This window comes from Stenotrophomonas sp. ZAC14D2_NAIMI4_7, from assembly GCF_003086675.1.
Lineage (GTDB): Bacteria > Pseudomonadota > Gammaproteobacteria > Xanthomonadales > Xanthomonadaceae > Stenotrophomonas.
Genome location: NZ_CP025995.1, coordinates 584,485 through 627,648 on the forward strand (window position 1 = coordinate 584,485; position 43,164 = coordinate 627,648).

The 43,164-nt window shown below is 67.9% G+C and carries 46 protein-coding genes and 1 riboswitch (1 of these 47 only partly in view); of the genes, 23 read left to right on the top strand and 23 right to left on the bottom strand.

From position 1 onward, the window contains the following. From C1922_RS02620 to C1922_RS02630, 3 genes are all read left to right on the top strand, one after another. Nucleotides 1-191: the 3' portion of a class III extradiol ring-cleavage dioxygenase gene (locus C1922_RS02620; RefSeq protein WP_108748366.1), read on the top strand. 619 nt of this gene lie to the left of the window's left edge; only the last 191 of its 810 coding nucleotides appear in the window; its start codon lies beyond the left edge, outside the window; it ends in the stop codon at nucleotides 189-191. Then, nucleotides 188-844: a phospholipase gene (locus tag C1922_RS02625; protein WP_108748367.1), complete on the top strand. Its 657-nt coding sequence runs from the start codon at nucleotides 188-190 to the stop codon at nucleotides 842-844. The genes C1922_RS02620 and C1922_RS02625 overlap by 4 nt, the downstream gene beginning before the upstream one ends. 109 nt (nucleotides 845-953) lie before the next feature. Continuing rightward, entirely contained in the window at nucleotides 954-2,603 is a 1,650-nt protein-coding gene (locus C1922_RS02630; RefSeq protein WP_108748368.1) for a Na+/H+ antiporter, read from the top strand. A 94-nt stretch (nucleotides 2,604-2,697) separates the two neighbouring features. On the opposite strand, the gene C1922_RS02635 is transcribed toward C1922_RS02630, so the two are convergent. Further along, entirely contained in the window at nucleotides 2,698-2,946 is a 249-nt protein-coding gene (locus C1922_RS02635) for a DUF3297 family protein (protein ID WP_108751456.1), read from the bottom strand. A 90-nt stretch (nucleotides 2,947-3,036) separates the two neighbouring features. Between C1922_RS02635 and C1922_RS02640 the strand changes: the two genes are divergently transcribed. After that, complete coding sequence (locus tag C1922_RS02640) at nucleotides 3,037-3,579, top strand: hypothetical protein (RefSeq protein WP_108748369.1); 543 nt, start codon at nucleotides 3,037-3,039, stop codon at nucleotides 3,577-3,579. Between the two features lie 101 nt (nucleotides 3,580-3,680). Here the strand turns inward: C1922_RS02640 and C1922_RS02645 are convergent, their stop codons facing one another. From C1922_RS02645 to msrB (C1922_RS02665), 5 genes are all read right to left on the bottom strand, one after another. Then, complete coding sequence (locus C1922_RS02645) at nucleotides 3,681-3,956, bottom strand: DUF4031 domain-containing protein (RefSeq protein ID WP_108748370.1); 276 nt, start codon at nucleotides 3,954-3,956, stop codon at nucleotides 3,681-3,683. 13 nt (nucleotides 3,957-3,969) lie between these two features. Then, the gene (locus C1922_RS02650; protein ID WP_108748371.1) at nucleotides 3,970-4,467 is read right to left on the bottom strand and encodes a hypothetical protein; all 498 of its coding nucleotides are present in this window, start codon (nucleotides 4,465-4,467) and stop codon (nucleotides 3,970-3,972) included. 99 nt (nucleotides 4,468-4,566) lie between these two features. After that, nucleotides 4,567-5,505 (bottom strand): flagellar motor protein MotB, encoded by a 939-nt coding sequence (gene motB, locus C1922_RS02655; protein WP_108748372.1) that lies wholly within the window; start codon nucleotides 5,503-5,505, stop codon nucleotides 4,567-4,569. A gap of 3 nt (nucleotides 5,506-5,508) precedes the next feature. Further along, complete coding sequence (gene motA, locus C1922_RS02660; protein WP_108748373.1) at nucleotides 5,509-6,363, bottom strand: flagellar motor stator protein MotA; 855 nt, start codon at nucleotides 6,361-6,363, stop codon at nucleotides 5,509-5,511. Between the two features lie 91 nt (nucleotides 6,364-6,454). Next, entirely contained in the window at nucleotides 6,455-6,922 is a 468-nt protein-coding gene (gene msrB, locus C1922_RS02665) for a peptide-methionine (R)-S-oxide reductase MsrB (protein WP_108748374.1), read from the bottom strand. 130 nt (nucleotides 6,923-7,052) lie between these two features. Here msrB (C1922_RS02665) and C1922_RS02670 point away from each other — a divergent pair, with 130 nt between their 5' ends. Next, nucleotides 7,053-7,427 carry a classical arabinogalactan protein 4 gene (locus C1922_RS02670; RefSeq protein WP_108748375.1) on the top strand — a complete coding sequence of 125 codons (375 nt, stop codon included), beginning with the start codon at nucleotides 7,053-7,055 and terminating at the stop codon, nucleotides 7,425-7,427. Nucleotides 7,428-7,575: 148 nt separating this feature from the next. Continuing rightward, a complete protein-coding gene (locus C1922_RS02675) occupies nucleotides 7,576-7,734 on the top strand; it encodes a lana protein (RefSeq protein ID WP_108748376.1) in 159 nt (52 codons plus the stop codon). 144 nt (nucleotides 7,735-7,878) lie between these two features. On the opposite strand, the gene C1922_RS02680 is transcribed toward C1922_RS02675, so the two are convergent. Beyond that, nucleotides 7,879-8,358, bottom strand: a complete 480-nt coding sequence (locus tag C1922_RS02680; protein ID WP_108748377.1) for a winged helix-turn-helix transcriptional regulator — start codon at nucleotides 8,356-8,358, stop codon at nucleotides 7,879-7,881. A 149-nt stretch (nucleotides 8,359-8,507) separates the two neighbouring features. On the opposite strand from C1922_RS02680, the gene C1922_RS02685 reads away from it, so the two are divergent. Next, on the top strand, nucleotides 8,508-9,812 hold the full coding sequence (locus tag C1922_RS02685; protein ID WP_108748378.1) for a D-amino acid dehydrogenase: 1,305 nt from the start codon (nucleotides 8,508-8,510) through the stop codon (nucleotides 9,810-9,812). Then, nucleotides 9,791-10,861, top strand: coding sequence for an alanine racemase (gene alr / locus C1922_RS02690; protein ID WP_108748379.1), 1,071 nt, complete (start codon nucleotides 9,791-9,793; stop codon nucleotides 10,859-10,861). Before C1922_RS02685 ends, alr begins: the two co-directional genes overlap by 22 nt. Nucleotides 10,862-10,944: 83 nt before the next feature. Here the strand turns inward: alr and C1922_RS02695 are convergent, their stop codons facing one another. Beyond that, nucleotides 10,945-11,517 (bottom strand): DUF3016 domain-containing protein, encoded by a 573-nt coding sequence (locus C1922_RS02695; RefSeq protein WP_108748380.1) that lies wholly within the window; start codon nucleotides 11,515-11,517, stop codon nucleotides 10,945-10,947. Between the two features lie 247 nt (nucleotides 11,518-11,764). Here C1922_RS02695 and C1922_RS02700 point away from each other — a divergent pair, with 247 nt between their 5' ends. Together C1922_RS02700 and C1922_RS02705 are read left to right on the top strand one after the other, a co-directional pair. After that, nucleotides 11,765-13,750 (top strand): ATP-binding protein, encoded by a 1,986-nt coding sequence (locus tag C1922_RS02700; RefSeq protein WP_234413503.1) that lies wholly within the window; start codon nucleotides 11,765-11,767, stop codon nucleotides 13,748-13,750. Between the two features lie 44 nt (nucleotides 13,751-13,794). Then, nucleotides 13,795-14,085 (top strand): DUF3247 family protein, encoded by a 291-nt coding sequence (locus tag C1922_RS02705; protein WP_108748381.1) that lies wholly within the window; start codon nucleotides 13,795-13,797, stop codon nucleotides 14,083-14,085. 60 nt (nucleotides 14,086-14,145) lie between these two features. On the opposite strand, the gene C1922_RS02710 is transcribed toward C1922_RS02705, so the two are convergent. Further along, nucleotides 14,146-14,409 carry a hypothetical protein gene (locus tag C1922_RS02710; RefSeq protein ID WP_108748382.1) on the bottom strand — a complete coding sequence of 88 codons (264 nt, stop codon included), beginning with the start codon at nucleotides 14,407-14,409 and terminating at the stop codon, nucleotides 14,146-14,148. Nucleotides 14,410-14,566: 157 nt separating this feature from the next. On the opposite strand from C1922_RS02710, the gene C1922_RS02715 reads away from it, so the two are divergent. Genes C1922_RS02715 through C1922_RS02725 form a run of 3 tightly spaced genes read left to right on the top strand, consistent with a single transcriptional unit; the run spans nucleotide 14,567 to nucleotide 17,003 of the window. Further along, on the top strand, nucleotides 14,567-15,628 hold the full coding sequence (locus C1922_RS02715) for a class I SAM-dependent methyltransferase (protein WP_108748383.1): 1,062 nt from the start codon (nucleotides 14,567-14,569) through the stop codon (nucleotides 15,626-15,628). Further along, nucleotides 15,625-16,326 (top strand): pseudouridine synthase, encoded by a 702-nt coding sequence (locus tag C1922_RS02720; RefSeq protein WP_108748384.1) that lies wholly within the window; start codon nucleotides 15,625-15,627, stop codon nucleotides 16,324-16,326. The genes C1922_RS02715 and C1922_RS02720 overlap by 4 nt, the downstream gene beginning before the upstream one ends. Beyond that, the gene (locus C1922_RS02725) at nucleotides 16,323-17,003 is read left to right on the top strand and encodes an HAD family phosphatase (protein WP_108748385.1); all 681 of its coding nucleotides are present in this window, start codon (nucleotides 16,323-16,325) and stop codon (nucleotides 17,001-17,003) included. The genes C1922_RS02720 and C1922_RS02725 overlap by 4 nt, the downstream gene beginning before the upstream one ends. A gap of 78 nt (nucleotides 17,004-17,081) precedes the next feature. Here the strand turns inward: C1922_RS02725 and fabB are convergent, their stop codons facing one another. Together fabB and fabA are read right to left on the bottom strand one after the other, a co-directional pair. Further along, nucleotides 17,082-18,290 (bottom strand): beta-ketoacyl-ACP synthase I, encoded by a 1,209-nt coding sequence (fabB, locus tag C1922_RS02730; protein ID WP_108748386.1) that lies wholly within the window; start codon nucleotides 18,288-18,290, stop codon nucleotides 17,082-17,084. Then, a complete protein-coding gene (gene fabA, locus C1922_RS02735) occupies nucleotides 18,290-18,805 on the bottom strand; it encodes a 3-hydroxyacyl-[acyl-carrier-protein] dehydratase FabA (protein WP_108748387.1) in 516 nt (171 codons plus the stop codon). The genes fabB and fabA overlap by 1 nt, the downstream gene beginning before the upstream one ends. A gap of 191 nt (nucleotides 18,806-18,996) precedes the next feature. Here fabA and dinB point away from each other — a divergent pair, with 191 nt between their 5' ends. Beyond that, nucleotides 18,997-20,091: a DNA polymerase IV gene (gene dinB, locus C1922_RS02740; RefSeq protein ID WP_108748388.1), complete on the top strand. Its 1,095-nt coding sequence runs from the start codon at nucleotides 18,997-18,999 to the stop codon at nucleotides 20,089-20,091. 269 nt (nucleotides 20,092-20,360) lie between these two features. Here dinB and C1922_RS02745 read toward each other — a convergent pair whose 3' ends face one another. After that, on the bottom strand, nucleotides 20,361-21,275 hold the full coding sequence (locus C1922_RS02745; RefSeq protein ID WP_108748389.1) for an MBL fold metallo-hydrolase: 915 nt from the start codon (nucleotides 21,273-21,275) through the stop codon (nucleotides 20,361-20,363). Nucleotides 21,276-21,357: 82 nt separating this feature from the next. After that, nucleotides 21,358-21,996: an NAD(P)H-binding protein gene (locus tag C1922_RS02750; RefSeq protein WP_108748390.1), complete on the bottom strand. Its 639-nt coding sequence runs from the start codon at nucleotides 21,994-21,996 to the stop codon at nucleotides 21,358-21,360. A gap of 108 nt (nucleotides 21,997-22,104) precedes the next feature. Between C1922_RS02750 and C1922_RS02755 the strand changes: the two genes are divergently transcribed. Genes C1922_RS02755 through gph form a run of 3 tightly spaced genes read left to right on the top strand, consistent with a single transcriptional unit; the run spans nucleotide 22,105 to nucleotide 24,556 of the window. Further along, on the top strand, nucleotides 22,105-23,037 hold the full coding sequence (locus C1922_RS02755) for a LysR family transcriptional regulator (RefSeq protein WP_108748391.1): 933 nt from the start codon (nucleotides 22,105-22,107) through the stop codon (nucleotides 23,035-23,037). Further along, nucleotides 23,034-23,825: a methyltransferase domain-containing protein gene (locus tag C1922_RS02760; protein WP_108748392.1), complete on the top strand. Its 792-nt coding sequence runs from the start codon at nucleotides 23,034-23,036 to the stop codon at nucleotides 23,823-23,825. Before C1922_RS02755 ends, C1922_RS02760 begins: the two co-directional genes overlap by 4 nt. A 59-nt stretch (nucleotides 23,826-23,884) precedes the next feature. Further along, entirely contained in the window at nucleotides 23,885-24,556 is a 672-nt protein-coding gene (gph, locus tag C1922_RS02765) for a phosphoglycolate phosphatase (RefSeq protein WP_108748393.1), read from the top strand. A gap of 52 nt (nucleotides 24,557-24,608) precedes the next feature. Here gph and btuB read toward each other — a convergent pair whose 3' ends face one another. Beyond that, nucleotides 24,609-26,450: a TonB-dependent vitamin B12 receptor gene (btuB, locus tag C1922_RS02770; RefSeq protein ID WP_108748394.1), complete on the bottom strand. Its 1,842-nt coding sequence runs from the start codon at nucleotides 26,448-26,450 to the stop codon at nucleotides 24,609-24,611. Nucleotides 26,451-26,566: 116 nt separating this feature from the next. Next, a riboswitch (cobalamin riboswitch) is annotated at nucleotides 26,567-26,790 on the bottom strand. Nucleotides 26,791-26,921: 131 nt separating this feature from the next. On the opposite strand from btuB, the gene C1922_RS02775 reads away from it, so the two are divergent. Then, the gene (locus C1922_RS02775) at nucleotides 26,922-27,500 is read left to right on the top strand and encodes a histidine phosphatase family protein (RefSeq protein ID WP_108748395.1); all 579 of its coding nucleotides are present in this window, start codon (nucleotides 26,922-26,924) and stop codon (nucleotides 27,498-27,500) included. Between the two features lie 37 nt (nucleotides 27,501-27,537). On the opposite strand, the gene C1922_RS02780 is transcribed toward C1922_RS02775, so the two are convergent. Then, nucleotides 27,538-27,897 carry a TfoX/Sxy family protein gene (locus C1922_RS02780; protein ID WP_108748396.1) on the bottom strand — a complete coding sequence of 120 codons (360 nt, stop codon included), beginning with the start codon at nucleotides 27,895-27,897 and terminating at the stop codon, nucleotides 27,538-27,540. After that, the gene (locus C1922_RS02785) at nucleotides 27,894-28,376 is read right to left on the bottom strand and encodes a GAF domain-containing protein (protein WP_108748397.1); all 483 of its coding nucleotides are present in this window, start codon (nucleotides 28,374-28,376) and stop codon (nucleotides 27,894-27,896) included. Before C1922_RS02785 ends, C1922_RS02780 begins: the two co-directional genes overlap by 4 nt. Before the next feature lie 69 nt (nucleotides 28,377-28,445). Here C1922_RS02785 and bioD point away from each other — a divergent pair, with 69 nt between their 5' ends. Then, a complete protein-coding gene (bioD, locus tag C1922_RS02790; protein WP_108748398.1) occupies nucleotides 28,446-29,132 on the top strand; it encodes a dethiobiotin synthase in 687 nt (228 codons plus the stop codon). A 33-nt stretch (nucleotides 29,133-29,165) separates the two neighbouring features. Here bioD and C1922_RS02795 read toward each other — a convergent pair whose 3' ends face one another. From C1922_RS02795 to msrB (C1922_RS02810), 4 genes are all read right to left on the bottom strand, one after another. After that, complete coding sequence (locus tag C1922_RS02795) at nucleotides 29,166-30,608, bottom strand: PLP-dependent aminotransferase family protein (protein ID WP_108748399.1); 1,443 nt, start codon at nucleotides 30,606-30,608, stop codon at nucleotides 29,166-29,168. A gap of 155 nt (nucleotides 30,609-30,763) precedes the next feature. Beyond that, nucleotides 30,764-31,498, bottom strand: coding sequence for a peptide-methionine (S)-S-oxide reductase MsrA (gene msrA, locus C1922_RS02800; RefSeq protein ID WP_108748400.1), 735 nt, complete (start codon nucleotides 31,496-31,498; stop codon nucleotides 30,764-30,766). Between the two features lie 14 nt (nucleotides 31,499-31,512). Further along, nucleotides 31,513-33,279, bottom strand: coding sequence for a cytochrome c biogenesis protein CcdA (locus C1922_RS02805; protein ID WP_108748401.1), 1,767 nt, complete (start codon nucleotides 33,277-33,279; stop codon nucleotides 31,513-31,515). 2 nt (nucleotides 33,280-33,281) lie between these two features. Continuing rightward, a complete protein-coding gene (msrB, locus tag C1922_RS02810) occupies nucleotides 33,282-33,860 on the bottom strand; it encodes a peptide-methionine (R)-S-oxide reductase MsrB (protein ID WP_108748402.1) in 579 nt (192 codons plus the stop codon). Nucleotides 33,861-34,004: 144 nt separating this feature from the next. Here msrB (C1922_RS02810) and C1922_RS02815 point away from each other — a divergent pair, with 144 nt between their 5' ends. Next, nucleotides 34,005-34,724, top strand: a complete 720-nt coding sequence (locus tag C1922_RS02815) for a response regulator transcription factor (RefSeq protein WP_108748403.1) — start codon at nucleotides 34,005-34,007, stop codon at nucleotides 34,722-34,724. Further along, a complete protein-coding gene (locus C1922_RS02820) occupies nucleotides 34,721-36,193 on the top strand; it encodes a HAMP domain-containing sensor histidine kinase (protein WP_108748404.1) in 1,473 nt (490 codons plus the stop codon). The genes C1922_RS02815 and C1922_RS02820 overlap by 4 nt, the downstream gene beginning before the upstream one ends. Before the next feature lie 106 nt (nucleotides 36,194-36,299). On the opposite strand, the gene C1922_RS02825 is transcribed toward C1922_RS02820, so the two are convergent. Together C1922_RS02825 and queD are read right to left on the bottom strand one after the other, a co-directional pair. Next, on the bottom strand, nucleotides 36,300-36,653 hold the full coding sequence (locus C1922_RS02825; protein WP_108751458.1) for a phasin family protein: 354 nt from the start codon (nucleotides 36,651-36,653) through the stop codon (nucleotides 36,300-36,302). A gap of 114 nt (nucleotides 36,654-36,767) precedes the next feature. Beyond that, nucleotides 36,768-37,130, bottom strand: coding sequence for a 6-carboxytetrahydropterin synthase QueD (gene queD / locus C1922_RS02830; protein WP_108748405.1), 363 nt, complete (start codon nucleotides 37,128-37,130; stop codon nucleotides 36,768-36,770). A 188-nt stretch (nucleotides 37,131-37,318) separates the two neighbouring features. Here queD and C1922_RS02835 point away from each other — a divergent pair, with 188 nt between their 5' ends. Both C1922_RS02835 and C1922_RS02840 read left to right on the top strand, forming a co-directional pair. Then, the gene (locus C1922_RS02835; protein ID WP_108748406.1) at nucleotides 37,319-39,958 is read left to right on the top strand and encodes a TonB-dependent receptor; all 2,640 of its coding nucleotides are present in this window, start codon (nucleotides 37,319-37,321) and stop codon (nucleotides 39,956-39,958) included. A gap of 62 nt (nucleotides 39,959-40,020) precedes the next feature. Then, a complete protein-coding gene (locus C1922_RS02840; RefSeq protein ID WP_108748407.1) occupies nucleotides 40,021-42,615 on the top strand; it encodes a M14 family zinc carboxypeptidase in 2,595 nt (864 codons plus the stop codon). Between the two features lie 176 nt (nucleotides 42,616-42,791). Here C1922_RS02840 and C1922_RS02845 read toward each other — a convergent pair. Continuing rightward, nucleotides 42,792-43,164, bottom strand: a 373-nt coding sequence (locus tag C1922_RS02845; protein WP_159092054.1) for a transposase, incomplete at its 5' end; no start/stop codon positions are given.

Here is a 43,164-nt window from a genome sequence, read left to right on the forward strand (position 1 = left end):
GCCGCCAGGCACCGTTTGCCGAGCGTGCGCACCCCACCGACGAGCATCTGCTGCCGTTGTACTTCGCCATGGGCGCGGCTGGCAGCGATGATTTCGGTGCCACCCGCATCGATGCGGGTATCGATGCGGGCATGCTGGCGATGGACCTGTACCGCTTCGACGGCGCCGCGCCCGTGCAGGAGGCCGCATGAACCCCGTGCTGACGCCCGTGCTGGAGCGGCCGGCGCAGGGCAGGGCGCAGGGCCTGGTGGTGCTGCTGCACGGCGTGGGCAGCAACGAGCAGTCGCTGGCCGCGCTGGCCAGCACGCTCGATCCGCGCCTGCACGTGCTGCTGCCGCGCGCACCGCTGGTGTTCGGGCCGCAGGCGTTCGGCTGGTTCACCGTGCGCTTCGGCGCGCAGGGGCCGCTGATCGATCCAGCCCAGGCCGAAGCGTCGCGGGTGCTGCTGCGCGACTGGTTGGCCGTGCAGCAGCAGCGGCTGGGGCTGGAAGCGCGGCAGACCGTCCTGGCCGGCTTCAGCCAGGGCGGCATCATGAGCGGCAGCGTGGCGCTGACCGCGCCAGAGCGGGTGAAGTCCTTCGCGATCCTGTGCGGGCGCATCCTGCCAGAGATCGCGCCGCTGATTCCGGGCGATGTGGCCGGCGCCGGGCTGGACGGCTTGGTGGTGCACGGGCGGCAGGATGACAAGCTGCCGTTCGCGTTGGCACAGGCGGCCTCGCAGCGCCTGCACGGGCTGGGCGTGGTCCACCGGCTGCGCGATCACCCGGTGGGGCATAGCTTGTCCGCGGACATGCAGCAGGACACCCGGGACTGGATCGCGGCGCGTTTGCTGTCGCCGCCCTGACGCGCATTCATGCGGGCGGCCGCAGCGGCCGCCAGCTGTGCTAAGTTTTTTTCCTGTCTCCGGCGCACACCGGTTTTTCCGGCCCCACGCGCCGCTTCCCGGAAGAAGCATGCACACCATCGAAGTCGTCCTGGCGATGCTGGTGGCCGTTGTCGCCAGCGGTTACCTGGTTCGCGTCCTGCCCTTTTCACTGCCGCTGCCGCTGGTGCAGATCGGCCTGGGCGCGGTCATTGCCGGGGTGTTCAACCGCGGCCATGCGTTGGAACCGGAAGTGTTCTTCCTGCTGTTCCTGCCGCCGCTGCTGTTCCTCGATGGCTGGCGCATTCCCAAACAAGGCCTGTTCCGCGACAAGGGCGCGATCCTGGAACTGGCCTTCGGCCTGGTGGTGTTCACCGTTATCGGCGCCGGGCTGCTGATCCACTGGATGATTCCGGTGATGCCGCTGGCGGTGTGCTTCGCGCTGGCGGCCATCGTCTCGCCCACCGATCCGGTGGCGGTGGGCGCGATCGCTTCGAAGGCGCCCATTCCCAAACGGTTGATGCATATCCTGGAAGGCGAATCGCTGTTGAACGATGCCTCCGGTCTGGTCTGCTTCCGCTTCGCGGTGGCCGCGGTGATGACCGGATCGTTCTCGCTGGCCACCGCCTCGCTCACCTTCCTGTGGGTGGCCGTTGCCGGCCTGGCGGTGGGCGTGGCGGTCACCCTGGGCGTGTCCACCTTCCAGCGCTGGCTGTGGCGCCGCTTCGGCGAAGAGCCCGGCGCGGCCATGCTGGTGAACCTGCTGATTCCGTTCGCGGCCTATCTGCTGGCCGAAGAGATCCATGCTTCGGGCATCCTCGCGGCCGTGGCCGCCGGTATTGCCATGAGTTACGTGGAGCTGACCGGCCGCGTGTCCGGCAGCATGCGCGTGCAGCGTGCCGGGGTCTGGAACATGCTGCAGTTCAGCTTCAACGGCATCATGTTCGTGCTGCTGGGCGAGCAGTTGCCGGGCATCGTCGAGCGCGCGACCACCACCATGAACGAGACCGGCCACCAGAGTGCCTGGTGGCTGCTGGTGTACGTGGTGGTGATCAACGCGATGTTGATCGCACTGCGCCTGCTGTGGGTCTGGCTGTCGCTGCGCTGGAACCTGCTGCGCGCGCGCCGCCGTGGCCTGCAGCATGGCGAAGCACCGAACTGGCGCATCGTGGTGGCCACCTCGGTGGCCGGCGTGCGCGGCGCCATCACCCTGGCCGGCGTGCTGACCCTGCCGCTGTTCCTGCCCGATGGCAGCCCGTTCCCGGCGCGCGACCTGGTCATCTTCCTGGCCGCGGCGGTCATCCTGTTCTCGCTGGTGGGCGCCAGTGTGGCCTTGCCGCAGCTGCTGAAGGGCCTGCAGCTGCCGGCCGATTCGGGCGAGCGCAAGGAAGAGGACCTGGCCCGCAAGCTGTCTTCCAAGGCCGCACTGGCCGGGGTGGAGCGCATGCGCCAGCAGCTGGTGATGAACCAGAGCACCGACAACGTGCAGCTGTTCAATGACGCAGCCTCACGGGTCAGCCTGCTGTACCAGCGGCACCTGGAAAAGGACAACGAAGGCCCCGACGTGGACCCGGACAAGGTGAAGCGGATGGAGCAGGGCTACCGCCAGCTGCGCAGCGCGGGGCTGAATGCCGAACGCGAGGAGCTGTTCCGGCTGACCCGGCGCGGGGTGATTTCCGATGAGATCTCGCGGCGCCTGATCCGCAACCTGGACCTGCTGGAATCGCGCCAGCGCGGTTGATCCTGAAATGTAGAGTCGAGCCATGCTCGACTGCTCTTGCTATACCGATGCGGCAGAAGAGCAGTCGAGCACGGCTCGACTCTACAGAAGGCGGTTATTCCGGCTTCTGTTCCAGGAAGTACACCTCGACCTTGCCCTTGACCTTGATGGTCATCGGGTTGCCGCGGCGGTCGCGCGCCTTGCCGGCCTGCACGCGGATCCAGCCTTCGCTGACCGAGTATTCCTCGACGTTGTCACGCTCGACATCGTTGAAGCGCACGCCCACGCCGCGCTCCAGCGCCTGCGCATCGTGGAAGGGGCTGGCCGGATTGATGGCCAGGTGGTCGGGAGGGGTATCGCTCATCGCATCATTCACAGTGACGGCCACCACGGCCGGCTTCAGCGGCACAGGATAAACCGTAGAATGCCGGCCTGCCCCACAGGAATGCCCGCCATGCCCGACAACAGCGACTATTTCGACTTCGAGGAAGACGCCCACGATTTCGACGAGGACGACTTCGAGGCCCGCATCTGGAACCTGCTGGTACTGATCAACCCCGGCGATGATGAGCTGGCCCTGCAGCAGTTCAACCGCTGGCGCGAGATGCTGGCCGAGGCCGGCGAGCCGCTGGAGGCCGACGCGGACTGGCTGCCCGCGCTGTTCACCGCCATTGCCTGGCAGTCCGGGTTCGAGGTGGAGCGCGATGATCTGGAATCGCTGCAGTCGGCGGTGAACGAGCTGTCGGCGCGCTTCAACCTGCAGCTGGACTGGGGCGGCGACCTGGACGACGAGGACTTCGCCGAAGACCTGGACGGGGTGCAGCTGATGTCCACCGCCTTCGACCGCCTGCGCGAGCACAACTACACGCTGTGGAGCGTGGATGCCGGCAGCGGCGGCTTCACTGGCTGGATGGCGCTGACCCGCGACGACGATGCGCTGCTGGCGTTGTGTTCGTTGCTGAACGTGGAAGTGCGGCTGGGCAGCGACCCGTTCTGAGGCGGGTAGGTGGGTGCATTGCGCCTGATGTGCGGACCAAGGTCCGCACCTACCAAAGCAAGAGGTGCGGACCAAGGTCCGCACCTACCACCGGGCGCGGCCTACGGCCGGTATTGCGCGCGGGCGTTGGCGATCACGGCTTTGACGAGGGCGCGGTCGCTGTGCCGGGAAATGGCTAGGGCGCCGAGGGCGATCGCCTGCGCGCGCAGTTCGGCGTTGACGTCGTAGTGCGCGCCGCTGGCCTTGTTCTGGAAGGCCCGCGGTGGAATGCCGAGCTGCGCCGCCATGGCGTGCAGCTCGGCCAGGGTGTCGGCCATCAGGTGCGCCCAGCGCTGTCCGCGCCAGGCATGCACCGCGTCATCGACGTAGACCGCCACCGCCGCGGCCGGCTCAGGCCTGCGGCTTGCCGTCGGTGTCGGCGTCAGCGGCCACCGGGGCCTCGGCGTCGGCAGCGGCTTCTTCGGCCACCACCGGTTCAGCGCCGGCGTCTGCGCCTTCTTCGGCTTCCACGCCTTCGAACTCGGACACCAGCTTGTCCAGGTACTCATCGGCGGTCTGGCCGGCTTCGGCGGCCAGGGTGTCCAGCAGCTTCTGCATCAGTTCGGAATATTCCAGGTTGACCTTGCGGCCTTCCTTTTCCTGCACGTTGGACAGGTGCTTGAGCATGGCCAGCATCGGCACCGGGTTATCGGCGTTGCCCATGGTCTGGCCGCCGATGGCCAGCAGCCACTCGCGGCCCTGCAGGCCGATGGCGGCGACCGGCTGGCCGTCTTCGTTGGTCAGCACGGCATGGTTCTGCACCTGCTGCTGGGCGTTCAGGCGCAGGAACGGACGCTTGGCCTGCTGCTTCTTGCGCTTGTCGCGCTTGGCCTTGGAGTTCTGGGACATGGGTGGGGTCACCTGGAAAAGGAAAGACCGTCATTGTACTGCCCTTGGTAGGTGCGGACCTTGGTCCGCACGCGTTCCAACCAAGGGATCCGACCCCTGCTAAGGCGCTTCGCCCTGCGCAGCCTGCACGTCCGGGTCGACCGTAGTGGCCGACAGCCCCACCTGCGGGCCGGCACCGGCCAGCGCGGCCTCTTCGGCGGCGTGGGTCATCACCACGATGCTGATGCGGCGGTTGATCGGGTTCTGCGGGTCCACCTTGTCGAACAGCACCGACGACGACAGGCCGACCACGCGGGTGATCTTGCTGTCTTCCAGGCCACCATCCACCAGCGCACGACGCGCGGCGTTGGCGCGGTCGGCGCTCAGTTCCCAGTTGCCATAGCCGCGCGCGGCCGAATACGCGGTGATATCGGTGTGGCCGGTCAGGCTGATCCGGTTCGGCACGTGGTTCAGGTACTCGGCCAGCTCGTGCAGGATCTGCTGCGTGTACGGCTTCAGCGACGCACTGCCCAGATCGAACATCGGCCGGTTCTGCTTGTCCACGATCTGGATGCGCAGGCCTTCCGGGGTCAGGTCCAGCAGCAGCTGGTCCTTGAACGGTTCCAGCGCCTGGCTGCGGCTGATCGCTTCCTGCAGCTCCTTCATCAGCGCTTCCAGCTGCTGCTTGTCGCGCTGCTGCTGGTCCACCGGCTGCTGCATGGCCTGCTTCTGGTTCTGGAAGGGGTCGTTGCTGTTGCCGCGGGACAGATCGGTGGCGCCGCCCAGCTTGATCATCGAAGTACTGGCGCCGCCCGGGCCGGCCATGCCCGGTGCCGGCGTGGGGCTCTGCCCGGCCAGCGGGCTGGGGTTGCGGAAGTATTCGGAAATGGCCGCGCGTTCGGGCTTGCTGGTGCTGGCCATCAGCCACAGCACCAGGAAGAAGGCCATCATCGCGGTCACGAAGTCCGCATAGGCCACCTTCCACGAGCCGCCATGGTGGCCGCCGTGGCCGGCCTTCTTGACCTTGCGGACGATGACGGTGGGCTTGGTCTCGGCCATGGCTTACTTGACCGTCTTCAGGTGCTGCTCGAAATCGGAGAACGCCGGGCGCACGTTCGACGGCAGCGTCTTGCGGGCGAATTCCAGCGCGATCTTCGGGTTGTAGCCGCGCAGGCAGGCCAGCAGCGCGGTCTTCACCGATTCGTAGATGCGGCTGTCCTGTTCCGCGCGGGCTTCCATGGCCGAGGCCATCGGGCCGACGAAGCCATAGCCCAGCAGGATGCCCAGGAAGGTGCCGACCAGCGCGCCGGCCACGTGGCCGCCGACTTCAACGATGTCGCCGCCGATCGAGCCCATGGTGATGACGATGCCCAGCACCGCCGCCACGATGCCGAAGCCGGGCAGGCCGTCGGCCACCTTGTTCATCACCTGCGAAGGCGCCATGGCTTCGGCGTGGTGCTTTTCCAGCTCCAGCTCCAGCAGCGGTTCCAGTTCGTGCGGCTCGATGTTGCTGCCGATCATCAGGCGCAGGCAGTCGGTGATGAAGTCGACCAGGTGGTGGTCGGCCTGCACCTTGGGATAGTTGGCGAACAGGGCGCTTTCAGCGGGGCGTTCGACGTGGTCTTCCAGCGCCATGAAGCCTTCGCGGCGGGCTTTGTTCAGCAGTTCATAGAGCAGGCTGAGGACATCGATGTAGTCCTGCTGCTTGTAGCGCGGGCCCTTGAACACGGCCACCATGGCCTGCAGGGTCTGCTTGACCGTCTTGGCCGGGGTGCCGACCAGGAAGGCGCCCAGGGCGGCGCCGCCGATGATGACCAGTTCGTAGGGCTGCCAGAGGGCACCCAGGCGGCCGTGGGCACCGAGGTAGCCGCCGAGCACGCTGATGATGACGACCAGGAATCCAACGATGATGAGCATGGCGTGACGCAAGGAGGGGGGATATCTCCTTGTCGGCGCGCCACCGGGATTTCTGAAGAGCGAATTGTGTGAAGTCGGTCGGCGGGGGGGGTCAGTCCGCCGTGCCGGTCTCGGCGCCGCCGCGCTGCAGCGGATTGGGCCACGGCTCGCCCTGGCCGGTGAAGGAAAGTGAGACCGAATTCAGGCAGTGGCGCTCGAAGGTGGGCGGCGGGCCGTCCGGGAAGACGTGGCCCAGGTGGCTGCCACAACGGGCGCAGGTGATCTCGGTACGCACCATGCCGTGGCTGGTGTCGCGGATTTCGCGCACGTGCGCCGGGTCGTAGGGCGCGAAGAAGCTGGGCCAGCCGGTGCCCGAATCGAACTTGGTGCTGGACCGGAACAGCGGCAGCGCGCACAGGCGGCAGCAGTAGACGCCGTCGCGCTTGTTGTCCAGGAACACGCCGCAGAACGGCGCTTCGGTACCGTGCTGCAGCAGCACGCGGCGCTCTTCGGCGCTCAGGCCGGCAACCAGCGCATCGGTCTGGGCGGCGGTGGGGGGCGTGAGGTCGAACGCGCTCATGCGGCTCTCCGGGGCGGTGGGATGCTGGCTGAAGTGGGGGTGGCGGGGCGGCGTTGCAAGTGTGATGGCCATTCATGGGCGGCACACGGGGCCGGGTGCATGGTGGGGGCAATCCACGCTGGAGCGTGCCATGAAACGCCCCCTTGTCCTGCTGCTGTCGGCGCTGCTGCTTCTGGTGGCACAGGCACAGGTTCCCACCGGCAACCCGACCGGCACCCGCAGCAGCACCACGGTGGCGCCGCCGCCAGTGGCACCGCCGGTGCAGCCGGCACGCCCGCAACCGCAACCGCTGCCTTCGCCGCAGCCCCGGCAGCCGATCAAGGCCACCGGCCCGGCGCCGATCACCGCCACGCCTGCACCGGCATTGCCGGACAAGGTCTACGACCGCAACGGTCGCATCGTGCCGGGAGTGAAGCCGGTCGGCCCCAACCGCGTGTTTGATTCGCGCACCGGGCGCTATTACGACAGCGTGCCGCAGGGCACCGGGCAGCAGATAAAGCCTTGATGGGCGGCGCCGGCCTGGTGGGCTGAACCCAGCAAAACGCGTGCGTGCCGATCACTGTTTTTTCGCCTGCGATTAACCGCTGCGGGACCACCGTGGCGCTGCGCCGGCATGGTGTCGGCGCATCTCCTTCGTCCCATGGATCGCGATCATGAAGAACCAGCAGAACCGTCCGTCCGGCAAGGAACCGCAGGGCCGCAACCCGCAGCAGCAGCAACAGCAGCAGATGGACCCGCAGCAGGCGCACAAGGGCGGCAAGCAGCAGGACCACCGCCAGCAGGGCGGCATGAAGCACCCGCAGCAGCGGTGAACGGTCAGAGGTCAGAGCCCGCCATGCGGGATCTGACCCCACACTCAACCAGGGGTCGGATCCCGCGCAGCGGGCTCTGACCCCCACATTCCCGGCAGGGGTCGGATCCCGCGCAGCGGGCTCTGACCCCACCCCCGGCACCGCTCAATCCGCAATCGGCAGCGCCCAGGTTTCTTTCACTTCTTCCATCACGATGTAGCTCTTGGACTCGCGCACATGCGGCAGGGTCAGCAGGGTGCTGCCCAGCAGCTTGCGGTAGCTGGCCATTTCGCTGATGCGCGCCTTCAGCAGGTAGTCGAAGTCGCCCGACACCAGATGGCATTCCAGTACGTTGGGCAGCTTCAGCGCGGCGCGGCGGAATTCTTCGAAGATGTCGCCCGATTTGTAGGCCAGGCTGATTTCCACGAACACCAGCAGGCTGGCCTTCAGCGCGGTGGGGTCCAGGTGGGCGTGGTAGCCGGTGATCACGCCCTCGCGTTCCAGCCGGCGCACGCGCTCGGTGCAGGGCGTGGTGGACAGGCCCACCCGTTCGCCCAGTTCGGTGAAGGAGATGCGGCCTTCGGCCTGCAGGATGCGCAGGATCTTGCGGTCGATCTTGTCCAGTTCGCGGGAGCGGGTGGCCATGGCCGTCAACCTCGGGGAATGAATCGCAGGGAAACTGCCTGACTGTAGTCCTAAAAACAGGCAAATGCTCTAGGAATGCGCGCCTATACTTCCCCAATTGTAGTCCCGGCGTGCTCAAACGCAGGGAATGATCGGGTTGGAGAGTCCCCATGCGAGTCCTCGTTCTTGGCAGCGGCGTGATCGGCACCACCAGTGCCTGGTACCTGCGGCAGGCCGGCTTTGAAGTCACGGTCATCGACCGCCAGCCGGGCCCCGCGCTGGAAACCAGTTTCGCCAACGCCGGCCAGCTCTCGTTCGGCTACACCTCGCCGTGGGCCGCCCCGGGCGTGCCGAAGAAGGCGATCGGTTGGCTGTTCGAAAAGCATGCGCCGCTGGCCATCAAGCCTGGCATGGACCTGGCCCAGTACCGCTGGCTGTGGCAGATGCTGCGCAACTGCACCCAGGAACGCTATGCCATCAACAAGGCGCGCATGGTGCGCATGTCCGAATACAGCCGCGACTGCCTGAACGAGCTGCGCGCGCAGATCGGCATCGAGTTCGAAGGCCGCGACCTGGGCACCACCCAGCTGTTCCGCACCCAGCAGCAGCTGGACGCCTCGGCGCAGGACATCGAGATCCTGGCCCAGTACGGCGTGCCCTACGAAGTGCTGGACCGCGCCGGTATCATCCAGGCCGAACCCGCGCTGGCCCATGTGGACGGCCTGGTGGGTGCGCTGCGCCTGCCGCGCGACCAGACCGGTGACTGCCAGCTGTTCACCCGTCGCCTGGCCCAGCTTGCGGCCGACGCCGGCGTGGAATTCCGCTACGACCAGGACATCACCGGCCTGCACGTCGAGGGCGAGCGGGTGACCGGCGTGCGCATCGGCAACCGCGTGGAGACCGCCGACCGGGTGGTGGTGGCGCTGGGCAGCCACTCGCCGGCCATGGTGGCGCCGCTGGGCATGCGCCTGCCGGTGTACCCGCTGAAGGGCTATTCGCTGACCCTGCCGATCACCGACCCGGCGATGGCGCCGACCTCGACCATCCTGGACGAGAGCTACAAGGTGGCCGTCACCCGTTTCGACAACCGCATCCGCGTGGGCGGCATGGCCGAAGTGGCCGGGTTCGATCTGTCGCTGTCGCAGCGCCGCCGCGAAACCCTGGAACTGGTGGTGCGCGACCTGTACCCGAAGGGCGGCGACCTGGCCAAGGCGCAGTTCTGGACCGGCCTGCGCCCGGCCACTCCGGACGGCACGCCGGTGATCGGCGCCACCCCGCTGCGCAACCTGTATCTGAACACCGGCCACGGCACTCTGGGCTGGACCATGGCTTGTGGTTCGGGCCGCTATCTGGCCGACCTGATGAGCGCGCGCCAGCCGCAGATCAGCACCGAAGGCCTGGATATCTTCCGCTACGGCCAGTACGGCAACGCCCCCCAGCAGGAGAGCCGCGCATGCGTCCTGCCCGCGCGCTGATCGATCTGGGCGCGCTGCGCAGCAACTACCGCCTGGCCCGTGAACTGGGAGGCGGCAAGGCGCTGGCCGTGGTCAAGGCCGATGCCTACGGGCACGGCGCGGTGCGCTGCGCGCAGGCACTGGAAGGCGAGGCCGACGGCTTTGCGGTGGCCACCATCGAAGAAGCACTGGAGCTGCGCCAGGCCGGTATCGGCGCGCCGATCCTGCTGCTGGAAGGCATCTTCGAAGCCAGCGAACTGCCGCTGGTGGCCGAGCATGATCTGTGGTTCTCGGTGGGTTCGCCGTGGCAGGTGGAGGCGCTGGCCGCCTTCGACAGCCCGCGCCCGCTGACGGTCTGGCTGAAGCTGGACAGTGGCATGCACCGGCTGGGCCTGGACGTGGCCGGCTTCCGTGTCGCGCACGCGCGCCTGTCGGCGCTGCCGCAGGTCGAACGCATCGTGATGATGACCCACCTGGCGCGCGCCGATGAGCTGGACAGCGAGCGCACGCATGAGCAGGCCGCAACGTTCAAGGCGGCCACCGACGGCCTGGCCGGCGAGACCAGCGTATGCAATTCGCCGGCGCTGCTGGGCTGGCCCGATGTGCGCAGTGACTGGGTGCGCCCGGGCCTGATGCTGTACGGGGCCAACCCGTTGCCGGACGACAGCGCGCTGACCGCGCGCCTGCGCCCGGTGATGACCATGCAGTCGCAGGTGATTGCCGAGCGCTGGATCGAACCGGGCGAGCCGGTGGGGTATGGCGCCCGCTTCGTGGCCAAGGTCCGCACCCGCGTGGGCGTGGTGGCGTTGGGGTATGCCGATGGTTACCCGCAGTTCGCCCCGAATGGCACGCCGGTGCTGATCGATGGCCAGCCCGGTGGCCTGATCGGCCGTGTGTCGATGGACATGCTGACCGTGGACCTGACCGCCCACCCGCAGGCCGGCGTGGGCAGCGTGGTTGAACTGTGGGGCAGCGCACCCACCCTGGCCGAACTTGCCCCGCGCTGTGGCGTGAGTGCCTACCAGTTGCCGTGCGCGGTGAAGCGCGTGGCGCGGGTGTACCGGGATTAAGGGACGCCCGTTGGGCTCTGCGTGTCGACCAGGGTCGACACCTGCCGGTGCGTGCTGCACCGGTAGGCGCGCGCTGTGCGGGCTTACCGCGCGGCGGTGACCTGCGGGGCCAGCTGCTTCCTCACCCAGTCATCGATCAGGCGCTTTTCGTAGCGTAGCGGATCGGTATCGCTGCGCACGCCGATGTTGTGCAGGTACCCGCTGTCACTCAGCTTGGCCTCGCCCTCGTTGACGATGCGGCCGCTGGCATCCTTCAGCGTGTACTGCAGGCTGATGCGCGGTGGATAGATGTCACGCATGACCCGGATGTCGCTGCCACGCTGGCCGTGCCACGGCTCATAGTCGCCTGCACGCTTGATGTCGGTCACTGTCACATCCAGCGTCTGCCCGGGCTGCAGCGGTTTGGCCGCAGTGGTCTGTATGTAGCGGGCGATCTGCTGCACCCAGTCCCCCCGCTCGGCTTCAAAACGGTTGGTGGTCTGGCGCAGCTCGGTGAACTGCGCCGGATCGGTCCACTTCACGCTGACCGGGCCGTCGGCCTGCAGCGCGCGCGGCGCATCGGGCGCGGTGACCGTGCGTGGCGCGGCGGTGGCGCTGCCAGCGGCCAAGGCACAGGCCAGCAGCAGCGTGGCGGTAGTGAAACGCGAACGGTTCATGGCAGGACTCCTGCGGCCGGGATGGCCGGCGGTCGGGGTTTCAGGGCGAGTGTGAGCCTGCCCCGGAGGCGCAGCAATGGCCAAATGCGTCACAAATGGCCGTGGTTGCCGCGAATTCATGCTCGTCAAGCATGACCGACGGCGCTTGACGCTGTGAATACGTCCTTTGGAAGATGCTGTGCGTCCATACCGGCTTGCCTCGACCCCTTTGTCCACACTGCCGCCCCTCGCCGAGCGCCCAGCCCCGCTGGCCCCCTCGCCGGAAACCGATCTGCACCGAGGCGTGCTCGAGCGCATCAATGCCGGTTTCTGCGTGATTCACGTGATCTTCGAGGGCAGCCGTGCCGTTGATTATCGCTTCGTGGAGGTCAACGATGCGTTCGAGCGCCACACCGGCCTGAAGGACGTGCGCGGCAAGCGCATGACCGAGCTGGAGCCGAACCACGAGGGCGACTGGTTCCGCATCTATGGCGATGTGGCACGCACTGGCCGGCCGGCGCAGTTCGAAATGGAAGCACGCGCGCTGGGGCGCTCGTTCTCGGTCGACGCGGTGCGCGTGGGCCAGGCCGGCGAAGACATGGTCGGCATCCTGTTCTTCGATGTGACCGCCCGTAAACAGATTGAAGTGGAGCTGGGCGAAAGCGAGGCTCGTTTCAGCGCGCTGGCCGATGGCCTGCCGATGCCGGTCTGGGTGCTGGACGAGAAAGGCCACGCGCGCTTCGTCAACAGCGCCTTCAGTGAATTCTTCGGTGGCGATGAAACCCGTGTGCCGGAAGATGTCTGGCGCGGCCTGGTGCACCCGGACGACGCTTCGGTGTTCGAGTACGAGCTGCAGGAGGCGCTGAAGGCGCAGCGCTCGATGCATGCGCTGGTGCGCGCACGACGTGCCGACGGACAGTGGCGCTGGCTGGAAATGAATGCCCGCCCGCGCTTTTCGCGCATGGGCCGCTTCATTGGCCTGGCCGGCAGCAGCCCGGACGTGACCGACCGCCGCGAGATCGAGCTGGCCCGCGAAGAACTGCTGCAGTCCGAGCGCGCGGCGCGCAGCGCGGCCGAAAACATGGCGCGGCTGAAGGACGAGTTCCTGGCCACGCTGTCGCATGAACTGCGCACGCCGCTGACCACCATCCTGGGCTGGAGCGAACTGCTGCTGCAGCGGGTGGACAACACCAGCCCGCTGTTCAAGGGCCTGAACGTGATCGCCAGCAGTGCCACGGCACAGAAGCGGCTGATCTCGGACATGCTGGACCTGAGCAGCATGCTGCTGGGCAAGGTGCAGCTGGAAGTGGAATCGCTGGACCTGCGCGGGCAGCTGGTCGAAGCCATGGGTGCGCAGGAACTGGTGGCCGAAGGCAAGGCGCTGGACGTCACCCTGCAGATGCCCGAGGAACGCTGCCTGGTACTGGGCGATGCCACGCGACTGCAGCAGGTGTTCTGGAACCTGCTGTCCAACGCCATCAAGTTCACTCCCGCCGAGGGCCGCATCGACGTGCAGCTAAAGGCCGACGGCGCGTACTGGGTGGTGACCCTGCGCGATACCGGCGACGGCATTGCGCCTGAATTCCTCAACCATCTGTTCAGCCGGTTCCGCCAGGCCGACGGCACCACCACCCGCCGCCATGGCGGCCTGGGCCTGGGGCTGGCCATCGTGCAGCAGCTGGTGGAACTGCATGGCGGTACGGTCAGTGCGGCCAGCGAGGGCCATGGCCACGGTGCCACCTTCACCGTGCGCCTGCCGCAGCATTACCCCGACGCGGACAAGCGGCCGCTGCGCGAAGTGATCAGCGGCCCCATCGTCGAACCGATGGTGGTGGAGCCGTACCCGCTGCGTGGCCTACACGTGCTGGCGGTGGAAGACCAGCCGGAAGTGCTGGAATACCTGCGGCGCATGCTGGAAGAGCAGGGCGCATCGGTATCGGCGGCCACCTCGGCCGTAGAAGCGCTGGCCCTGCTGGCCGACAACGGCCATCTGCACTACAACGTGCTGCTGACCGACATCGGCATGCCGGGCATGGATGGCTATGGGCTGGTGCGCACGCTGCGCGATGACATGGGCGTGGATGCCACCACCCTGCCGGCCGTGGCGGTAACCGCGCTGGCGCGCGCCGATGATCGCCGTCGCGCGCTGGCATCGGGCTTCCAGGAGCATGTGGCCAAGCCGTATTCGGTGGCCCAGCTGGTGGCGGCGGTGCGCCACGTGCAGGCGGCGCGCAGCGGCGACGCATTGCACTGAGCATTCACGGCTGATCGGCGACCCTGCGTGCAGGAGGTCGCCGAATGTCCCGTATCGCTCCCCGTATCCACACCGACCCGGCGCAGATCGCGCGCCTGGAATCCCTGCTGCCACAGCTGGAAGGCGAAACGCAGGTGGAACTGACCCTGCAGGATGGTCGCCGCCTGCTGGGCACCGTGGCAGTCAGGCCAACGGTGCAGCAGTTCCGTAATGAGGCCGGTGATGAAGGCACCAATGGCCAGCTGCGTCTGGACGACTACGATGCGCCCGTGCAGCAGCACTATGTGTGGCTGGACGAGATCGCCAGCGTGCGCAGGTTGCCGCCCAGGCCATGAGCACCGCCACCCACGGGGTGGCTCTACCCAGTAGAGCCACGCCATGCGTGGCCGCGGATCTTAATGTTCGAACACCGTAGGCGTGGCTTCGAACCGGCGCGCATAGGCGCGTTCTTCGGCCACGCGGGCGACCTCGTCATCGGCCAGATCCGGGGCCCCATACACCGCATAGGCCACGGCACCGTCGGCGCCATGACCGATCTGGTGCAGGCGGTAGCGCGAATGCCCGCCACCGGTGTCCTCGGGGTAATGCACGGGCGGATGGCTGCCCTCCAGATCCATCTCACTGTTGTCGACCACACCACCGACGAACAAGGCGCGCATGCAGGAGCTCCAATAGGTTGCGGGGGGAGCCCTTACCCTGAACCCTTCAATGTTGGCGGCGCATCAACGCCCCGTTGAACTTTCGCAAAGCGCGCCCGGGGCGGGGCGGGCCGAGCCGGTACAATGGACGGCCCTCACGCTTCCAGTACCCGCGCCGATGGCCGCCAGCGACGACGCCCCCCTGCAGACCCTGTTCCTGCCGTTTTCCAGCGGCGCCCTGCGCTGGCCGGAGGGTCCGGTGGCCTTCCTGCGCGCCCGCGATGGCTGGCCGCTGCGCGAAGCCGCCGGCACCCGCGAGGTCCACTTCGAACAGAGCTTTGCCCCGTTCGCGCAGCCGCTGCAGGCCAGCGGCTGGACCGTCAGCGGCCAGCTGGATGACGCCGCCGGCAAGGGCCGCTACCCGCTGGTGCTGGTGCTGCCGCCGCGCCAGCGCGAAGAAGCCCGCGCGCTGTTCGCCCGCGCCCTGGCCCTGGTGGCCGACGGCGGCCGCATCGTGGCCTGCCAGTCCAACAATGAAGGCGCGCGCTCCGGCGAGGGCGACCTGAAGCAGCTGACCGGCCTGGGCGGCTGCCTGACCAAGAACCATTGCCGGGTGTACTGGACCGCGCCGCTGCAGGGCCAGCACGATGCCGACCTGGCCAAGCGCTGGGCCGCGCTGGATGCCGTGCGACCGATCATCGGCGGGCGCTTCCTCAGCCGCCCGGGCGTGTTCGCCTGGGACCGCATCGACCCGGCCTCTGCCCTGCTGGCCGAGCACCTGCCGGCCGACCTGGCCGGCCGTGCCGCCGATCTGGGCGCCGGCTATGGCTACCTGTCGCGCGAGCTGCTGGAGCGCTGCCCGAAGATCACCGCGCTGGACCTGTACGAGGCCGAGCAGCGTGCGCTGGCCCTGGCCGAGCTGAACCTGGCGCCGCCGCCGCGCGCTGTGCCGCTGCGTTTCCTGTGGCGCGACGTGACCGCGGGCATCGAGCCGGGCTACGACGTCATCATCAGCAACCCGCCGTTCCACACGCCTTCGCGCGCCGACCGCCCGGACATCGGCCAGCGCTTCATTGCCGTGGCCGCGCAGGCGCTGCGCCCCGGTGGCCGCCTGTACGTGGTGGCCAACCGCCACCTGCCGTACGAGCACACCTTGAATGACAGCTTCGGCGCGGTGCGCGTGGTGGCCGAGCGCGATGGCTTCAAGCTGGTGGAAGCAGTGAAGGGGAAGGGCCGATGAAGCTGGTCAAGCACATCGCCAACCTGGGTTACGGCAGCCGCAAGCAGGTGCAGTGGATGTTCCGCGAAGGGCGCATCACCGATGCCGACGGCGAGGTGCTGTACGCCGATGACCAGGTGCCGCACGAGGCGGTGCGGGTTGATGGCGAGCCGCTGGACCCGCCGCCGGGGTTGTCCATTGCCCTGCACAAGCCGGCGGGCTACACCTGCTCCACCAAGGACACCGGTCGCCTGATCTACGATCTGCTGCCGCCGCGCTTCCGCGACCGCGACCCGGTGCTGTCCACCGTGGGGCGGTTGGATCGGGACACCAGTGGCCTGCTCCTGCTGACCGACGACGGCGGCCTGCTGCACCGGATCATTTCGCCCAAGTCGAAGCTGCCCAAGGTCTACGAGGTGGCGCTGAGCGAAGACCTGCGTGGCGATGAAGTGGCCCTGTTCGCCAGCGGCACCTTGATGCTGGAGTCGGAGAAGACCCCGTTGCTGCCGGCCGAGCTGGAGGTGCTGGGCCCGCGCCAGGTGCGGCTGGTGCTGCACGAAGGCCGCTACCACCAGGTACGCCGCATGTTTGCCGCCACCGGCAACCACGTGCAGGCGCTGCACCGCAGCCGGGTGGGGGGCATGGACCTGCAGGGCCTGGACGAAGGCCAGTGGCGCATGCTCGATGCCGCCGACCTGGACACGCTGTTCGCCGTATGACCGTGATCGCTGCGCTGCCGTTCCTGCCCGACGCCGTCATCTTCGACATGGACGGTTTGATGATCGACAGCGAGCGCGTCTCGCTGGCGTGCTGGAACGAGGCCGCGCAGGCCAGCGGGCTGCCGTTGGATGAGCGCTTCTTCCTGCGCATGGTGGGCCTGGGTGACCGCGACTGCCGCGCGCTGCTGCAGCAGCAGGGGCTGAGCGAGAGCACGATCGAGGCGCTGGTGGGCAGCTGCCATGATCTGTATGACGCCCGTACCCAGCATGGCCTGCCATTGCGGCCGGGCATCATGGAGTTGCTGGAACTGCTGAAGGCGCACGCCGTACCGCGCGCGGTGGCGACCTCGACCCGGCAGCCGCGGGCCAACCGCAAGTTGGCCGCGGCCGGGCTGCTGCCGTATTTCGATGCAGTGGTAGCGGGCAACGACGTGGACCGGCCGAAGCCGGCGCCGGATATCTATCTGCTGGCCGCCCGCAGGCTCGGGCAGGACCCGCAGCGCTGCCTGGCACTGGAAGATTCACCGGCAGGCACGCGCGCCGCACTGGCAGCCGGCATGACCGTGATCCAGGTGCCGGACCTGGTGGACCCGGACGACGCGCAGCGCGCCCTGGGCCACCGCATCGTGACCTCGCTGCTGGACGCACACGCACTGCTGCTGCCGCTGCTGCGGTAGGTACCTGGTGGGTGCCAACCTTGGTTGGCACGCCACACCGCTCTGGTAGGTGCCAACCTTGGTTGGCACGCCCTTCCATCACACCCGGCCGAACACCAGCGCCGCGTTCGTACCACCGAAACCAAAGCTGTTGGACATCACCGTATCCAGCTTCTGCTCGCGGCTTTCGCGCAGGATCGGGAAGCCTTCCACCGCCGGGTCCAGCTCGGTGATGTTGGCCGAACCGGCCACGAAGCCATCGCGCATCATCAGCAGGCAGTAGATCGCCTCGTGCACGCTGGCCGCGCCCAGCGAGTGGCCCGACAACGCCTTGGTCGACGACAGCGGCGGCACCGCATCGCCGAACACTTCACGGATCGCACCCAGTTCGGTCACATCGCCCAGCGGGGTGGAGGTGCCGTGGGTGTTCAGGTAATCCAGCGGACGGTCGACGTTCTGCAGTGCCATCTTCATGCAGCGCACTGCGCCTTCGCCGGACGGTGCCACCATGTCGGCACCGTCGGAGGTCACGCCGTAGCCGATCAGTTCGGCATGGATGCGTGCACCACGGGCCACGGCGTGATCGTAATCTTCCAGCACCAGCATGCCGCCGCCGCCGGCAATGACGAAGCCATCGCGGTCCTTGTCATACGGGCGCGACGCGGTGGCCGGGGTGTCGTTGAAGCTGGTGGACAGCGCACCCATCGCGTCGAACATCACGCTCATCGACCAGTGCAGGTCTTCGCCGCCACCGGCGAACATGATGTCCTGCGCGCCATGGCGGATCATGTCCGCGGCCGCGCCGATGCAGTGCGCCGAGGTGGCGCAGGCGGCCGACAGCGAATAGCTGACGCCCTTGATCTGGAACGCGGTGGCCAGGCAGGCCGACACGGTCGAGCACATCGTGCGCGGCACCATGTACGGGCCAACCTTGCGCACGCCACGGGCGCGCAGCAGGTCCACCGCACCCACCTGCCATTCGCTGGAACCACCACCGGAACCGGCGATCAGGCCGGTACGCAGCGCGCTGACCTGTTCCTGGGAAAGGCCGGCATCGGCGATCGCATCGCGCATGGCCACGTAGGCGAAGGCCGCCGCATCGCTCATGAAGCGCTTCTGCTTGCGGTCGATCTGCGCATCCAGATCCATGTCCACGCGACCGCCGATCTGGCTGCGCAGGCCGGCTTCAGCGTGGTCGGGCAGCGCGGTGATGCCCGCACGGCCGTCGCGCAGCGCCGACGAGACGGTATCCAGATCGTTGCCCAGGCAGGAGGTGATGCCCATGCCGGTAATGACGACGCGACGCATCAGAAGCTCCCGGTTTCAGTGAACAGGCCCACGCGCAGGTCGCGGGCGTTGTAGATTTCGCGGTCGTCCACGTACATGCGGGCGTCGGCCTGGGCCATCACCAGCTTGCGGTTGATCACGCGGGTGATGTCGATTTCATAGCGCACCAGCTTCGCTTCCGGCAGCACCTGGCCGGTGAACTTCACCTCGCCACAGCCCAGGGCGCGGCCCTTGCCGGGGGCACCCAGCCAGGTCAGGTAGAAGCCGGTCAGCTGCCACATGGCATCCAGGCCCAGGCAGCCGGGCATCACCGGGTCGCCGATGAAGTGGCAGCCGAAGAACCACAGGTCCGGGCGGATATCCAGTTCGGCACGAACCATGCCCTTGCCATGCGGTCCGCCGTCCTCGCGGATGTCGGTGATGCGGTCGAACATCAGCATCGGGTCGTTGGGCAGTCGGCCGGCGGCGGCGCCGAACAGTTCACCGCGGGCGCTGGCCAGCAGCTGGTCGCGGTTGAACGCGTGGAGACGAGTCATGGAAAGCGCATTCCTGGAAGCGAAAACAAGGCAACAAGTCCCCGAGGATGCACGACGGTTGCAACGGGAATCAAACCGCCGCACCGTACGCGTGCGTAGTGTTTTTCCCGGTAATCACGCATCCCGTTGATGCACAACGACCATACTTCGCCGTCTGGACCGGTACGGTGCGGTTATCATGTCAGCCAACCATGAACGCACTGCGCAAGATCATCCACGTCGACATGGACGCCTTCTACGCGTCGGTGGAGCAGCGTGACGACCCGTCACTGCGCGGCAAGCCGGTGGTCGTGGCCTGGCGCGGCGCGCGTTCGGTGGTGTGCGCGGCCTCGTACGAAGCCCGCGTGTTCGGCGTGCGCTCGGCGATGCCGGCCCTGCGTGCCGAGCGCCTGTGCCCGGATGCGATCTTCGTGCCGCCGGATTTCGCCCGTTACAAGGCCGTGTCGCGGCAGGTGCGCGAGATTTTCCTGCGCCATACCGACCTGGTCGAACCGCTGTCGCTGGACGAGGCCTACCTGGACGTGACCGCGCCGAAGAGCGGCATCACTCTGGCCACCGACATCGCCAGCACCATCCGCGCGCAGATCCGTGAAGAAACCAACCTGACTGCTTCAGCCGGCATCGCGCCGAACAAGTTTCTGGCCAAGATCGCCTCGGACTGGCGCAAGCCTGATGGCCAGTTCGTCATTCCGCCGCAGCGTGTGGACGCGTTCCTGCTGACCCTGCCGGTGAAGAGCGTGCCGGGCGTGGGCAAAGTGATGGAAGGCAAGCTGGCCGCGCGGGGCATCGTCACCTGTGGCGACCTGCGGCAATGGGCATTGCCGGACCTGGAAGAAGCGTTCGGCAGTTTCGGCCGCAGCCTGTACAACCGCGCCCGTGGCATTGACGAGCGGCCGGTGGAACCGGACCAGCAGGTGCAGTCGATTTCCTCCGAAGACACCTTCGCCGAAGACCTGCTGCTGGAAGACCTGGCCGAGGCCATCGTGCAGTTGGCAGAGAAGACCTGGAAGGCCACGCGCAAGACCGAACGCATCGGCCATACCGTAGTGCTGAAACTGAAGACCGCCCAGTTCCGCATCCTGACCCGCAGCTTCACCCCCGAGCGCCCACCCGAATCGGAACAGGAGCTGCGTGACATCGCCCTGGCACTGCGCGCGCGCGTGGACCTGCCGGCCGATACCCGTTACCGCCTGGTGGGCGTAGGCCTGGGTGGATTCCGCGAAAAGGAACCGGTGGTGCAGGGCGAACTCTTCGGGCACGACCCAACCCATCCCACAGAAATCTAGTCGTCAAACATGGGGTCAGAGCCCGTTGCGCAGCAACGGGATCCGACCCCGCGCCGTTCCGACAGACCCCAGCAAACTGTCAAAGGCGGGGTGGGTCCGGTTGCGGGGGTGTCCGCGGCATGGATGCCGCGGCCAAGCCTACATGGACGTATTCACGGCGTCCCCCGCAACCGGACCCACCCCGCCAACCCTCAGCAAGCCCGCTCTTGACCTTGAAGTTGAAGTTGAGCAGGTGCAGGGCGCAGCCCTGCAAAAAACTCCCCCCTACCTTACGGCCACTGCATCTCGCCCTTGGCCACCTTCGCACTCAGCTCCAGCGATTCAACGCCGGCCAGCGCCGGGTAGCGCGCCCGCATGGCCTGCACCAGCGCCGCACTGTCCTTGGCCTTGCCCGCTTCCACATCAAACGCCCGGATGTAATCGGCAGTGAAGCGCAGCGCGCTCGCATCCAGCGCCGCACCCGGCGCGTAATGCCCCGGCACCACCACTTTCGGCTTCAGTGCCTGCAGCTGCTGCAGCGTCTGCAGCCAATCGGCATGCGACTGCGGCGTCTGCGTGTCGGCCATCCACACGTGTTCGCCCGCTACCACCGGAATACCGCCCACGATCGCGCGCAACGACGGCACCCACAGCACCGTGCGGTCCGGCGTCGGCCCGTCCAGGCCGATCAGCGGCAGGCGCTGGCCTTCCAGCTGCAGCGCATCGCCCTCCAGTACCTGCGGCACGACGATGCGCGCGGGCACATCGTCACCCATCTTCGGGCCCCAGTAGGCCAGCTTGCCGGCCTGGGTCTGTTCGATGTGGGCGACGGTCTGCGCGGTGGCGACGATGCGTGCCTGCGGGAACGCATCCTGCAGCGTGGCCAGGCCGAAGTAGTAATCCGGATCGCCGTGGCTGATGTAGATCGTGGTCAGCTGCTTGCCGCTGGCGCGGATCTTTTCGACCAGTGCACGTGCATCGCTGGCCGCGAACTGCGCATCGACCAGGATTGCCTCATGGCGGCCTTCGATCAGCACCGAAGACACCGAGAACATCGCCTGCGGCCCGGGGTGGAAGGTCTGCAGGTGCAGCTGTGAGTGTTTCGCCGTGGTGGGGGCCGCCGGCGTGGCCGGTGCCGCCAGCAGCGGTGCACTGGCGAAACCCGCGGCCAGCGCGAACGGAAGAAGCAGGGCAGCAGTACGCATAGCAATGTCCTTGTAGAGCCGAGCCCATGCTCGGCTGCATTTCAATCGGGCGCGACGCCGGGCGAGGCCCGGCGCAATGTCATCAGTACGCCGCAGTGATGATCTGCTTGGGGTACTTGCCCGCTTCCAGCTCGGCCACGAACGCGGCACCGTAATCGGCGTAGCTGATGCGGCTGTGGCCGCTGGCATCGGCGAGGAAGGTCTTCGCCTGCACGCGGTACTGGCCGCGCTCGTCGCCCGGGCCGATCTCCGCCGCCGGCGAGAAGAAGGTCCAGTCCAGGTCATCCACGGCCTGCAGGCGCTTCAGCGCTTCGCGATGCGCCAGAGCGTACGGCTTGTAGGCGTCGGGGAAGTCGGGCGTATCGACCAGCTGCACGCCCGGCGCCACCTCCAGGCTGCCAGCGCCACCGACCACCACCACGCGCGGCAGCTTGGCCTGGCGCGCAGCATCAAGCAGGTGCCCGGCAACGTCGGCCACGCGGCCGATGTCATCACCCGGGCGCGGGCCATAGGCGCTGGCCAGCACGTCGTGACCGGCAATCACCGCGGCAAGTGCATCGGTGTCGTCCAGCGCGGCGATGGCCAGCTGGGCGCCGGCCAGTTCGGCCGGCAGGTCCTTTTCACTGCGGACCACGGCCGTGACCTGGTGGCCGTTGGCAAGCGCGTGGCGGGCGATCTGGCGGCCGATGTTGCCGGTGGCACCGACGAGGGCGATCTTCATGGCGGAACTCCTTGGGGCGGAATGGGGTGGGAACGAGGCCACTTTAGGCCGCTGCAGTTGCTCGAAAAACAGCGTATAACGCGCTTGTTTGTTGCATGGAACGACCATATGGACCGATTGACCGCCATGACCGTGTTTGTCGAGGTGGCCGAGCGTGGCAGCCTGACCGCCGCCGCCGAGGTGCTGGACATGTCCCGCGCGATGGTCAGCCGCTATCTGGCCGAAGCCGAGGGCTGGCTGGGCGCGCGCCTGCTGCACCGGACCACCCGCCGCATCAGCCTGACCGCCGCGGGTGAGGCGGCACTGGCGCGCTTCCGGCAGATGCTGGCCATCGGCGAGGAACTGCAAGGCGAGCTGGCCAGCGACGATCCCGAACCGCACGGCACGTTGCGGATCACCGCCAGCGTGTCGTTCGGGCAGAGCCACCTGGCCCGCGCGGTGGCGGCATTCGTGCAGCGTCACCCCGCCGCGCGCATCGAACTGCTGCTGGTGGACCGCATGGTGAACCTGGTGGAAGAGCGGGTGGACCTGGCGGTGCGTATCGCGCGCCAGATCGATCCAGGCCTGATCGCGCGGCGCCTGGCCACCTGCCGGTCGGTGCTGTGCGCCAGCCCGACGTACCTGCAGGCACACGGCACGCCCACCGCGCCGGAACACCTGGCCGCGCACAACTGCCTGACCCATCACTACGTGGGCCGCAGTCTCTGGCATCTGCACCGCGATGGCCGCGCGCTGTCGGTGGCGGTGGGCGGCAGTATCAGTGCGAACGAGGCATCGCTGCTGGTGGAAGCGGTACGCGCCGATGCGGGCATCGCCATGCTGCCCAGCTACCAGGTGGCGCCGCTGCTGCGTAGTGGCGCGCTGGTGGCCGTGCTGCCGGACTACCAGCTGGACGAGCTGGGCGTTCATGCCGTCTACGCATCGCGTCGACAGCAGCCCGCTATCATGCGCCGATTCCTGGATTTCCTGGCCGGCTGCTTCGAGCACGATCCGGCCTTCCAGGACCTCGACTGGCAACCGACGGGCAAGGAGAGCGCATGAACCATGGAACGGTAGTGAGGGATCACCGTCGTACGACCTGGGATCTGCACGCGCAGCAGGCGCCGCCACGAACGCAGCCGGTGGATGCCGGGACCATCGCCGCCGCCCGCACGGGGCGCTGGCAGGTACACCTGACCCCGCGGGCGCTGCCGTTGGACTGGCTGGGCGATGTGCGCGGCCGCCGCATCCTGTGCCTGGCCTCGGGCGGCGGCCAGCAGGCGCCGGTGCTGGCCGCTGCCGGCGCCGATGTGACCGTGTTCGACCTGTGCGAGCAGCAGTTGGCGCTGGACCGTGCGGTGGCCGCACGCGATGGCCTGCGCCTGCAGGCGGTGCAGGGCGACATGCGTGACCTGCAGGCCTTCGGCCATGGCAGCTTCGATGTGGTGTTCCATCCGGTGTCCAACCTGTTCGTGCCCGATGTGCGGCCGGTGTGGGCCGAGTGCCACCGCGTGCTGGCGCGTGATGGCCTGCTGCTGGCCAGCTTCTACAACCCGGTGCTGTTCGTGGGCAGCGACGATGCGCCGTTGGCCGAGCAGGGCCTGATGCGCCCGCGCTTCGCCATTCCCTATTCCGATCTGGAGGACCTGCCTGCGGACGAGCGGCAGGCCAAGCAGGCGCGTGGCGAGGCGATGACGTTCGGCCACAGCCTGGGCGATCTGATCGGCGGCCAGCTGGACGCAGGGTTCGTGATCGAGCGCTTCATGGAAGATTGGCAGCCGCGCCCGCGGGTGCTGATCGAACGCTACCTGCCCGCGTTCCTGGCCACCCGCGCGCGACGGATCGGCTGACCGGATCGGCCGACCCGCAGGAGTACACTGGGCGGCCCACGTCGTACAGGTGCCGTCTCTTGTCCTATCCCTATCCGTTGGTTGTGTTCGACCTGGACGGCACGCTGGTGGACAGCGCTGCCGATATCGCCGAGGCGCTGAACCGCACGCTGGAAGACATCGGGCTGGCACGCGTGGCCGAAGCAACCGTGCTGGGCTGGATCGGTGATGGCGTGCGGCGGCTGGTGGAACAGGCGGTGCAGGCGGCCGGTCGCGAAGTGGACCTGGCGCAGGTGATGCCGGTGTTCATGGTGCACTACCGCGATTGCCTGCTGCGCAGCCCGCGCTTGTTCGACGGTGTGCCCGAGGCGCTGGCGCAGCTGCGTGCGCGGCAGGTGCCGCTGGCGATCTGCACCAACAAGCCGGCCGCACTGGTGCCGCCGCTGCTGCAGCACCTGGGCATCGGCGATGCGTTTGCACTGGTACTGGGCGGCGATTCACTGCCGCAGCGCAAGCCCAGCGGTGAACCGCTGCGGCATATCGCCGCGCACTTCGGTCTGCCGGTCGCGCAGTGCCTGATGGTGGGCGATTCGCTTACCGACTACCGCGCCGCGCAGGACGCCGGCATGCCGATCGCCCTGGTGCGCTACGGCTACCCGCGCGGCCTGGACCTGCACACCGCGCAGGCCGTGGCGGTGATCGACGACCTGCGCGAACTGCCGGGCCTGGCCGCCGACCTGCCGGCCGCGTGATGCATCGATAGCGCCGGGCGTGGCCCGGCGCCATCGTGTGCGCGGCAACCGATCACTTCGGCTGGTAGCGCACGCTCAGCTGGTACTCGCGGCCCGGCTGGTTGAACCAGGCAATGGTTTCGTACTGGCGGTCGAACACATTGGCCACGCGTGCCAGCACCGACCACGCCGGGGTAAGCGCGTACTCGGCGCGCAGGTCCAGCAGACCGTAGCCGCCTACCTTCACGGCATTGTCGGCATCGTCGAAGCGCTTGCCGGCACCCTGCACGGTCAGTCCGGCGCGGAAGTCGCCGAAGCGGCGGTCCACGTCCAAGCGCGCGGTCTGCTGTGCGCGGCGCGCCAGCCAGTTGTCGAACTGGCCGCTGCCGGCGGTGCGGTTGCGCGGGTCGGTGAAGCTGAGCTGCGCGTTGATGTCGAAGCCGGCCAGCACTGCGCCACCGGTCAGTTCCGCGCCGCGGATACGCGCCTTCTCCACCTGCTGCATCATGAAGGTGGCCGCGTCGTAGGTAATCAGATCGTCGATGCGGGTTTCATACACATCCAGGCCCCAGTGCCAGCCCTGGCCGTGCTGGGAAACGCCGATGTTGGCGCTCTTGGATTTTTCCGGATCCAGCGTCGGCACGCCGCTCCACGGGTCGTACAGATCGCTGAAGGTCGGTGCCTTGAACGCGGTGCCGTAGCTGGCGTTCACGCGCAGGCCGTGGCCCAGTTCCATCGCCCAGCCCAGGCTGCCGGTGGCGTGGTTGCCGAACTGCTGGTTGTCGTCGTTGCGCGCACTGGCCTGCAGCTGGTGGCGGCCGAAGCGCGCCTGGTACTGCACGAACACGCCGGTGTTGCGGCGGCTGTCGACCAGGTAACCGGCGCTGCTGCCATCCAGGTTGTCCTCGCTCCAGTCCACGCCGGTGCTCAGCAGCTGGCCGTCGGCCACGCCGATGTCGGCCTGCAGCGACGCGCTGTCGCGGTGCGTCTGCGCGCTGCCACGCACACCGAAGTCGCCGAAGTTGTCCGACTCGTTGTCGCTGCGGCCGACGTTGGCCGTCAGCGCCAGTCGCTCGGAGGGCGTGTAACGCACCTTGCCGGCCAGCACCTGCTGGCGGGTTTCCGAATAGTTGTAGTAGCCGTCGTAGTGGTTCTCACCATCGGCGCGCAGTGCGCTGCCTTCCACCGTCCACTGCTCGTTGAAGCTGTAGCCACCGCGCAGGCTCTTGGACAGATTGCGGTAGCCATCGCGATCGGGCTCATCGGCGAAGCAGCCGGTGAACAGGGTGGCCGAACCCCGGCAGGCATCGATGCCATCGCTGTGCTGGTAGGCAATGTCGGCGCCGAACCAGCCATTCCTGCCGCTGCCGCCGATGCCGCCGCTGGCCTGGCGCAGGCCGTTGCTGCCACCGCCCAGCTGGAAGTGCGGGGCGAAGCTGCCGGCATTGCGACGGGTGAAGATCTGGATCACGCCACCGATGGCGTCAGCACCGTACAGGCTGGACTGCGGGCCGCGCACGATCTCGATGCGTTCGATCTGCGCCAGCGGCAGGTCCTGGAACATGGCCAGGTTCAGGTCGGCGCTGTTGATGCGCACGCCATCGACCAGCACCACGGTGTGCGAGGAATTGGTGCCGCGCAGGAACAGCGAGGTCTGCTTGCCCAGGCCGCCGGCATTGGTCAGGTTGATGCCGGCGCGGCCGGCCAGCAGTTCCTGCAGCGAGGTGGCCTGGCTGGCCTCGATCTGTTCGCGGTCGATCACCTGTGCCGGCGCGATGCTGTCCTGCAGGGCGATCGGGGTGCGGGTGGCGGTGACCAGGATCGGGTCGAGCGCCTCGGCGGCTTCATCGGCCATCGCCAGCGTGGGCAGGGTGGCCAGGACGGCCAGGGACAGCAATCGGGACTGCGGCTTCATCGGGGGAACTCCGGGTGCCGCGCACGCCCGCGCGGCGAAGGGGAGGAGCCACGAGGGCAGGCACGCGCCGATGCCGCAGCTCGCGCCGCAGTCATCCAGCGCCATGCCCACCGCATCGCGACCTGAGGCTTCCGGGCCGGTCTCCGGGCTTGCCGCCTGATGGCACCTGGGCCATCGTCCAGGCGCCTTCCCGTGCGCGCGGCACAGTGGCGTGTTGCCTGGAACTGACGTGCTTACCGTTGCGGGGGCAGCGCCGGCCTGGCGTGTTGCCACGCGTCACCGGCTTCCCGTTTCAACCTGCCAGCCAAGGCCACAGGTCACCTGGAAGTGCGCGCAGTCTACGGCATCCCCGGCAACGAGTAGAGTCGAGCTTGCTCGACTGCCCGTAGAATACTGTCTCGCTCCCGTGGTGCCGTTGCCGATGTCCCGCTGTTTCCCGCTGTTTCCGCGCTGCCCGCACAGGACCTGCGCATGATCCTCGATCTGGTCCGCCACGCCGCCAATGGTCGCGATGAATTCCTGGACGGCCGCACCGACCCACCGCAGCTGGCCCGTCTGCCGCAGGAACTGGTCGATGCCTACGCCGCGCAGGAATGGCAGCGGGTGATCAGTTCACCGCGCCTGCGTTCGCTGCACACCGCCATGGCGCTGGCCACGCCGCGCGGGCTGGATGTTGACGCCGACGAGGAATGGGAGGAACTGGATTTCGGTGACTGGGACGGGCAGAGCCTGTTTGATCTGCCGGAAGATGCGCTGGCCGCCTTCCATGCTGATCCGCATGCCTTCCCACCGCCGCATGGCGAAAGCTGGGGGCATTTCGAGCGCCGCATCGCGCGTGCGCTGGACCGTCTGCTGGACGACGAGGACGCCACGCCGACCGTGGTGGTCAGTCATGGCGGGCCGCTGCGGATGGTCCTGTCGCTGGTCTGTGGCCTGCCGCTGTCGCTGTGCTGGGCGCTGCGCATCGACCACGGCACGCGCCTGCGGGTGTGGGTCGAGCGTGGTGAAGTGGGGTTGGTGGGGGAACTGCTGGAGCTGCAGCAGCCCTGAGGGCGTCGCCGGGCCATGCCCGGCGAGCGCGGCGGCCTCAATCTTCGTCGGTGCTGTCGGCCTCGTTGCCGTCGTCGTCGCCGTCATCGAAGCGCTGCTCGTGCACCGGGCCCGAGGCCGGGCCCGCAGCCTTCAACGGGTGTGCGGCAATACGTGCTTCGTAGTCCTGTACCAGCGCCTCGCGCTGCGGTTCGCTCAGCTCCTGCCAGTGGCAGTCCAGCAGCGCGCCTTCCAGCGAATAAAGCAGGTTCAGGCTGGGCTTGAAGCCGGCCCGCTTGACCTTCACGAAAGCCCCGACCGCGCCCAGCGCGACCAGGTCTTCGCGGCTGCGCAGACCGACCTGGCGCAGCCAGGCCGCACTCTTCGGGCCGATGTTGCGCAGCTTGGCCGCGCTCATCCCAACGCCTCCACGAACGCGCGCGCGATGGCTTCCAGGCCGGCCTGGTCGTCGCCATCGAAGCGGGCGACCTTGGGGCTGTCGATGTCGAACACGCCGATCAGTTCATCGCCGCGCAGCAGCGGCACCACCAGTTCCGAACGCGAAGCCGAATCGCAGGCGATGTGGCCGGGGAAGGCATCCACGTCCTCCACGCGCTGGGTCACGCGCTGGCTGGCGGCGGCACCGCACACACCCTTGTCCAGCGGAATGCGCACGCAGGCGGGCAGGCCCTGGAACGGGCCGACGACCAGCTCCTTGCCGTCGTACAGGTAGAAGCCCACCCAGTTCAGGTCGGGCAGGGCGTGGTAGACCAGTGCGGAGAGGTTGGCCGCATTGGCGATGCGGTCGGTCTCGCCGTAGACCAGGCCACGGGCCTGTTCCAGCAGCTGGGCGTATTGTTCCGGCTTGCTGCCGGTAAGCGAGGCGTTGGCGAACATGGCCGCAGTCTAGCAAGCGCGCCGGGCCAGCGATAATGAACGCTCTGTTGCCCTGCTGGAGCCCTTGCCATGCCGTTGCCCACCGTGTTGCCACCGGCGCTGTTCGTCACCGGCACCGATACCGAGATCGGCAAGACCGCGGCCAGTACCGCGCTGCTGCACGCGCTGCGCCGGCGTGGCCTGCGCGCGGTGGGCATGAAGCCGGTGGCCAGTGGCAGCCAGGACCTGGGGCAGGGGCTGCGAAACGACGATGCGCTGGCGCTGCAGGCGGCCAGTGTGCCGGTGCCGGCCTATGCCGATCTGAACCCGTATGCGCTGCGGCAGCCGCTGGCGCCGGAGCTGGCCGCCGCCGAAGACGGCGTGCAGGTGCAGCTGGCGCCGATCGTGGCGGCCTTCGAGCGCCTGCGCGCCACCGCCGATACCGTGGTGGTCGAAGGCGTCGGCGGCTGGATGGCGCCGCTGTCGGCAGACCTGGACCAGCTCGACCTGGTGCGTGCGCTGCGGCTGCCGGTGGTATTGGTGGTCGGCCTGCGCCTGGGCTGCGTGAACCATGCGCGGCTGACTGCGCAATCGCTGCAGGCGGCCGGGGTGGAGTGCCTGGGCTGGATCGGCAACCACATCGATCCGGGGATGCAGCGCCAGGACGAGAACATGGCCACGCTGGTGCAGCGCCTGCCGATGCCCTGCTGGGGCCGGCTTCCCCATCTGCCCGGTGCCGATGGCGCACAGCTGGGCACCCATCTGCGCGACGCATGACGGTAGCGCCGGGCCATGCCCGGCGATCGCGCATCAACGCGCCGCCAACTCCCGCGCGATCGCGCCCAACCGTTCCACTGCGCCGACGAACCGTGCATCCAGGCTCTGGCAGCACGACAGCCGCAGGCAATGGCGGTAGCGGGCGCCGCGCGAGTAGACATGTCCAGGCATGAACACGATGTCCTGCTGCAACGCGCGTTCGAACAGCTCGCCGGTGTCCACGCCGGGCACTTCCAGCCACAGCAGGAACCCGCCCGACGGCTCGGTGGCGCGCGTGCCGGCCGGGAAATGCTCGGCCACCAGTTGCCGCAGTCGGCCCACCTGTTCGCGGTACAGCCGGCGCATGCGATGCAGGTGGTGCTCGTAGCCACCGCCTTCCAGATATGCGGCCACGGCATCGGCCAGGAACTGCGGCTCGCCGCCGGTGCTCTGGAATTTCAGCAGCGCGATGCGTTCAGCGAAGCGCCCGCCATCGAGCCAGCCGATGCGGTAGTCCGGCGCCAGCGTCTTGGAGAAGCCGCCCACCACCATCACCCAGCCGTCGCGATCGAAGGCCTTCAGCAGCGGCGCCGGTGGCTCGCTGAACTGCAGTTCGGCGTACACCGCATCTTCGATCAGCGGCAACTGGCGGGCATTGACCAGCTCGGCCAGGCGCTGCTTTTCGGCCACCGGCATGCTGCAGCCCAGCGGGTTGTGCACGGTGGGCATCACCACCACGGCCGCCAGCGCGGTGTGGTCCAGCAGGGTGGCCAGTGCGTCCACGTTCAGCCCGTGCTGCGGGTGGGTGGGAATTTCGATGGCACGCAGGCCCAGGTTGGCCAGCAGCGGGTACAGATTGAAGTAGGACGGCGCCTCGATGCCTACCGCATCGCCGGGCTCAGCCACCGCGCGCAAGGCCAGCTGCAGCGCCTCCATTGCACCGTGGGTCAGCAGCAGCCGTTCGGCATGCGTGTGCAGGCCCATGCGCGGTCCGCGGCGCACGATCTGCGCCAGCAACCGCGGTGAGCCGTTGGTGCGTGCGTAGGTTTCCAGCGTGTGCTGGCCGTGGCGCAGCACCTGCGCCGTGTGCCGGGCCAGCTGCGCGCCGGGGTAGAACTGGCGCCCGCGGGGGCCAGCGAACGCCAGATCGACCACGCCGGGGCGCTGCTGCGCGGCCAGCACCCGCGCCATCAGCGCGTGTTGCTGCGGTGCGGTGGGGGCCGACGGCGCGTCACGCAGCGAGCGCTGCGGCGCGGACAGTCGTGGCGCCACCTCGAAGCCGGCCTTGGGGCGCGGGATCACCAGACCGGCATCTTCCAGTTGCCGGTAGGCGGCGATCACGGTGTTCAGGCTCAGCCGGCGCTGCAAGGCCATCTGCCGCAGCGAGGGCAGGCGGCTGCCCACCGGTAACCGCCCGCCATGGATGGCTTCGGCCAGCTCGTCGGACAGGCGCTGGTAGCGGGGCGCGGCCACGCCGGCCTGCTCATCTGTATCCATCGTTCTGCCCATGGTCTGGCTCTGTACCCGTCATGCCCGCCAGCCTAGCATGTTGCTGTCGGCCCGGCCTGATCGGGGCAGGGCCGAACTTTCGCAGCGCACGGTCCTGGTGGCCGTGCGCTTTTTTTTGCCGCGGGTTCGACGCTACGGTGGCATCAACGCATCGGCACCAGCGCGGGCTGGCGGCGGTACAGCGCCGGGAACTGACGACCCAGCGCGGCCAGCTTCGGTGCGTCGTAGTAGCGGATATAGGCCGCCTGCGGGTAGTTGACCATGTAGTTCTGGTGGTAGGCCTCGGCCGGGTAGAAGCGCTGGCCGCTGGCGATCTGGGTGACGATCGGCGCGCGGAACACACCGGTCTGCTGCAACTGGCCGACATAGGCGCGGCTGGCAGCCAGCTGGCGGGCATCGTCGCTGAAGATCGCCGAGCGGTACTGACTGCCATGGTCCGGGCCCTGGCGGTTCAACTGGGTCGGGTCGTGTGCAACCGCAAAGAACACCTGCAGCAGCTGACCGTAGCTGACCTGGCGCGGATCGTAGTCCACCTTCACTGCTTCGGCATGGCCGGTATCACCGCGGCTGACCCGCTCGTAGCGCGCGTTGGCGGCGCTGCCACCGGCATAGCCGGACACGGCATTGCTCACACCCTTCACGTGCTGGAACACGCCCTGCACACCCCAGAAACAGCCGCCGGCAAACACCACGCTGGCATGGGTGGCATCGTCGGCGAAGGCGGCCGCACCGGTCGGCGCGGGCAAGGCCATGGGCGCCGGACCATCGACCGGGGCGGCCACGGCACCCCGGTCCAGCAACAGCACCCCGGCCACCAGCGCGCTGGCAACCAGACCGGCCACGCCGGCGGCAATTCCCTGTTCAAAGGACAGCTTCATCGCATCCTCCCGGTTCAACCGAAGGTAAAGGCGTAGGCCTGCACGCCCGCATCAAGGAACTCGATCTCGAAACGGTGCGGCGTTACCGAACCGCGCTGGCGCACCAACTGGTACAGCCGGTGTTCGTCGACCACGCCGCTGCCATCGGCGCGCACATCCGCGCCGGCGTCGGCGGCGGGCAGCGGCTTGCCATCCAGCAGCACGCGGAAGCGCACCGGGCGCCCATCCGCGCCGGGGGCCAGCACCAGATGCAGGTCGCGTGCATGGAACTGGAAGCCGATGCGACCGCCGCTCTGTTCCAGTTGCGCCGCTTCATCGCTTACCGTCCAGCGCCCGGCCAGCCCCCAATGGTTCAACTGCAGCGCAGCGGGCAGGGTGTAGTCGAACGGCGTGTCGTCGTGCTGGCCGCCGGGCGAGGCGAACTGTTCGGCACGCGCATGGCCCAGGTAGGTTTCCGGCGAACGCAGGTTGCCCATGTCGGCCTGCGCGGCCACGCCCTGCAGGTCGGCGGCAGCGGGGTCGGCCGGTGCCGGCAGATCGGTCTGCCCGGCCTCGGTCAGCAGGCGACGGATCACCTGTTCGGAATGCGCATAGTTGCCCTCGCCGAACTGGTGCGCACGGATGTTGCCCTGCGCATCCACGAAGTAGTGCGCCGGCCAGTAGTTGTTGTTGAACGCGCGCCAGATCGCGTACTGGTTGTCCAGCGCCACCGGGTACTCAACCTTCAGCTGCTGCACCGCCTTCATGACGTTGCGCGGGTCACGCTCGAAGGCGAACTCCGGCGTATGCACCCCGATAACCACCAGGCCGTGGTCGCGGTAGCGGCGTTCCCACTCGTGCACGTAGGGCATGGCGCGCAGGCAGTTGATGCACGAGTAGGTCCAGAAATCGATCAGCACGACTTTGCCGCGCAGCTGCTCGCGGTCCAGCGGCGGGCTGTTCAACCAGCCGGTGGCGCCGGTCAGTGCGGGCAGGGTGCCTTCCATGGGCAACGGTGCATCGGCCGCAGCCGCGCTGGCCGACATCATCATCGACGGCGGCGAAGGTTGCGCGCCGGGCACGGCATCCAGCAGACCCTGTTCGATGCGTGCGGTGCTGACCGTGGACAGGCGGGTCAGCAGGCCGGTGTCCCAGCCCAGGCCGATGGCCACCACGGCCAGCAGCGCGGCAACGCCCAGCGCCTTGCGCACGGCGTCGCCCAGGCCTAACCGCGCCTGCAACGCACGGAACACACGCCCACCCACCCACACCGCCAGCGCCAGCGCGGTCATCGCACCCAGTGCATAGGCCAGCAGCAGGGCACTGGTGCCCACGCTGGCGCCATGCAGGGCGGCGCCGGTCAGTACCAGCCCCAGGATCGGGCCGGCGCAGGGCGCCCACAGCAGGCCGGTGGCGATGCCGATCAGCAGCGAGGTACCGGCGCCACCGCGGCCGGAGGCATCGGCGGCATCAGCACGCGCGCTCAAGCGCGCACCCACGCGCTGGAACGGTGCCAGCAGGTGGTCGGCCAGCCGCGGCCACAGCAGCGCCAGCGCGAACAGCGCCATCAGTGCCAGCGCCACCCAGCGCCCGATCTGGTTGGCCTGCGCCACCCATTGGCTGCCGACCGCGGCCAGGCTGGCCACCATGGTGAAGGTGAGTGCCATGCCCAGCAGCAGCGGCAGGGTGCTGCGCAGGAACGGCCGGTCGGCGCGCGCGAACACGAACGGCAGCACCGGCAGGATGCACGGGCTGAGCAGGGTCAGGGCACCGCCCAGGTAAGACAGCAACAACAACAGCATGGTCAGGCTCCTGCAGCAGAAGAAGAGGCACCCACGGGCACGCGCCAGCCACCGGCGGCGTCCTGCCGGGCCGGGCCGGGCTGGAACAGCAGCGCCACCCCGTTCATGCAGTAGCGCAGCCCGGTGGGACGCGGGCCGTCGTTGAATACGTGGCCCAGATGGCCGCCGCAGCGCCGGCAATGCGCTTCCACCCGCAGCATGCCGAAGGTGGTATCGCGGTCCTCGCCCACGGCGTTGTGCAGCGGCGCCCAGAAGCTGGGCCAGCCGGTGCCGCTGTCGAACTTGGTGGACGAGGAAAACAACGGCAGGCCGCAGCCGGCGCAGACGAAGGTGCCGCTGCGGTGCTCGCGGTCCAGCGGGCTGCTGCCGGCACGTTCGGTGGCCTGCTGCCGCAGCACCGCGTACTGCGCCGGGGTCAGCAGGCGGCGCCATTCGGCATCGCTGCGCATCACTTCAAACTGGCGTTGCGGACGCGCCTCCGCGGCCGCAGGCGTGGCCCGGCTGCAGGCGGCCAGGCCGAGCAGGCCAGCGGCGGTGGCGGCACCGCCCAGACCCAGCAGGTGGCGTCGGGTGAGGGGCATGGCGGACTCCGGGAAGGGGCGACGGGGCCATGCTGCGCCCGCCCGGGTCAACGAATCCTCACGCAGGATTCAATTTTTCGTGAGGTATCGGCCGCCTTCCCGCGCCACAATGCGGGCAGCCTCCCCACTGGCCACGAGCTGCCGATGTCCGCAAAACGCGTCCTGATCGTCGAAGACGATGCCCATATCGCTGATCTGCTGCGCATGCACCTGGCCGACGAAGGCTATGAGGTGATGCACGCGGCCACCGGCGATGCCGGCCTGCACCTGCTGGAACAGGATGGCCCGTGGGACGCGCTGGTGCTGGATGTGATGCTGCCGGGCGTGGACGGGCTGCAGGTCTGCCAACGTGCACGGTCGATGGCGCGCTACGTGCCGATCATCATCATCAGTGCGCGCGGCAGCGAGACCCAGCGCATCGTTGGCCTGGAGCTGGGCGCCGATGACTACCTGGCCAAACCCTTTTCCATGCCCGAGCTGGTGGCGCGGGTGCGCGCGCTGCTGCGCCGTGCCGAAGCCATGGCACAAAGCGCCCGCATCGATGCCGGTGCGATCGATCTGGGCGGGCTGCGGCTGGACCCGGTGGCGCGCACCGCCTCGGTGGAAGGCAACGCGCTGGAACTGACCCCGCGTGAGTTCGACCTGCTGCTGTTCTTTGCCCGCCACCCCGACCAGGTGTTCGCCCGCATGGAACTGCTGAACCAGGTCTGGGGCTACCAGCACGATGGTTACGAGCACACGGTGAACACCCATATCAACCGCCTGCGCAGCAAGATTGAAACCGACCCGGCGAACCCGCGCCGGCTGCTGACCGTGTGGGGCCGCGGCTACAAGCTGGTGGACCCGGCCGGGGCGGGCGCATGATCACGCCGAACCTGTGGCAGAAACTGGCGGCGGTGATCGCCGCGCTGATGCTGGTGTGCTGCATGGCGTTGCTGGCGTTGCAGATGCGCGCCAACACCCGGCACGAACAGGAAGTGGTGCAGCGGCTTTCGCTGGGCCTGGCCGAGCACATCGCCCAGCGCAGCGAACTGATGGACACCAGCGGCATGCGAGATGCCGCCGTGCGCGCACTGTTCGGCCAGCTGATGGCGGTCAACCCCAGCGTGGAGGTGTACCTGCTGGACGAGCAGGGCCGGATCCTGGGCCACGATGCACCCAGCGGCCACCTGCGGCGTGACCGCGTGGATGTGGCGCCGCTGCGCCGGCTGCTGGCGGGCGCGCCGCTGCCGATCCTGGGCGACGATCCACGCAGCGAGCGCGGCCGCAAGGTATTCAGCGTGGCGCCCTTGGTGGTGCAGGGGCGCCCGGCCGGCTACGTGTACGTGGTGCTGGTGGGCGAGCACCGGCAGATGCTGGCCGACGATCTGGCCGCCAGCAGCCAGTGGAACACTACGCTGTGGTCGATCGTGCTGGTCGGCAGCCTGGGCGTACTGGCCGGCCTGCTGGCGTTCTACTGGGTCACCCGGCCGCTGCGGCGGCTGACCCGGCGCATCCAGGCGTTCGACATCGACGCGCCGTCCGTGCTGCCGCCGTTGGCACCGCTGCGCTCTGGCGAGCGCGATGAACTGAAGATCCTCGAGCATGCCCATGCGCAGATGGCGCAGCGCCTGGGCGAGCAGTGGCAACAGCTGCGCCAGCAGGATCTGCAGCGGCGCGAACTGGTGGCCAACATCTCGCACGATCTGCGCACCCCGCTGTCGTCGCTGCATGGTTATCTGGAAACCATGGCGCTGAAGGAGGCCACGCTGGCGCCGGATGAACGCCGCCGCTATCTGGGCATCGCCTTGGCGCAGAGCGCGAAGGTGGGCCGGCTGGCACGCGCGCTGTTCGAACTGGCGCGGCTGGAACACGGAGAAGTGCGCCTGGAATGGGAAGTGTTCGCGCTGCCCGAGCTGGTGCAGGACGTACTGCAGAAGTTCGAACTGGCGGCACAGGCACGCGGGCAGCGGCTGCACGCCGACGTGCCGCAGGGCCTGCCGCTGGTGCGCGCCGACCTGGGCCTGGTGGAACGTGTGCTGACCAACCTGCTGGACAATGCGCTGCGCCACGCGCCGGACGGGGGGCAGGTCACGCTGACCCTGCGCGCCACCGAGGACAGCGTGCAGGTGAGCGTGGCCGACGATGGTCCCGGCGTGGCACCGGCGCTGCGCGATGGCCTGTTCCAGGCACCGGCAGCGCTGGGCGCGCGGCGTGGCGACAACGGTGGGTTGGGTCTGTTGATCGTGCAGCGCATCGTGCAGCTGCATGGCCGCCGCATCGAACTGCGTGACAGCGCGCAGGGGGCACTGTTCGTGTTCAGCCTGCCACGTGCGGACAGCGCGGTCAGCTGACGCGCCTGGCCGAACCGCAGGCAAAAAAAGACCCGGCAGAGGGAGGGATCTGCCGGGTCCGGATTGCATGGGGGGAGGGACCCATGCAATGAGCGTGGGCGTAACGTCAGTGGCTGTTGGCCGTGGCGTCCGCCGGGGATTCGTTGTGGCCCTGTACCAGTTCAGACCAGGCCTTTCCGGCCTGCAGGCCCAGATCGACCATGTCCTGCTGGGCCTGGCCCAGCCGCTGCAGGTTGTCCTGCCACAGCTGTGCGCCCTTGGGCAGCAAGCCTGCCGGGTCCTCGCTGCGGGCCAGTTCGCCCAGCCAGCCGCCGGTCGCGGTCAGGTTGCGTTCCATCACCTTCAACTGCACGCCGAACATGCTTTCTGCGTTCTCCAGCGCCATCCGGTTTGCACGGGTGGCGGCCGCCGCCAGCTGGCGGGTGGCATCACTGAAACGATCGGCGAAGGCGTTGGCCATGGCTGCGTCGAAGAAGTTGATGCAATGCAGCATACGCCGATCATGCGGCATTGCAACAAAAATAACGAAGGCGCCCGAGGCGCCTTCAAAATACCTTCAGGATCAATGGCTTGATCAGCCGCCCGGGCCCCGGTAACGGCAGCCGGAGGTACAGGTTTCGTGCACGGTGATCTCGCTCAGCGCGGGCAGTACCGGCTTCAGCTCATTCCAGATCCACACGGCCAGGTTCTCGCTGGTGGGGTTTTCCAGACCGGGAATGTCGTTCAGATAGTGGTGGTCCAGGCGCTCGTAGATCGGCTGGAAGGCCGCTTTCACGTCACCGAAATCCATGATCCAGCCGGTCTGCGCGCCGGGCTCGCCTTCCACCTTCAGTTCCACCCGGAAGGAGTGGCCGTGCAGGCGCGCGCACTTGTGCCCCGGCGGCACGTTGGGGAGGCGGTGCGCCGCCTCGAGCATGAAGACTTTGAAGATTTCCATGCCGCGATTGTACGCCGCCCGCCGCGCGCTGACCCCCTGGCATCGGTTGCTGATGTAAACATTTCATTTCCATCTTGATAAAGAGATGTTAGCTTCTCTTATATCCGTATGAAGAGATGTTATTGGTCCGCAGCAGGCCAGGCATGGACTACTGCGGAACTTGTCGTCACCACCACCCCACGAACGTCATGCCCCAGAACACCCTCCTTGCAGCGGCCCTCGCGGCTGCCCTGGCCACGCCGTTGTCCGCGGCGGCCGACACCTCCACCGACGCCAGCGGCGAGGCCAGCACCCTGGCCGCCGTGCGCGTTACCGGTTCCAACATCAAGCGCTCGGACACCGAAGCCTCCAATCCCGTGCAGGTGATCGGCCACGAGCAGCTGCAGGCCAGCGGCAAGGCCACCGTGGCCGACGTGCTGCGCTCGATCTCGGCCAACACCGGCAACGCCGCCAACGAAACCACCAACAACGGCTGGGCCTCGGGTTCGGCCGGCATCGGCCTCCGCGGTCTTTCGCAGAAGAACACGCTGGTACTGCTGAACGGCCGTCGCCTGGCCAACTACGGCTTCCCGGCCGGCGGCCTGTCAGACACCTTCGTCAACCTCAACGCGCTGCCGCTGGTGGCCGTTGAACGCATCGAAGTGCTCAAGGATGGCGCCTCGGCCGTGTACGGCTCCGATGCGGTGGCCGGCGTGGTCAACATCATCACCCGGCAGAACTTCCAGGGCGCCGAAGTCGGCGGCAGTACCGGCACCGCCGACCAGGGCGGGCTGGACGAACAGAAGCTGCACTTCGTCGGCGGCATCGGCGATCTGGACAAGGATGGCTACAACATCCTGGTCAGCCTGGAAGGCTACAACCGCGATCGCCTGGACCAGGACCAGCGCGACCTGACCAAGAGTGGGATCTACAGCGACCAGCCCGGCGGCCGCTGGAACGGCTGGTCGGCCAAGGGCGCACGCTATCTGGTAAACGGCGTCTCGGTGCCGATGCTGGACGCCAACGGCAACTGCCCCACCGGCACCACCCTGGTGGCCAGCGCGCCGATCGACGGCCTGGCCGGCAACACCTGCGGTTTCAACCAGGCGCCGTACACCACCCTTATTCCGTCCACCAAGCGCTGGCAGGCCTACGTCAACGGCACCTTCCGCGTCAGCGACAACGTCGAAGCCTTCGGCGAGGTGCTGTACAGCGATATCAAGGGCGTGTCCTGGTTCGGCAGCAGCCCGTACTTCACCCTGGAAAGTGGCCGCTTCGCGCTGAATGCCGATACCGGGCTGGCCGAACCGGTGTCCTCCAACCTGCCGGCCAGCAGCCCGTACAACCCGTATGGCCGCGCCATTCCCATCGAATACACCTTCTTCGACCTGGGCGGCACCATCAAGACCAATCGTTCTCAGGCCTACCGCGGCCTGGTCGGCCTGCGCGGCAGCACCGACAACTGGGATTGGGAAGTGGGCGCCTTCGGTGCACGCAGCAGCGAGCGCGAGACGGTGTCCGGCGGCTTCGCCAACCGCTGGGCACTGGCCGACGCGCTGGCCACGGGCAGCTACAACCTGTTGAATCCGTCGGCCACCCCGGCCGACGTCATCAACGCGATCAACATCAGTACGCTGCGCCCGGCCGAATCGGTGCTGCAGGGCATCGATGCCAAGGTGTCGGGCACGCTGGGCCGCACCTGGGCCGGTGATATCGGCTTCGCCGCCGGTGCCGAATGGCGCCGCGAGAAGCTGGATTCGGAAAACCCCTGGCAGATCGACGCCGGCCTGCAGATCCGCCCGGCCATCGCCGAGGTGCATGGCGAGCGCAAGGTCACCGCGGCCTATGCGGAAGTGAACGTGCCCCTGGCCTCCACGCTGGAACTTTCCGCCGCTGCGCGCGCCGACCACTACAGCGATTTCGGCGATGCGTTCTCGCCGAAGCTGGGCCTGCGCTGGCAGCCGCTGGACATCCTGCTGGTGCGCGCCTCGGCCTCGAAGGGCTTCCGCGCGCCGTCGCTGTCGGAAAACTCGAACAGCACCAGCATTTCCTACGGCAGCGTGATCGATCCGCGTGATCCGGACGTGCCGGGCTCGCGGCAGAACCCCACCTTCTTTACCGTCGGCAACAACGATCTGAAGCCCGAGCGCACCCGCAGCTACAACCTGGGCTTCGTGCTGTCGCCCTGGTCGAACACCAACCTGAGCGTGGACTACTACAAGATCGAGCTGGACAACCTGGTCGGCACCAACAACAGCCAGACCCTGGTGACCGACAATGTGCCTGGCGCGGTGCTGCGCGACGACCGCGGCAAGCTGCTGGCGGTCTACAACCGCTACCAGAACCTGAGCAGCCTGAAGACCTCGGGCATCGACGTGGAACTGCGCCAGCGCATTCCCACCGAATCGTTCGGCGACTTCACCGTGTCCAGCGCCTTCACCCACGTGCGTGACTACCGTCGCCCGACCGTGGTCGGCGGCCCGCTGGTGGACTACGCCGGCAGCAACCTGGGCGCCACCCTGCCCAAGAACAAGGCCACCACCACGCTGGATTGGCGCTATGCCGACGTAAAGGCCGCGCTGACCTGGTACTACACCAGCGGTTACGACCAGAAGGCCAGTACCGCGGCCGCCGCCGTGCAGGATCGCGTGGATGCCTACAACCAGCTGGACCTGTACCTGGCCTACACCGGCTTCGAGCAGCTGACCCTGTACGCCAAGGTGCAGAACCTGGCGGACAAGGAGCCGCCGTACGACGCCTCGTTCCCCGGTATCCGAGCGCCCTACGACTTCAGCCAGTACGACCTGCGCGGACGCTACTTCACCGTCGGTTTCGATTACCGCTTCTGAACCACCGGCCGCGACCGGCCAGTACTGGCCGGTCGCGCTGCCCTGCATTCCGGGAAAACACCGTGTCCTTGCATCGCCGTACCGTACTGCCGCTGCTGATCGCCGCCGCCACTGTTTTCGCCGCGCCCAGCGTGGCCCATGCGCAGAGCGCCTACTTCTTCCCGCAGGCCAGTGAAGCTGCGGCCTTCGACGCCAGCATTCCGACCCCGGAACAGTTCCTGGGCTATCCGATCGGCAGCCGCTTCACCCGGCATGACCAGCTGGTGGCCTATTTCCAGGAGCTGGCGCGCCATTCGGACAAGATCAGCGTGCGCGAAATCGGTCGCAGCTACGAAGGCCGCCCGCTGCTGATCGCCACCGTCACCGCCGCCAGCAACCAGGGCCGGCTGGAGCAGATCCGCCAGCAGCACGCGACCCTGGTCGATCCGGCGCAGCCGCGCAGCGCCGCCGGTGACAGCCCGGTAGTGGTGTGGCTGGGCTACAGCGTGCACGGCAACGAAACGTCCAGCGGTGAAGCGGCCATGCTGACCGCCTACTACCTGGTGGCCAACCGCAGCGCCGAAACCCAGCAGTGGCTGCAGCAGGCGGTGGTGCTGTTCGACCCGGCGCAGAACCCCGATGGCCGCGATCGCGCCGCCAACTGGCACAACGCCTGGGCCTCGGACCCGGCTTCGGCCGACCCGGCCGACAAGGAACACGTCGAGCCCTTCCCGCAGGGCCGCACCAACCACTACTTCACCGATCTCAACCGTGACTGGCTGGCCCTGACCCAGCGCGATTCGCGACCGAAGGTGGAGGTGTTCCACCAGTGGTACCCGAACGTGCAGATCGACTTCCACGAGATGGGCAAGGACAACACCTACTATTTCGAGCCGTCGCCGAAGAGCATGCACAGCCCGCTGATCCCGGCGGCCTCGTATGAATTCAACAAGACCCTGGCCAAGTACCACGCGCAGTCGCTGGATGCGTTGGGCTCGCTGTACTACACCGGCGAAAACTACGACAACTTCTCCCCGGTCTACGGCTCCACCTACCCCGATTTTCATGGTGCGGTGGGGGTCACGGTGGAACAGGCCAGCTCGCGTGGGCGCGTGCAGGAATCGGTGAACGGTCTGCTCACCTTCCCCTTCACCATCCGCAACCAGGTCGCCACCGGCCTGGGCACGGTGCGCGGTGCAGTGACCGAGCGCAGTGGTCTGTTCGATCTGCAGAAGACCTTCTTCCAGAGCGCACTGAAGCAGGCCGGCCAGCAGCCGGTGAAGAGCTTCGTGTTCGGCGATGCACATGATCCAGCGCTGACCCGTCGTTTGCTTGAGCTGTTGCTGCTGCACCGGATCGATGTGCAGGCGCTGCCGCGCGATGTCACCGTCGATGGCCAGACCTTCAGCGCAGGCAGCGCCTACGTGGTGCCGGTGCAGCAGGCGCAGTTCCGCCTGGTGCATTCGATCTTCGCTGAAACCCCGCCGATCAAGGGCGATGTGTTCTACGGCAGCACCAGCTATGCGATCGCGCCGGCCTATGGCGTGGCCTTCGCCGGCAGCCGCAGCCGCATCGAGGGCGGTGCCGCGGTGACCGAACTGCCGGCCGCAGGCGGTGGTGTGGTCGGTGGTCAGGCGACGTTCGCCTATGTCATTGACTGGCGTGACTACAACGCCGGCCGTGCCCTGGCCGAACTGCAGGGCAAGGGCGTGCTGGCGCGTGCCGCGTTCAAGCCATTCACCGCGGGCACGGCGCAGGGTGATGTGGCCTTCGCCGCAGGCAGCATCGTGATTCCCGTGGCGGGGCAGTCGCTGCAGGGTGCGGCACTGCTGGACGCAGTGAACGCGGCCACGCGCAACGCCGGCGTACAGGCCCACGCCCTGGCCAGCGGCCGCAGCCGCGATGGCATCGATCTGGGCAGCGACAGTGTCAAGGCACTGCGCAAGCCGGCGGTCGCGCTGGTGATGGGCGAGGGCGTAACCGCGACCGAGATCGGCTCGGCGTGGTTCCTGTTGGACCAGCAACTGCATCTGCCGGCCAGCAAGCTGGACCCGCAGCAGCTGGGCAAGGTGACGCTGGATCGCTACACCACGCTGGTGCTGTCCGGCGGCAACTACGCTGGCGTGGACGCTGCGGCGGTGGCCGCGCTGAAGCGCTGGGTGCAGGCGGGCGGTTCGCTGGTCACCTACGGCAGCGCCTCGAAGTGGGCGATCGAGCAGAAGCTGGCCGAGGGCGAAACGCTGGGCAAGGATGAAGACGCCGCCGACGAGAGCCGTCGCGCGTTCGGCGACCAGCGCGACATCGCCGCGATCGAACGGGTCAGCGGCAACATCCTCAGCGCCGACGCCGATACCTCGCATCCGCTGGCCTTCGGCGTACCGCGCCGGCCGCTGGCGGTAAACAAGGAAAATGCTGTGGTGTTGCAGCCCAGTGCCAATCCGTTCTCCACGGTGGTGCGCATCGACAGCCCGCCGCGGGTGAACGGTTATCTGTCCGAGCGCAACCGCAGCCGCGTGGCGGGAAGTGCCTGGCTGCTGGTATCGGCGCAGGGGCAGGGCAACGTGGTGTTGTTTGCCGATGATCCGGCGCACCGCAAGTACTGGCACGGCACGGATCGCCTGCTGATCAACGCGATCTTCTTCGGGAATCTGGTGAATCCGGCGAAAGCGCGGGGTTGAGGTGTTGGGCGCCTTGTTGATGCTGGGATGGGGAGGACGGAGGGGCCGCGCAGGACACGCCGCAAGTACGTCCTTGTAGCAACTGTGTTGTGGGATGGGATTTTGGCCGTCTGGCAGACAGGCACGGCAAAGCCGGCTGCCGGCCGGCAGCCGCTGCCGTGCGCCCTGGGCGTGCCTCAAGCGGGGATCGGTCCGCTTGAGGCGTCGCGCACGCGGGCGTTGAGAATGACCAGCATCTTCCGCATCACGGCCACGATGGCCACTTTCCCTTCCTTGCCGCGGGCCCGCAGCGACCGGTAAAAGTCCCGCAACCGCGGCTCATGTCGCATGGCAGACATGGCCGCCATGTAAAGCACCTGGCGGATCTCGGCCCTGCCGCCGTGGATGCTTCGTCTCCCTCGCATGGTTCCGCTGTCGTGGGAGATCGGCGCTACGCCGACCAGGCTGGCAATGGCCTTTCCGCTGATCTGCCCCAACTCAGGCAGGTAGCTGGCCAGCACCGCCTGCAGTGCCGGGCCAACCCCTTTCATCGACTTCAGCACTGCCAGT

Bases quoted from the DNA above. Each gene is read 5' to 3' on its own strand.
- C1922_RS02760 (WP_108748392.1), top strand. From the start codon at position 23,034: ATGAACCATGGAACGGTAGTGAGGGATCACCGTCGTACGACCTGGGAT.
- C1922_RS02720 (WP_108748384.1), top strand. From the start codon at position 15,625: ATGAAGCTGGTCAAGCACATCGCCAACCTGGGTTACGGCAGCCGCAAG.
- C1922_RS02785 (WP_108748397.1), bottom strand. From the start codon at position 28,376: ATGTTCGCCAACGCCTCGCTTACCGGCAGCAAGCCGGAACAATACGCC.
- bioD (WP_108748398.1), top strand. From the start codon at position 28,446: ATGCCGTTGCCCACCGTGTTGCCACCGGCGCTGTTCGTCACCGGCACC.
- C1922_RS02715 (WP_108748383.1), top strand. From the start codon at position 14,567: ATGGCCGCCAGCGACGACGCCCCCCTGCAGACCCTGTTCCTGCCGTTT.
- C1922_RS02650 (WP_108748371.1), bottom strand. From the start codon at position 4,467: ATGTCCCAGAACTCCAAGGCCAAGCGCGACAAGCGCAAGAAGCAGCAG.
- C1922_RS02755 (WP_108748391.1), top strand. From the start codon at position 22,105: ATGGACCGATTGACCGCCATGACCGTGTTTGTCGAGGTGGCCGAGCGT.
- C1922_RS02795 (WP_108748399.1), bottom strand. From the start codon at position 30,608: ATGGATACAGATGAGCAGGCCGGCGTGGCCGCGCCCCGCTACCAGCGC.
- C1922_RS02750 (WP_108748390.1), bottom strand. From the start codon at position 21,996: ATGAAGATCGCCCTCGTCGGTGCCACCGGCAACATCGGCCGCCAGATC.
- C1922_RS02685 (WP_108748378.1), top strand. From the start codon at position 8,508: ATGCGAGTCCTCGTTCTTGGCAGCGGCGTGATCGGCACCACCAGTGCC.
- msrB (WP_108748402.1), bottom strand. From the start codon at position 33,860: ATGCCCCTCACCCGACGCCACCTGCTGGGTCTGGGCGGTGCCGCCACC.
- C1922_RS02640 (WP_108748369.1), top strand. From the start codon at position 3,037: ATGCCCGACAACAGCGACTATTTCGACTTCGAGGAAGACGCCCACGAT.
- fabB (WP_108748386.1), bottom strand. From the start codon at position 18,290: ATGCGTCGCGTCGTCATTACCGGCATGGGCATCACCTCCTGCCTGGGC.
- motB (WP_108748372.1), bottom strand. From the start codon at position 5,505: ATGGCCGAGACCAAGCCCACCGTCATCGTCCGCAAGGTCAAGAAGGCC.
- C1922_RS02780 (WP_108748396.1), bottom strand. From the start codon at position 27,897: ATGAGCGCGGCCAAGCTGCGCAACATCGGCCCGAAGAGTGCGGCCTGG.
- C1922_RS02820 (WP_108748404.1), top strand. From the start codon at position 34,721: ATGATCACGCCGAACCTGTGGCAGAAACTGGCGGCGGTGATCGCCGCG.
- C1922_RS02675 (WP_108748376.1), top strand. From the start codon at position 7,576: ATGAAGAACCAGCAGAACCGTCCGTCCGGCAAGGAACCGCAGGGCCGC.
- fabA (WP_108748387.1), bottom strand. From the start codon at position 18,805: ATGACTCGTCTCCACGCGTTCAACCGCGACCAGCTGCTGGCCAGCGCC.
- C1922_RS02805 (WP_108748401.1), bottom strand. From the start codon at position 33,279: ATGCTGTTGTTGTTGCTGTCTTACCTGGGCGGTGCCCTGACCCTGCTC.
- C1922_RS02815 (WP_108748403.1), top strand. From the start codon at position 34,005: ATGTCCGCAAAACGCGTCCTGATCGTCGAAGACGATGCCCATATCGCT.
- msrA (WP_108748400.1), bottom strand. From the start codon at position 31,498: ATGAAGCTGTCCTTTGAACAGGGAATTGCCGCCGGCGTGGCCGGTCTG.
- C1922_RS02745 (WP_108748389.1), bottom strand. From the start codon at position 21,275: ATGCGTACTGCTGCCCTGCTTCTTCCGTTCGCGCTGGCCGCGGGTTTC.
- queD (WP_108748405.1), bottom strand. From the start codon at position 37,130: ATGGAAATCTTCAAAGTCTTCATGCTCGAGGCGGCGCACCGCCTCCCC.
- btuB (WP_108748394.1), bottom strand. From the start codon at position 26,450: ATGAAGCCGCAGTCCCGATTGCTGTCCCTGGCCGTCCTGGCCACCCTG.
- motA (WP_108748373.1), bottom strand. From the start codon at position 6,363: ATGCTCATCATCGTTGGATTCCTGGTCGTCATCATCAGCGTGCTCGGC.
- C1922_RS02710 (WP_108748382.1), bottom strand. From the start codon at position 14,409: ATGCGCGCCTTGTTCGTCGGTGGTGTGGTCGACAACAGTGAGATGGAT.
- C1922_RS02630 (WP_108748368.1), top strand. From the start codon at position 954: ATGCACACCATCGAAGTCGTCCTGGCGATGCTGGTGGCCGTTGTCGCC.
- dinB (WP_108748388.1), top strand. From the start codon at position 18,997: ATGAACGCACTGCGCAAGATCATCCACGTCGACATGGACGCCTTCTAC.
- C1922_RS02635 (WP_108751456.1), bottom strand. From the start codon at position 2,946: ATGAGCGATACCCCTCCCGACCACCTGGCCATCAATCCGGCCAGCCCC.
- C1922_RS02725 (WP_108748385.1), top strand. From the start codon at position 16,323: ATGACCGTGATCGCTGCGCTGCCGTTCCTGCCCGACGCCGTCATCTTC.
- C1922_RS02835 (WP_108748406.1), top strand. From the start codon at position 37,319: ATGCCCCAGAACACCCTCCTTGCAGCGGCCCTCGCGGCTGCCCTGGCC.
- msrB (WP_108748374.1), bottom strand. From the start codon at position 6,922: ATGAGCGCGTTCGACCTCACGCCCCCCACCGCCGCCCAGACCGATGCG.
- C1922_RS02825 (WP_108751458.1), bottom strand. From the start codon at position 36,653: ATGGCCAACGCCTTCGCCGATCGTTTCAGTGATGCCACCCGCCAGCTG.
- C1922_RS02775 (WP_108748395.1), top strand. From the start codon at position 26,922: ATGATCCTCGATCTGGTCCGCCACGCCGCCAATGGTCGCGATGAATTC.
- C1922_RS02695 (WP_108748380.1), bottom strand. From the start codon at position 11,517: ATGAACCGTTCGCGTTTCACTACCGCCACGCTGCTGCTGGCCTGTGCC.
- C1922_RS02705 (WP_108748381.1), top strand. From the start codon at position 13,795: ATGTCCCGTATCGCTCCCCGTATCCACACCGACCCGGCGCAGATCGCG.
- alr (WP_108748379.1), top strand. From the start codon at position 9,791: ATGCGTCCTGCCCGCGCGCTGATCGATCTGGGCGCGCTGCGCAGCAAC.
- C1922_RS02680 (WP_108748377.1), bottom strand. From the start codon at position 8,358: ATGGCCACCCGCTCCCGCGAACTGGACAAGATCGACCGCAAGATCCTG.
- C1922_RS02670 (WP_108748375.1), top strand. From the start codon at position 7,053: ATGAAACGCCCCCTTGTCCTGCTGCTGTCGGCGCTGCTGCTTCTGGTG.
- C1922_RS02625 (WP_108748367.1), top strand. From the start codon at position 188: ATGAACCCCGTGCTGACGCCCGTGCTGGAGCGGCCGGCGCAGGGCAGG.